Source organism: Paenibacillus marchantiophytorum (assembly GCF_014640555.1).
Lineage (GTDB): Bacteria > Bacillota > Bacilli > Paenibacillales > NBRC-103111 > Paenibacillus_E > Paenibacillus_E marchantiophytorum.
Genome location: NZ_BMHE01000050.1, coordinates 1 through 52,823 on the forward strand (window position 1 = coordinate 1; position 52,823 = coordinate 52,823).

Consider the following 52,823-nt stretch of genomic DNA (forward strand, 5'->3'; position numbering starts at 1 on the left):
TCGTCACAATCACTATACCAAACCGAAGCGGTGTTTTTCTATTTTAGCAAGAGGTCAATCATTATCCTGGTTCTGCTATATGTATCAAGGATTTAAGACTAATTTCGCTCTGCGAAGTTTGAGTTCTTAAGAACTATCTATAAATGAAAATAAATCAGGGCAATCAGCTTTTCCCGGCAAACGCCCATGTCTTGTTCAATTCAATCCTTTCCCTCCGACCGACCGGTGCAGCGACCCGACCAGGTCTACAAAGTGACGCCCGCGCTCTTCAAAGTTACGATATTGGTCAAACGCAGTACATGCAGGACTCAGCAGCACAGTGTCGCCCGGTACGGCCAGCTTGTGCGCCTGCGCCACTGCTTCGGCCAGGCCTTCGCAGCGGACAATAGGCGGGCAACTCGGCACTCTGCGCACAGCTGCCTCGATTTGACTGGCCGCTTCTCCGATCAACAGCAGCACCTTGACATGATCAGGCAGCAGCCTAGCCATCTCGTCAAACGATACTTTCTTATCTCGCCCGCCGGCGATCAGCAGCACTCGGCCCACATGCGCATGCAGCGTGGCGACGGTACGGGCGGGGCTGGAGCCGATTGAATTGTTGTAATAATGCACGCCACCCACAGTTGCTACCCACTGGTTTCGGTGCTCCACGCCGACGAAGTTGCGCACCGTCTCCAGAATTGCCTCGTCAGATACGATCCCCCGCACGGCGGTCATGGCAGCCATAACGTTCTCCACGTTATACCAACCCGGCAAACGAATATCACTGATGGGTATCAGACCGTCGATTATGCCATCGTGGACAGTGTGCACGCCGAAATACTTGGTCCGTCCCCGCCCGCGCAGTTCGGCGGTCGCCGGATTGTCGCCGTTTAGGACGGCAAAGTCGTTAGCACTCTGAAAATCCAACAGGTGGCGCTTGGCGGCGGTATATTCATCCATGTCGCGGTGCCAGTCGAGGTGATTGGGCGAGAGGTTGGTAATCACCGCCACATGGGGAGAGCGCGTCATGTCCATCAGCTGGAAGCTGGACAGCTCGACCGCGCACGCATCCAGCGGCGACATCTCGCCCGCGCGCGTCAGAAGTGGCGTGCCAATGTTGCCGCCCAGATGAACCGTACGCCCCCCGTCAGCCAGCATGTCTGCAATCAACGACGTGGTGGTTGTCTTACCGTCCGAACCGGTCACGCCGAAAATAGGACAAGGACACAGCGTAAAGAACTCCTCCATCTCACTGGTCACACGGCTGCCGCCAGCGCGGGCCGAGTCCAACGCCGGATGGTCTGGGCGCATGCCCGGAGTGCGGAACACTACGTCGCCCCCAATGCGATCCAGATAATTCTCCCCCAGACGCAACCCGGCGCCTAGATTGTCCCACTCCTCCCGGGGCAAGGCCGGGTTGCGGTCGCGCACGGTGACGTGCGCCCCGGCCGAGCACAGCATGCGGATCAATGGTGAATTGCTGACGCCGGCGCCGATGACGGTCACGTCCCGACCGGCCAGCGATTGGATATAGGTGTCAAAATCAGGATTCATAAGCACCTCCGCTTAGAAAATGTCATTTAATCAAATATACCACATATTGGAACTATCCTACCCGTTAGTGAAATGGACCCACCGTATATGTCTCGTTGTCGGCAATCGGACTATTTTCTTGTCACCCGACAGGCTCCTAGAAGCTCCCGTGGGCAACCAAAAAAGCACCATCCTGTGATGATGCTGCTAATCAAACTTCTCTTTTATTTAGATAATGCTGTAACCTCAACATCATTCTAAAGACTGTTCAGTTCGGATAGTATCTCATTTGTTTCACTTAGAAAGGAAGGGATATTCCAGATTTATCTAGAATAAATATTACTTCAACAAAATGAATCTTCTATGTGAGGAGAATGGTGAATTGATTTATTTATACATATTGATTCTAATACTCTTGTTGTATATATGTTTTATCTTACCTACACAATGGTTGAAAATTGAGCGGATTAAATATCCTCTAGATTTAAATTTGAAAATCCTTCAGATTAGTGATTTGCATGTAGAAAGATTAAGAATAAGTCCAACAAAAATTGCGACCATTATCAATGGTGAAAAGCCAAACCTTATATTTGTTACAGGTGATTTTACCAAATATCGTAAAAGCCTCTCCAAGCTAGAAAAGTATCTAAGAGCAATGACTATATGTAATGTACCGATTTATTGTGTCCTTGGAAACCATGATTACCAGCAAAAGAATGTAATGGATTTAATCAATCTATTAAGGAAGTATGGATTACATCTATTAAGAAATGAATCGGTACAGATTGATCAATTTGATTTAATTGGAATTGATGACTTTGATTCAGGCAAAAGCAACATAGAAACATCTTTTCAAAATGTTGATCATACTAAAACGAAAATCGTTATTACTCACGATCCTAACATTGTTCTACATTTGAACAAACACTTTGATTATTTAATGGCTGGACATCTACATGGTAAACAATTTAATATTCCATTTTTGTTTAGAGTTAAAGACGCGGGAAAATTGCCTAGAATGGGGATATATAAGGGTCTACATAAAAATCAATATGGGGCATACTACATATCTAAGGGAATTGGGCAGACGGGTATTAATGCAAGATTTTTAGTCAGAAGTGAGATAACGATGCACTATTTATAACTTGAAACACTGATGAAATTGGGTAAGCCTGTTCGAATAATCGCAAGAGAAAAGGCTGTCGGTTTGCCCGGCAGCCCTTGACTTGAAGGTAATTGAGCTATCGTTCCTCGTTAGCGTAACAAACTACCTAAGTCATGTTTATCAAATGATATAAAGTAACTAAAAACTAATAATTATTCAAAAGATTTCCTACCTTATAGAAAGGATAATCTACTTTTTCTTGTACAAGTTTAACAAAACTTTCATCGGTGACTGATTCAACGAAAAAGAGACCCATATCCATTGAAGCCCCAGCACCTCCACCCATAAAAATGTTACCTTCCCTTACAATACGCTTTTTTATTACTTCTGAACAATACGGACTTAAAAGTTCATATGCGGATGGATTCGTCGTAGCCCTTTTTCCAGTCAAAAAACCTGCCGCACCCATCAACAGAGAACCTGTACAAATAGAAACCTTATATTCTACGTCTATTGATGTTTGAATCCATGAAATAAACTCAGAATCGTTTCTCAGTTTTCTTGTTGACATACCTCCCGGAATAAATACTAAGTCATATTTAGATAAATTTGGATAGACATTTGGTATCTTAATTTTCATACCACGATCGTCAGTGATTTCCTCCTTGTTTGAACAAAAGTCCCAAGACATATTCTCCTTTTTCCCTAACACGGCCATCCAAGCAACTACTTCGTAAAAGCCTGCAAAATCCATAGTAGTCATCTGGTCAAACATAATATAAGCAATTTTCATACTCCGCACCCCGCCTCGCTTAAAATTGAAAACAAAAAAAGCATCTGATCTAAGATCAAATACTTTGCCCAGGCGAACGGCGTATGAGATATGTGCTTCCTCGTGGTAATCCACGCTTTCGCCAGTCACACATACCAAAAAATACCTAATTTGTTTATACCAGAATATTACAAAAATCTCAACTATTTATTTTCTGAACCAAATTAGAGTTTTCGTTGCATCATTTAACTGCCCTTTAGCTTAATGAGGCTGCCCGATGAATTTCGCGGCAGCCTCACTTTTTAATTCCTGAACTAACGTCTCCCGATACTTAATACCTCAATTGAATTTCAAGCTAAAACTTCATATTTAGTCCAGCTATTGTTAGTTTGGACTGTTCTCTGCAATTGACGCAATCCCTTATTATTCGAACGATGTGCGAGTATCATTTCTTTCGTTAAATCGATTACCAATGGATCTCGTAATGCTTATTCTACCGGTATGAATCTAGCTTCATCAACCTCATAACCATCGATACAAATAATACCTGAAGTTATTTCCATTTCAAGCTTTCCACTTGCTACTCCCATCTCCCGGTTAGCTTCGTTCTTTAATTCAAGATCAATTGTAAACGCTTCGTCTACCTTAGCTTGCTCTGGGACGGAAATACGAACGGAGAACAGTTCGTTTTTGCGGTTTCTGTGACTGATGAAGTAGTTTGTGTATTAGCAGTCATTGGTTCGCCTGTTTCCACAGACTGACAGGCATTCAAAAAAGCCATCAAAAGTACAATGACCAACTTGTTTAAATATACACCTCCCTTTCCTCATTGACGTAGTGAATCATGGTTTTGTTTAGTGAAGCTTGAAATTCATCTCAAAAACACCTTCAGATTTCGTCATAAACTTTAATTATATTAAGTAGGGGCACCCATTTGAAAAGGGATGGGCAACTTGGTCTTTTCATCGACTACAGCCCGGCGAGAGGGCTTCGAATATAGAAAGGAAAGGAGTTGCAGCGATTTAGCCTCCGCTTTTCTCTCCCACACATTTTATCAATGTCCTCATTTCAATTTTGACGAAGGGATGGTGAAAGAATGATAGTGGCCGATGCAAACCTCGGCCTAAAATCGATAATAGAAGCTAACATAGTAATAAAACCATTTTTGTTATTAACCTCATCCCTAGAGGCAGGTCTCTCTTAACAGAAAGGCCACTTTCGTTTTGCTCTGAAAGTGGCCTTTCGTAACGATTTATTGCTGATCCACACTTTAAGTTTATCGCGTAAAAATGAATATCATATTGTATTATAATCTCATACTAAATATTAATTATCATCTTATTCACAAGATCAGTCATAGCTTTACCGATCTCCTCTGCGATAATATCTGCAAAATCCTGAGTTGCAAATATATTCTTATAAGTTTCCTGCATCTCACGCATTGTCTGGTCGTAGCTAATAGGCTTTTGATATATCTTATCAATTTCTTTCCTTATTCGTTCATTACCATAGGACAAATTAAAAGCAACTTTGTCCATAACCATATTATACTTCTCGATGGAACTGAAATAATCTCTCAGTGCCCGATGTAAAATCTGCGTATTTCTTTGCTTATCTGACCATCCGCTTACTAACTCAGGATTAATATTATTAAATGCAAGCTCCTGATATTGTTGATTCTTATTGAATGTCTCAACCAAATGCTCAACTTCTGTAGCTTCAAGATTATCAAGAACTGTGCTAACAGCCTGCACTTCAAATAATGTATGAAAGTCACGAATTTCTTTTGAAAGGATATTATTTAACATTCTTTTCATGTTGATGCTGAAATTTCCGTAAACGTTAGCTCTAGTCGTATGACCTTGCCCTCGTTGCAGTTTGTTATAATATGCAACGACGCTTCTTCCGCTCAGAGCATATTTCGTTGTAATCGTGTATCCATTGACTGTCGCCTTATCTTCAGTTAGATTAAATTTTATTAAATTAAAAATATTTGAAATAAGTTGTCCTGCAAGCTTCATCTCAATAACCGGAGCATCCGCATTAATAGCTGTAACAAAGAGCGGCGTTGTGATACCAACAGGAAGAATGCGCCGTTGTGTTTCGCGGATCATTTCGTCAATATTTTGATATAATCCGTCTGGAGTAAAACGCACAAGTCTATCGCTACCATGGTGCTTTAGTGCAAGTTGAATCGGATCTATGCTCTCTTCCAAATACCTTAATGATAACCATGTCAAATTGTCCTGAGAAAACCTTGTTAAATATTGCTTGATAGAATTTTCCATCATATTTATTGCATCAAGAATATTTGCATCATAATTGTTCTGCCTAATCACAACCGTATCTTTGTCAGCTTTATTAATAAGGTTTCCAATAATCCGATCAGCTTTTGTGAATATAACGTTTACAGGGACATTCAGCCTAGAAGCCTTAGAAAGCTTCTCTTCAATGGCACTACAGCTTTCTGCAATTACATCATCACGTTCTTCGAGATTTAAGAGAAGTAAGATACTATCAGGACTACAATTCAAAGCAATATCCAATGCATCCTTAATCGAGTTACTGTCCATCCCAATTTGAGTAAGCCCCATTGTATCACGCAAACAAAATCTTAACGGAATGCGCTCCTCTGATCGATCGATAATCTCCCTTCGGGGCCTACAAGCCAAGGTGATATCCTCAATAATCAAGCTGAATGGCTGAAAGGGATCAAACAGCTTTTCTAAAATCGTTCCTCCATACAAAAAGGCTTCATTTTCATTCACGCTATACTCGCAAATATCCCCAATTGCTCTATCTGAATTCAGCAAATTATTAAGATCATTTGTAATCTGCACTCCAATAGTATTAAGCCAATTAAAATATCTACCCAGCAGATCAGTCTCCATGGTTTCCCATATATCCTCAAAGACCATTTTTCTTATATCAGAAATTTTTACTTTCTGCTGAGTTAGTTCCTTCTTCTTAATTTTCACACGTTCAGAAAACGATGGCTCGATGTTTTCGATTTTATCTAAGGCATCCGCAATTGATTCCTTGAATTCATCGACTGATATCTTATCCTTGATATTTCCCAAATGGTATGAAGCATCTTCCGGCTCCAAAATACTCTTGAACCAATTCTCATCAATGGACTCCAAGGTATCCTCCGCACACATTTCGTTACTCGTGAACAGTCTTGCCAGTTGTTCAAGTATTTCAATGTGTACATCCTTTACCGAAAAATCTTTGATTCGCACATGCATCGCAAAATGCTCATCTTTTTCAATACGCTCATCGAATACAAAGTTGCATGGAATGATAGTGGTTTGGCTCTTGTTTCCAATTCCTACTTTGATGAATCCGATTATTCTGTGATTTACCAAAGCGTAAATTAGAGTACTTTTGCCGGATGTGGATGGACCAATAACAACGATTGTCGGAGCTGACTTACTACGCTTCAACGCTTCAAGAGCCGACAGCCTAGCAAATTCTTTTCTTTTCAAACCAAAAAACCTCCTTGTTGGAATTTGAGAAATGACTTCCAACAAGGAGGTTTCGATAATCAAAAAGCTGTGCCAATGTGCACAACATTAATTCGAACCTCTTGAATGCCGCATACAGGGATCCTCGGTAAGTTAAGGAGAATGTATGGGTGATGACCTCACTCAGCGTTTTCGTGGATACGCATCTTGTGAAAGTCACATCTCATAAATTTTATTTTATCAAGAAGGATATGATTTGTCACGCCATTTTACCAAAGAATCAAACAACTAAACCTCTACTTACAGTTTATTTTGATGCCATTATCAATTTCGCAAATACCGTAACATTTGACTCCGCACGACCTTACTACGCATAAGCCACACACGTCTGATTCGTATATCTAAGCTACAGAATCAATGTTATTGTTATGCAAAAGCACTGAAACTTTAGTCGTATCTCGCAGCGCCTTATTCTTATAGTCGCTCTCATCCTGAGCAAAGGAGAAATACTTCACCAAACACTGTTAACTATAAACTTCTACGCGATATATCTCAACCACACACCCTACACGAGTTGGAGAAAGTGACATAAAAGCATCACTCGTAAGAAACTGCATATTTCCACCTGGGCGTAGCTTGACTAAATCAATATTCATACATACTTTCTCATCCACTTTGATGAAATTATTCTTTTCTTAACAACTTATAGCTACCTTCCGCTATCTCCTTATTATATCACCAATTTACAAATTCAGGATATTAGCCTTGTCCCCATCCCCCTAAAAGTGATTACCTCATTTTATCTTCTCAAATATCGAAGAAGTAAACAGCCCATAAGCAAAGGAAAAAGGCAGCCGATTTATGTCCGCTGCCTTGTAGTCTGTATTATGCTATATTGTTCTTTACTTCAATGAAGACAGGGAGCAACTACCGCGGCAATGCTCCCTGTTTATTTTCGTGTGGTCATCTCGAATTTTACAATAATAATCAGACTTGCTCATTACTGTGGTTGTACCTGAAAATAAAGTATTTAACTGAAGGTGTTGAATTGGTGCGGTTATTGTTGCTTATATTTGTCATGTTTATGTAGTGTAACCAGCTCTTAAACTGCTTTGTATATTTCAAATAAAAAAAGAGTAACTGGTTTCCAGTTACTCTTTTTAAAGTTTTATTCCGTTGTATAAGGAAGCAACGCGATTGTACGGGAACGCTTGATAGCGATCGTCAACGCACGTTGGTACTTAGCGGAAGTACCAGTTACACGTCTAGGAAGGATCTTCCCTCGCTCGCTGATAAACTTCTTAAGCGTTTCGATATCTTTATAATCAATGTGTTTGATTTTGTTTACTGTGAAGTAACATACCTTACGACGTTTACCTTTACCGCCTTTGCCACGAGGAGCAAACTTGCGATCGCCGCGATCTTCACTATTGTTATCTCTTTTTTGGAAAGCCATTGTGTCTTCTCAGTCCTTTCTACTTTAGAATTGTAGTCCATCTTCCCATATTGCACAGATTGCACACTAAATTTCTCGCCGTTGATAATCAAGTATAATTCTCAGTATATCTTATCTCAGATTACACACTACTTATCATATAAAACCTCATATATAATACGGGTTTTACGGTTTTTTTCAGATTGCACACCTGTACGCCGGTCAGAATGGCAAGTCATCATCGGAAATATCGATCGGTTTTCCGTCATCAATGAAAGGATCCTGCTGCTCGCGCGATCCACCGCCACGATTGCCACTACCGCTTCCGCCGCCGTAGCTAGCGTTAGAGTTAGATGATCCGCTTTCTTCACGACTTCCGGCACTGTTACTCGATTCAAGGAAGCGTACATTATCGGCAATAACTTCGGTCACGTATACACGTTTGCCCTCATTATTATCGTAATTCCGTACCTGAATGCGGCCTTCCACTGCTGTCAAACGACCTTTACGCAAATAGTTCGCGCATGTTTCGGCAAGCTGCCTCCACGTGACGATATTGATAAAGTCCGCTTCTCGTTCTTTCGAACCTCCACTTGTGAAAGGACGGTCTACTGCAAGAGTAAACTGCGTAACGGCTACACCAGCTGGCGTATAGCGAAGCTCTGGATCTTTGGTCAATCTACCGATAAGAATAACACGGTTCAACATCGGACATTCCCCCTGACGAAAATACTGGCATGCATTTAAGCTACGTCGTTTGTGATTAAGTGACGGATAACTTCATCCGAAATCTTAAGTACGCGATCAAGTTCAGTTACAACAGCAGGTTCTGCGTTGAAGTGTACCAGCACATAGTGCCCGTCACGGAACTTATTGATCTCATACGCAAGACGGCGTTTGCCCATCAGGTCATGTTTGGAGACTTCTCCTCCACCGTTCGTGATGATGCCTTGGAACTTTTCTACTGTAGATTGAACAACTTCTTGCTCAATGTCAGTACGAATGATGTACATCATTTCATATTTGCGCATGTATTTCACCTCCTTTTGGACTAAGCGGCTCCTATTCTAACTTGTTAGACAAGCGAAGGAGCAAGGAGCGAGGATTCTTATTCAAAACTCGCACCTGAATACTATAGCAAATCGAGCGACAGATTACAAGTTTTTCTCTCATAAAGTGCAAAGGATGAACATGGTAACGGTCTACATACATGCTTCCCTCTTCTAGGGGTAATCTAACTACGATTATAATTCTCATGAAGAGGTGATTATTGTGGGTGAATGGACACATTTTAACGAAGGCGATCATGTTCCTAATGATGGTGAGTATATGGAAATTGGCGAGAATGCCTTTCATATGGGCATTAATAACCCCAAAACCGTAAGCTTGAAAAAAGGCGACACTTTTCCGGCAACTAGCAACCATAATCGCAAATGGCACCGCAAGGGGTTAAGGCAGTAGTTCGACCATGACAAGGAGAATGACTCCATGAAAACAACAACATTTACGTGGCTGTTCACTTTTATTGGCGCAGCCCTATGCTTGATGCATTATTTATTTCATGATCACGATGCCTTCTATATGATCTTCTATGCCCTTAGTGTGCCAGCGTGGTTCGCGTCCACATTTACTGATATTTATGAAATCTCCATGTTTAGGATGCTTATCATCTACGCATTGACTATTGCTTCCTGGTCACTAGTCGGCTATGTCATTGACCGCTACTCTGTCAGCTACAGGAATAAACGAGCCGACTAGTTGTCTCTGAAGAGGGATTGTCTCCAAAATCAATGAACCTTGAGCCAAGCCCCCTCTTACGAATTCAGCAACTTTTATTTGATCAAAAAGGCCGTTTTAGAAAGTCCAACGAATTTCCAGAGCGTTATCCCAACAAAAAGATCACCAATTCGCCTAAAAGCGACTCTATAGCGCCAATTCAGTTCCTTGGATCGCCAAACAAGCCAATTTCCCGTCTATAAGCATCATACAGTTCATTAGAATGACTGATGGATTGTATGGGGATTGGGAACAGGGATTGGGGACAGGCATTCGGAACAAGGCTCGGTGGCCAGAGGTTTATCGACTCCGAGGCTCAGTTTGACCTGTTAACGCTGCTTTCCAACTGTACCGCTACCCTCTTATTCCTCAAAACGCCGAGGCTGTCCTCAAAGTCATACAAATTGACTTTGGGACAGCCTCTTTTTCGCGTTCACTCTTCCCGTACAGACAACTATGCCTTATAATTTACTATATCTACCAATCTATCAATGAGGTGACCTTTTGGACACGAATAATCATAAACATCCGACGGATCCATCCCTGCAACCCGCCCCTTCTAGCTCGATTAGCCGTAGGAAGCTCTTGTCTACCTTGGGTGCTGCAGGACTAGCTTTGGCCACGGGAGACGTTTTTCTTAACGCTGCAACCGCACAAGCTGCATCCCCTTCCTCTGTGATCTACAACATCAAGGACTACGGAGCTCGCGGTAATTTCCGCTTTGATGAGGATGACGCTCCTTATATTCAAAGTGCACTGGATGCCGCGGCAATCACTGGGGGGATCGTTTTCGTTCCAGCAGGCGTCTATTTTGTCAAAATGCCTTTGCGGCTCAGCTCCAATGTTACTTTGATGGGAACTGGCAATAACAGCATTCTTCGCTCTTCCATGAATAAGTTCGGAATCCTGAATATATCAGCCGCTCATCACATACATATTCACCGCTTGGCCTTCCAAGGTGTCGGCACCTTTGGCATGACGTCCGTTCCGCTGCTAGAAAGCGGAGTTTCACTCAATCTAGCGAGCGATATCCGCATCACCGATTGCTTATTTTCCTCCATTGATAATGGTGTGAAATCCGTCGATTCCTCGCGTGTCGTTGTTGAAGGCTGCACCTTCGATACAATCATAGGGACCTTAGATTACGATTCGCAAGGCTTCGGCATCTGGTGCAGTAATGCAGCCGATCATTACCTGGCCCAAAATTATTTCAACATGCTGTTCCAAACCTGCATCTACATGAGCAATGGCAGCCGTAATTCCGAGATCACTCGCAATCACATGCAAAAATGCTATACATCCGCCATCGATCTCGTATCCGCCCCCAAAGAGGAACCGTGCAAGTTCAATACGATCTCCAGCAACATAATTGAGAACTTCACCAACTCTAGCGGCAAAACCGGCTATACTGCCGGCATCCGCCTCAAGGGCAATTGTATATCCAACATCATATCTTCCAATGTGTTAAGTGACATAGATGATAGCGGCATTCAACTGTTAGGATCGGCCGATCGCCAGAAGGAACGGCCTCATTATAATCAAATCTCGGATAACCAATTGCAAACCATCGGCGTAGCAGCTCTTCATCTCATCAATGCCTATGACAATCAAATTTGGCATAATACGGTTCAGGGCTGTAAGGGTGATGCGATTCTCCTCGCCTCGGAAGGCAAAGGCGCCGGTTCTTTCTGCGATAGAAACCAAGTCACCAGCAACAGTCTAAACCGCTGCACCAAAGCACCGATTCGCATTACAGATGCGAACTGCCAGGAAACAGTGCTATTCGGGAACCTTGGCACAGGTAATGGCGAGAAGATCATCGATAAGGGCAAGGACACTGTAACTTCAGCCCTGTAAGCAAGATAACTGATCTATTCCGTCCTACTTCATAGCTTTGCCCAATGTGCATTTCCAAACTCGTCAGATGACACAAAAAAAGGCCGCGCAACGGATTCCAGTTGCGCGGCCTTCTGCTTATTTTTGGAATACCCTTTTCTCCGAAATCTTGCCGTCATCGAAAAACACAACTTCCAAATAATAACCCGGTTGATTGGATATTTCGAAATCATAGGTCTTCTTGCCATTCTCATCTTTAACTAACTTGCCTTTAGCGCCTGTTTGTTTAACCAGATCATCATAAGTACCCGTCATGTTTATCTTATCGGCTTGTTCCTTCGTAATTTTCGGAAGTGGCTCATCCTTCACTGCGTCCTTGCTGCCTGCTTGTGGAGTAGCTGTTGCTGTTGTACCACCGCTTGTCCCACTAGGCGTCGCAGAAGCCCCTGCTGAGGGCTGTACGGTTGCCCCTGTTGTTGGACTAGGACTTGTTGTATTTGTCCCTGTATCCTTCTTAGAACACCCTGTAACGACTACCACTAGCACCACCATAATCATCAACCAATTTTTCATACCAATTACCTCCTTCTCAGCGCCTAAATCCAGACAGGACTTATTCTGCTAACTTTACTTTCCTTTTATCCTCGCATAGAGCAAATAAGCTCTATTCATCATTCTAGACGTAATAACCATAGGAATGGTTTCACAAAGAGAAAAAGCCCCCCACGTTGGTATCAACGCAGAAGGCTTTAGCATGTTTGTTATCGAAACGGAAAGAGTGGGAGTCGAACCCACGCACGCCTCGCGACGCCTAACTGATTTCGAGTCACATTTTTCCGTATGTTTCACGTGGAACCCATTATATTCAACGTATTGCTTACGATCACATGTCGGACTGATTACGTTACTTCTACGCTTATCGAATATGTTTCTACTATTATAATAGCATTCGCGCGCATTAATTACAAACAGCTACTTTATTTCCCAACTTTAATCGCGCATAATGTTCTAGAGGTGATTTTATGGGAAAAGTAGTAACTACTGTAGCTAATATTAAAAAGTTAAATAAGGATGAACGCGTCGTACTAGACATTATCACAAATCTAGAAAAAGCAAACTTCGGCTTGAATTTATTTACCAAAAGACCAAAAAGTAGAATCGATCCACTACTTGAGCATGAGAAACCAATTAGTATTATGATTACTGCGGCAGCATTATATGAGTCTGTACTTCAATTTAATTCAATAAAAGGAAAAGCAAGGATTGAAATCAAGAATTATGACAACGCGGAAGTAAATACCGCACTAGACTTTCTATGTGGGAAAAAAGTCGAAGAATTTAAAAGTAATATTTTAAATGCGATTCGAAACAAAAGTACTTTCCACACAGACGCGGAAATAATTGACTACTATCTTAACAATGCTGGGCTAAGTGATGATGAAGAAATTGTCATTTGGCAGGAGAATAAAGATGGGTCAAATAACTACCCTATTGCTAACGATGTGTTGAGTTTCTGGTTCCTCAACTCATTAAACGAACGCGATTTTCTTGCTAATGTAATTTTTATGGGGCAATTATTTAATGATCTACGGACTGTTGTGCATTTTCTATTAATGAAATGGTATGGGGCTTCGGTTATTAAATCGTAATATCACTCTAGTCCCCCAAGATAAAAATGAAACGCGGATTTTCTTCGCACCTGACGCGCGTATATGAGGTCCCCGGCTTGGGGGGTCACCGTAAAATAAACGCTTGACAAAACGGGCGCCATCCGATCGGTTTCCGCCGCCCATCGCGATACAATCCGTATACATAAACGCTGCATAAAACTAACGCTTGACACCGCCTACCTACTATGCATATGCGCCTTAACGTATCAAAAACGGGTATTATACGCTTATGCATACGAAACGCATAAATAAAGGTCGCAAAAATACGCCGAAAAGGCGTATCATTACGCTATTTCTTAGATATGACGCGGTCTCAGACATATGTACAAAATATTTGATTTTATACACAAGTCTACTGATTAAAATGTATAAAAGTTGCATAGGAAATACCGCTTGACACACGCGCATCAATACGAATTGTATCGTAAACACCCGCCAATCGCGTATCTCTGCCGCTATCCTACTTGACCCCCCCTGAGTTACAATCGCACGCCCATCCGGAGCTCCTCGCCCGTGAAATAGCGTAAATACAACGGTATTTACAACAGTATGAAGTCGCGTTTCTGTGCAATTCTGCGCATACCTCCGTAAACAAAAAAATAGCGCCAGCACAACGTTTTTAGGCGTTATACTGGCGCTTAGTTTATTGCACGCTTACCCGTTCATCATCGCGTCTAAATCAGCGATATCTTGGCGGATCTCGTCTTCGGTCTTACGTTTCGGTCCGTCAGATTCGCGTAAATCCTTAATTTCGGTAACATTCGTAAGGAGCGCATGTCTTTGATAGTACAACGCGAGCGCCTTTACGCTGCCTGCTTTTATTAGGCGCATGACAGCCGCATTCGCTTCCATCCTCATCGCGCTAAGTTGCGTATCGGATACGTAGTTTAGGTACTCGCCGAACTCCTCTTTCTCTTTCCATTCGTAAAGCGTCCGCCTACTTACGCCTACTTCCTCCGCGATCTGTTGCATTGTCTTCTTTTCTACGCCTTCAACGATGCCGTGCCAGGCATTCTCCGCCATTAAATCGGCCGCTTTCCGTTGTTGAGCGGTGATTTGTGCTTCTAAAACGCTCCTTCGCTTACTCATACGCTATCCCCTCCGTCTAAATTTCGTGTTTTATCGTCTCATAATGCGCCCAGGCTGCGGATAGCTCCGTTTCTAACACTTCGGCATCCTCTTTAAGTCGCTTGGATTCCGCATCGGCAACCGAACTATGTCCGCGCATCATCTCTATCGCGAAATGTAGAAAACGCAATACTTCCCCAGCGTGAGTATCATCGGTATTACCGCTTTCTAAAGCGCTATTAACTCGATCCATTTCACGGAGTATCATATCTACCATGCTCGCGTACATTCCCGTTTCGAAGCCGACTGACATATAGAGAAGCGCCGCTGTCTTGCGATACTCTACAAGCTTTGACATGTCAATTGAGATCAGATGACCCTCCGCAATGATGCCGGCATACTTAATCGCGATTTGCTCAAACGGTTTCAATCGCTCAGTTAGTACGATTGATAACGGTACCGATACGAAATCGTCAGGCGGTTCCGGTAACTGGCCTCGTTCTGTCCGTATCTGCCTCACTCGCTCTCCTAATTCAGCGGTTATAAAGCGTATTTCCTCAATTGTCTCCATCATCGTACTACCGCCCCTCTCGCTTCCCACGCTTGAGTCGCGAGTGCTTTCGCAATAGCGTCGATGTCCGACTCAGCGCGTACATTGAATGTGTTGCCGGTGACTGTGATGTTACCTCCACCGCCTCCTCCATTTCGGTACGAATCTGCTTCAGATTTGCGCAAGACCGTTTCTCCTTCATGAAGACGAGCCGGATAATTATCGTAAGGTACCCGCGAAAGGCCAGCAGAGTGACCGTTAGGCTCAGCAGATCTCGAATTAAACCGATCCATAACAGAGTTCGGCAACGTAATCGTACCGTCACTAGGATCGGTTATCAGCGGGCTTACCGGCGAAGTAGTTACCTGATCGGTAACGCCTCTACTACGGTCAATCCAGCCGTTAACTCCTCCGTTCTGGAAGAATTTATCGCGGTTGAGTCGATCAACATACGAATCGGCGATTTGCGAACCAATAACCCCCGCACCGGCTCCGATCGCTGCACCATAAACACCGCCAAATCTTCCTCCGGCGATCGCGCCAAGTACTGCACTACCGAGTGGGTGGGCCGCCAGTGCTTGAGCGAGGCCTTTCGTAATCCCCTCGGCAATCTTAGCGCCTAAGGACAGGCTTGGCTCTATTAGCTTCGGAGCGTTGTCCATAATCGAACGCGAAAGAGCATTAGTTAGCTTTTCAGTCATACTCTCAACCTTTGCGTATCCGGTATTCTCCATATACGTATTAAAAATTTGGAGCAAGTCGTCTACCACGAAGGTTACTTTTCCCGGGATATCGCGGATTTTTAAAAACTCCGGATTGTTCAGGTATCGCGTCTGTACATACGACCAACCTCGCTGAGCCGCGGTAATGATTCCGTCGAACATGCGCGCCATTAACCGCGAGCCCGCATCGAATAACTTATCCGCACCACCATTTGATAGGAATCGTGCGATCTTTTCGAGCTGCGGTTTGATCGTTTCAAGCGATTTGACGCCCATTTGTGATATTCCGCTCTGCACGGTCCCTGTTATCGTTGACCACGAGCCAAGCGCCGTTTTTGATAGCTTGTCCGAGCCGCCTTCGAACGTTTTCGCGACGTCTGTCATCATGAGTTTCATCGCGCCTTTAGTGCCTCCGCCGGCCTTTTCGAGATCCTTCGCGGAGATCTTGAACCCGAACTCTTTCATACGCTCAAATTCGCCCGTTTTCATGTCGGCCAAAGCTTCAACCGCGTCCATCAGCGACTTTCCGGGATTCAAGGCAGCCATATTTTCGGAAATTGTCAGTAGCTTCTTAGCGCCGTCCATATCGCCGCTCGTAACGTTAATCAAACGGCGTCCGGCGTTCATGACGTCACCGGTTTCAAATGGCGTCAGATTGGCGTTTTGGTTCAGGTAATCAATGTAACCTTTCGTTGCTTCTTTCGCCTTCTCTGCACCTAGCGTCAGACCCGCGAAGTGCTCAATTGCTACAGTATTCTGCTCAATCTGTGACGCGCCTTTAAGACTCTCAGTAACGAGTTTAATCGCGCCCGCAGTGCCGGCTATTGCCGCAGTTCCCGCAGTTAATGCCGCGGTCGCGGTCGCTACTTTAGTTAGACTAGTTGCCATAGAGTTCATTTTGCTCATCATCCGCGTTGCTGGACCGGTAAATCCGTCGTGTAGTACTAGACGTGCAATTAAATCGAAAGCCATACGTTTATCTCTCCTTTCCTACCGGTAATGCGTCGCACGCTTCTGCCAAGTTTTGAAATGCGCGCGTCATGAGATCGATTTGCTTTCGTCCTTGGCGCGGTACTGGCTTGCCTGGCACGTGTTTAGCGAATGTCTTGTCCGTCTCGTTGAGTTCCAAGAGAACACGTTCCATACGGAAGCCAAGACGTGATACCTGCGGCACATCAGACGCTAGAAACTCGCCAGAAATGCGCCGGTAGTGAGCGTGCTCCTCCGGATATCGCGTTTCAAAACGATAGTCTCCGAGCTCGTGGTGTTCCACCATCTGCGCGATAATTTCGTTGATATCGCCGGCTTTTTCTACGCCTTCCCAGTGGGCGTCCGTTAACTCTGCGTTATTGTGATCCATCTTAATCGTTCCTCTCCGTTTAAATTAAAAAGCCAGCGCGATTAAGCGCTAGCCTCCTCACGTTCTCCTATTCGTGTCGACTCCTAGTCTCCTATTTCATTTCGCTGAATCCTCTTTCTGCGCATATAACTGTTTTAGACGGGAGTAAATCACTATGTCTTCGATTCGACCGCTCTTTTTTGCGGCTAAACGCGCAATTTCGACGTCCGCAACAGTAACGACCTCTATAGCGGGCTGCTTCGGTGCGGCGCGCACAATACCTTCCGCCTGCTCGCGGAGACGCGTTTTAATCTCCGAGTACATCACACGGTGCTCCGTTCGTCCAGTAGCTTCCGCGACTGTTCCGGCGCTTCGTAGATCGACTTCGGTAACTTCCTCATTCTCCGTAAGTTTGCGAGTTAGTCCGGAGATTAACGCCACTTCTTCGGCTCTACTTAGCATTATTTCTCACCGCCGATCACGGTACGTTCAATGTCCGCGGGTAACCTACCATAGTCCATCGCGTCAATGATCTCAGCGTTAGTAATACTTGGTAGATCAACGTAATTAGCGATTTCATGTAGTGACACATTATCGCCAGGGCGGTGATCTCTGTAGTTGAGACTGTGTAACTTAGAGTAATCGTCAGCATATGTCTGACGGAGCTCTCGCATGTCGATAATCGCGTTTAGGTAAGCACTGCGAGCGGCGGCCATTTGTTTCTGGATTGGGAGGAGTTGCACATCTCTTACCATCGTTCTATGCGAACCATTCCAATTTACGACCATATCACGAACGCTGACGTGATTGGTTGCAGACAGCTCGCTCGCGTGCTCGTATGCAGCGGTCCGTTCTGCTTCAGCTTCTTCAAGATCACGGATCGCATCGTTTAGTTTAGCATCGATCGCGGCTTTTTCCTTAGACATATCAGCACCTTCAAATTCCCGTTTAAGAAGTGTTGACTTCTGAGACTTCAAGTCCTGCAATAACGTCATAGCAAGAGTCATCTTAGTGTCAAACTTCTCACGCAATTCGTTCGCTTTTACACCTTGTGTTGCCCATTTATCCCGTAAGTCAAAGTTAATCTTTTTCATAGTCATTTGTTAATCCCCCCTGATTTTTTATTAACGGCTAATTAAACCCTTTTCCTGCGCGTGCTTCCAGATCGCGTGTCCCTCTTCATCCGCCCCATACAGCCCACGTGATGCATCTTCAATACGTTTTTTAATGGCGGCTTCTTCCTTTTGCAAGTCACCTAGCATCCTCGTGAATGCACCCACTTTCTCCATGCGTCGATCCTTTAATACTTTCGCGATTGTATCCTGAGTGCTCCGTTGGTCCTCCATGTGTTTAATCCCCTTTAGCCATAGATTTTGTTCGCTAACGCGCAAGCAATCCGTTTCCACCACAGGACTCCGAGCTTCTCTTCTGATACGATCGATTCCACTGGCGGCGGTAGGTATAGCTCCTGGATTATCGGAAACTCCGGTGACTCAGGATGAAATATCCGGTACAGCGTCTCATACGCGCCAAATACCCGCTCGATGAACACCCCGTCCGCTGTAGTAATCCGGACTCGTTTATTCTTATCTCCAACGTAGTTTGGCCCTCCACTGCATATCATCAATCGCACACATCACCGTTAACCTCATTGTCGAACGCCTGGAGCGCATCCTCATCCGTAGAATATACGAAGACGGCATTTGCATCGAATCTAGGCGCCCATTTCCACGCGTCCCAATAGCCTGCGAGCAGTGCGTCGAGTGATGTCGTATCGGCATCATCCGGCCAACTAGCTGACCTGAACTCGTCCGACCTGCCGGGCGTATAAATGGCGACGCAATGCCTGCCGTTCTCGATTCGATGGCGGACGATCATTGCGCGTGTTTCTTCTGGTTTCATAAGCGGTGCCTCCCCGTTGATTACGTCGCTTTCAAATGCCAAATAGCGGTAGGACGTGTATTTCATCCTCCGCGCTTCAATGACGCCTGATTTCCCGACTAGAATCGCTCAAACTACGTTGATTATCTTGCTAAACCGTCGTTTCCTGCTTCGATAGCGCGCGTCTCGCTTACGTCTCGCTTACGTCTCGCTTACGTCTCGCCAACGTTGCAACGCGATCACGACAGCCGGTACAATAACGTTGCCTGTTCGAAGCCTTCGTAGCGATTATTTACGTAGCGATTCCTTTAACTTCGTGATTCGCGCGTATTCTTCGTCTAACCATGCCAGCTTATCAGACGTTAATCCCAGGTTATGTACCATTAACGCTTGCATGCGGTGGGTGACCGGACGGCGTCCTGTCTCGATTGAAACGATGAGCTGAAAGGATACTCCGACTAGCTGCGCGAGCTCCGTCTGATTTAAGTTGTAAACCGCTCGAAATTTTCTAAGTGTATCAGAATTCATAGTGATCATAGTCGATTCATCTCCCCATAGTTTGAAACGTCAAATAAACCCCCAACGCGCAAAGTGCCGCGCGGGGGTTCGGTACTACAGACGTACTTTAAACCTCGTCGTCAAGCAGCGCCACTACCCCGTTTTTGGGGCTTCATATTGCGCGCGATCTTGAATAAATCCTCTGCCAGTCTTAGCGTTTTCGCATTGCCCGCGTATATGGTGTACGGATTGACGATCAGGCCTTGTGTTTTACTGGAGCTTCCGAAGTAACAAAACAGATTATCTCCGTTTCGCGTCTTCATTAGATCGATCGTATTGGTTAGCTCCTGTTTTTTGCTGTAACCGAGCATTTCCGCCAATGCCTCAACTGTAATCGCACTCAACTTATCCACCGATTCCGTCTCCCTCGGATTCCAGCAGATAACGTTGAACGCGAAATTCACGTAGGGAAGTATGCGGTATAGTACTCCGAGTCGCGATGCCGTTCGAGCCTTACCGTAGTCCTCATACAGGAACCGGACTGTCGCCTTGAATATGCGCGTGTATCTAATGTCTTCTTCATCGGAGGCTAACAAGCCCTCAACGTTGTCTCCCCGATAGAAGTACGCCGTGTTGATATAGAGAGCGCCGTCGTCATCCGTATGTAAAGTGTCGGATTCGGTCAACTTTTCGTATAAAGCGTGAGCCTTATTACGGGAGATCCCTAGTAACTTCGGAAGGTCTCGCTTCGTATAGACGTCTTTTCCGTTGTCCGACCGTAGTTTACCGTTCTCCCATCCCACAAACGTTCCGAGGTACAAGAGGCGCGCCATATCCGCATTATTGAGCGAACCTAACTCCGTCAATGCCTCCGACTTGAACAGCGCGAACACGAAGCCGCCGTTATCTACGATTAGCTGCGAGAGAATGTTGGCACTACGGGCACTCACCTTCTGCGTGTCGGTAAGACGACGACGGCGCGCGACGCTGAATTGATCCGTGACAACCTCACCAGTTTCCGTATTGATAACCTCATAATTGCTCATACGCTCACTCCTTATGGTTTTTGTGAGATCTGCTTAGCTTATTTAAGCAAGCCGTCTCCGTTTTCTTCCCTCGACTATATGGTCGTGAAACGTAGAAAAATATATCTATATACGTACGATTTATCATAAAAAGAGTAGGAATTCGATCAGCATCGAGCGCGTCACAAACTTACTTTTTGTTAGTGAATATTAAAATTTACGTTTAACGGTGCAAAAATTCTGTAAATTTACGTTTAACGGTGCAACGATAAAGTGCCTTGAGTCCATACGTGGCGCGGAGTTTCAGCGTTTTCGGGTCATTTTGTTTATCTTCGTCTTATCATTACAACCTCTTTCTTCGCGAAGAAATATTATGTGAATGCCATACTGATAGACTTTATAACGTTTGTTCCCGAATGGCTGTGACAGCCGACCGCGAACCTAAAAAGTCGACCGCGTTCCACTATTTTACGCGTAGAAGTATAACGGTTAACTAACATTGGCACGGTCGAGGCGAAGCCTTGGCCGTATGAATTGAACGAGTGTCTTTCTCGTTCAAGAAGCGCTCCTATTGTAACGGATTGCTCAGCGTTCAGTTTTGAAACTGTTCGGGAGCATAAGAGCCTGCCGCGTCACTATCGTTCCTTGCCCCTTCCGCAAAAAACACGCGTCAGGAATATTAATACATAAGAGTATAATTTCATCGCGTAGAGTTGAGGACGCGTAGCGGACACAAGCAAGTGCCGCTTTTAGCCCGCGCTTGGCCCCTAATGTTCATGCAGGTTCATATGAACCAACGGGAACAAACGTATAGAAACGCAGGTCTATCCTATGTTGCATTCATTTGTTTCTTTTAAGAGTTGCATAATAAGTCTGAACCGCTAAGTCATGCGATTAGTACGTTACGAAAAACGAGAGTCCCGCCTTCCTACATGTTTTCATAGCGGTGTCTAAATCGCGTTCCACATCGCCGGTATTTATCGTCAGAAATGTAACCTCCGTATTCTTTGTTGCTGTAACGGTACCGTTCTCACTATCAATAGTAATGTCAGCGTGCATTTCCTCTATGCTCATATCCTCTTCCGTAATTACCGCTGCTGTAGTCATAATAAAATCGCTCCCTTTTATTGTTTTAGTACGCGGAGTCCAATACTTCCCCACATGGGGAAGTTAGCGAATCAACATCGCTAAGCCTAGATATTAAATACACGCTCGGCGTCAGTTTATGCGGGACAAATCTCCTTTCCCCACCCCCCCCTCAAAATCCCCTTTTTTGGACATCCGGAAGAAAATAATTAATATAAAGTTCTAATATTCTGAAACCAAACAAACACACGTTCGTATAAATAGGTATAAGAAACGCGCAGACGATGCCTAACACGGGGCTTATCCCGCTCGTCTGCGCAAAGCAAAATCCGGTCGCAACCGGAATTATATGTGAACTCAACGCGTGCCTAATGAGTTAGCGATGAAAATCGTGGTACGTGTCACGATTTAAGTTAGCGCGCTCCACGTCGAAGGAAATAGTGTGAAGACGCCGGCCCTGTTGGCGCAAGACCGGTCAGATTCGTTCGACGTCGAACAATTTGAAATTACGCGACATCGCGTAATTCATGCCATGTGGCATAATTTGGAAAGCATACGACGTCGTACGGTATTAATTGGGTTTTGACGTCGGAACCGTCCGCAGTTGGCGCTACGGAATAGTGCGACGTCGCACTATTTGAAATACGACGATGTCGTCGCCTTTGATAAAACTTTAGCGTATCCACCGTCCGTGCAGATTCCGCCAGTTAGCGCTCACAATACGTTGCCACGTGGCAACATTACGGAATTGTGCGACGTCGCACTATTTGGAGCAGAAGAAGCGTCCACGTGGTCGCATATGGCCGGCGTAGCGATTCTCGATCCGTGTTACAGCACGCATCAAGACACCAGAATTAAAGCAACGAAGGTTGGCGTAGTCGTTGGCGCGACCCCTACTTATTAAAAGATAAAGGAACGTATGTTTGGTATGCGGGCATAGTACGGCCACAAACACGTTCAAATAGCTAGAGCAGCGATTAGTGCATGTAGTTCCGTTGGCGCGGACTGAATGCGTATAAACGTTTTAAGATCAATCGGAATTTCAAATCCGCGAGAAAACGTTCTTGCATAAGTACCATCATCACGTAGCTTAACGCGTGAGATCGTTGCAGTTTCGTCTTCTGGCTCAAGAATTAACGCGACATTATCCGTTAATAGGTAAGCGTTCCAATCGAATATTAGCATTTCATCTGCAACATTATCGCGATGCTTCATTCGTACCGTTATTGTTCGCATAGGCTTCACCTCCTTTCATAATCAGCGGATGAAAAAAGCGCCCTCAACGAGCGCTAGCCTATCGGTACCCTCTGTACTCGTGAAACGGTGGTTCTGGCGGCTCTTCATCGTCCTTCTCGTTGATGATTAGGTAGCCGGCATCATCTTCCGCCACCTCAACCGTTGTTAGTAAATCGAACGCGGACAAGCTCCGCAGCCTTTCATAGATTCCGCGCAAAGTTGCTTCATCACAATCTTGTCCTACGTAACCGACGAGGATAATCTCACCGTCCTGCGCGTAATTACCTTCAAACGGAATGACCGGAAGCATGTGAGCCATGCCGCCTCCCGCGTAAATAAGATGACGCCCGTCCTCGAGAAGATAGCCGGAATAAGACGGTTCTTGCGAGCGCATAAAATTAATTCTGAACACAACGGGTTTCATAGAGCGCGGCCCCTTTCAGATTTTATATGTATATTTAACGCGGCTTTGTATGTCAGCAGACGTCCATAACGCGACGTACTGCGGCGTAGAGCGCTATATTGCGCAGCTTTACGTGTGTAGTATTGAATGCGGTGTGGGATCGATTTCATTGCGTATCCTCCCGTAAGTATTGACTAGCGGTTTCTTCCGCCTCACTCTCCGATTTCATATCGAATAGATGATACATCTTGCTGCGTACTTTAATGATTGTCTCGCGATCGAATCCGAGATCCCGTAGCGCGAGAGTTGCATAGGCCTGCGCCTGCGCGTTGTCCACAGTGGCAGCCCTCCCTTACGTTAACGCGTGCAGCATCTCGGCAAGGATTACGCCGATTAACTTGAGAATTAGGCGCGTCCTACGGCGGCTGCGACGGGATGGTTGGCGATCAGTGACTCCGGAAGAGAAATAGCTAAACGTTGTCATGCGGATACAGCCTCCTTCGTAACGGGAATAATGAATCCGAGTTTAGCGGCCTGAAGCGCGTTAATTTCCGTATAGCCTAGAGATACGTTAAGGCTAACGCCTGTGATTCGGGAGAAAAAATGAGGTAAAAGTACGATCGTATGTAAATGAAGTGGACTATCGATGATGTTTACGTGGATATTACCGTCGTTTGCGCGTATGTAGCGGATTGGCATAGTTGAAACCTCCTAAATTAATTTGATAGAATTGGAACTTTTTGATAATATGAACGTAATAATGTATAGCTAGTCAACATATCAGTATGTCAACATGTTGTGCTTACCTTGTGACTTTATATTAATCTAACCACGTCAATATGTCAACATGTTGTGCAAGAAATTTGGAGGTTTTTTATGTCTGTTCGTTGTAGACTTGGAGATATTATGAAACAACGCGGTCTTTCCAATAAAGAAGTTGTAGAATTAACGCAAATAAGCCGCAATACAATCACGTCCCTTGCTGCGAATGCAACAAAACGTATCGACTACGATACAATGAATGGTTTGTGTAACGGGCTTAAAATAACACCTAGTGATCTGTTTGAATACACACCAGATTCTGAAAAGTAAAAAAGGGGGACAACAATTTGTTGGAAAATGAATCATTAAAACTACTTTTAGATAAAGCGCCCGATTTAAATGAGATTTATAAAGACCTAGCACAACCCGCTATTAGAAAACTCTCAATAGCTTTAGAAACAACCATTGAGTTATGTAATACAACACTTCTGCCAATCAGGTTATTGAACGCTAAAGCAAACACTATTTATCAAAAAAATATTAAAAAGTTATCGAATGAATTAGAAAAAATTCAACTGGAAGACGTTACAACCATCCCCCCCGAACTTGGTGTACCTATCCTCGAAAAACTATCTTACACAACCAATGAAGAGATCAGTAACTTATTCATTCAACTTTTAACAAAATCATCATCTACTAAGACTATACATATGGCGCATCCAAGTTATATTAAAATTATTGAAAGTATTTCTTCCGATGAAGCAATATTACTTTCCTTTTTGTCCAGAAGGAAGACAGCTATTCCCGTCCTTCGCCACAAGTTGTTTAGTAAAGAAATAATCAATGGCTATGAGACGTTTAGCTATATTTCAATTCATACAAGCATGTTAGAGTTCACAAATGAAATAAACCTTTTATTTATTAATAACTTTGCGGTTTATATTGATAATCTCATTGGACTCGGGCTTTTAGAAGTGAATTATACTAACTTCTTACCTCCTGAAAGTCAATATGATGAAATTGATCAAAAATATCGAGATTCTCGCTCCACTGATGTCACTAAGATATTTAATAATGATATACATAGTAGAATCGAGTTTGATAGAGGATATGTGTCACTAACTCAATTCGGAATAGCATTTATTAAGGCTTGTATTAATTCAAATCAATCCGATTTAGTAATAAACGTATGATGTGAACCAATTATTCCGAATGAAGGTAATAATTTCTATAAAAACGTCAAAAAACGTCAAGTACAGCGGAATCTTTTCCGTATGCTTGACGTTTTTTGTACGTATTTTAATACGTATTTTTATGTTTACACGTACATTAATACGTGTTATAATTAGAATATAGAAAAGGAGTTGACGCGATGGCGAGTAGCAGAGAATTAATCGCAGTGATCGAACGCGATGGATGGATCGAAGTAAATCAAGTCGGAAGTCATAAGCAATATAAGCATCCGACAAAAAAGGGACGTGTCACAATCCCCCATCCGAACAAAGACTTACCGATCAAAACTGTACATAGTATCCTAAAGCAGGCGGGGCTTCGATAGCCCCCAATGCTTGGAATTACATAAATAGTGAATTCATGTATTCTGTTTTGGAATTCAAAACACAAAGGAGAACAATCGTATGAAAAAAGACCGTTACGTATACCCCGCGGTATTCGATTACGCAGAAGATGGGATTAGCGTTGAATTTCCGGACTTACCGGGCGCTATAACATGCGGCGACACGGATGAAGAAGCGCTACGTATGGCTCGTGAATGTATGGCGCTGCATATCTACGGCATGGAACGCGATGGAGACGATATTCCTGAACCTACACCGGCTAAAACGCTAAGTAAAGAACCGCAGCAGGTAGTCGTGCTCGTTGACGTATGGATGCCGCCATTCCGCGATGAGATGGCGAATAAAGCCGTCAAGAAAACGCTGACCATACCGAAATGGCTCGATGATATCGCTGCCGAAAATAACGTTAACTATTCGCATATTCTACAGGACGCGCTTAAAACGTATCTAGGCGTAAATAAACGACCATAAACGCAATAAAAAAACGGTAGCTGATCGCCAGCCGCCGTTTTTTTTTATTTACCGCTGAAACTCCGCTTGATCTCCGCTAGGTCCTCTCGCTGCTTATCCGTTCTTCTAAGGCTGTTCCCGCGACAGATCGGACATTCCTTCCGCTGCAAAAATATGAAATAAATTAAATACACACCGGAAAGAATCGCTCCAATCACCGTCATAAAAATTAGTAATACGATAAGTACCGCTATGATGATTAAAGACGGTATCTTAACGGGCTTAACCGGTCGATCGCAATGAATACAGTGACGCATATTACCATCAGTCCATAGACCGGGTATGCGCGCTGGCTTCTCATTAAAGCGGTCCTCAAACTTTTTATCCGTCATGAAATAGCGTCGCCCTTTCTCGTTCCCGTAATTATCCATTCAATACGCAATATATTCGCGGTCGTTTCTACGTAATCCTGCCGCCAAATTATCGCGATTAGGCATAAGATGAATGCAACTAAAGGATGCGAGACTTAGCGCCTTATCTCACGCGTAAATGTGCTGAAATCACATTAATAATCCTCACTGCATGCCAAGTATTAATGCTCGTTTGAGTAACTTTTAAAATATTAATAATCTAAGTTGATGATTGCGTATGCTTGAAATATAATTACATTAGCAAAGTGGTAAAAGGTAGAAATAACATGACCATACTACCCCGTCCTCACTTACAGGAATTTTATGCTATAATATGTCTAGCAAAGTGATAGGGTATGAGAGGAGGTCCAACTCGACTCTTGACTACGTTCCAGTTGCTAACAATCATGATATCATTTGGTGCACTTATTGTAACTTCTTTTGGCGTAATTATTGCTTTATTTAACGTTGTACAAAACAAAAAATAGCCCAAACCTCTGGCCGAGATAAGAAGCTACTTTTTAACAACCGAAATCACTTTGCTGCAACGAACCGAGGTCTGCGAAACCTCGGTTTTGTTGTGTATAGTTTTATTTTACTTTTATAACACACAAAAGTAAATATTATTATTGACTTTAATGTGTCACACATGCATTCCTGTCGAACTTTGTCGATTTGCTATCCGCGTTTTAACACCTTCGCTAGAGGACTGAACCGCTTATGTTGTTCCGCTAGGTCCTCTCCGCTAACCTGTACATATTTACGCGTTGTTGCAATATCTGCATGGCCCATCATCTTCATTAAGCTAAAAACATCCATCCCATTGATAGCCGCCATCGTTGCAAAATTGTGACGCAGCACATGCGGTGATACCCTCTTCCCTATTTTTGCTTTCTCCGCGTAGTTTACAAACGACTTCTGCAACGTCTTCTCACTCAACTGCTCTCCATAATTCGTGTTAAATACGTATCGACTCTCGAAATGTTCCTCAGACTCCGCAATCAGTTGTCGTAACAAACGTATCGTCTCGATTGATAGAGGCAAAACGCGGGATTTGCGGTTCTTATTTTTTACGGCTGGTAAAATAATCTGCTTTTTAACGAAGTCGATCTCCGTCTTCTCTAACGAGCATATCTCATTCAATCTCATGCCAGAATCTAATATTAAAATAAGCGCGCAATAATCTCTCCACTGAGCGTACGATTTCTGATCAGGGGCTCGTAATAACCGTTTTAGCTCATCCTCTGTCAGTGGTTCAACCGTATCGACGTCCTGACGCATCAGAGACAGGTTTAAAGCCGGATTTCGGTCGATTACCTCCTCTGAATAGAGAACGTTAAAGAACGTCCTTAGAACGCGAATACGGACGTTTACGGAAGACGCAGCTAATCCGAGCCTATCCTTACTGAACTCCGATTTAAACGGATGCCCCTCGTAATAACCTTTTTCGTTCGCGCACCAAAGAACGTAATCACGCATCATCGTAGCGCTAACGTCTTGAATCGATATTTCTCCGTATTTGGCGTTAACCCATTCGATAAAATAATCCATATTCTCAATATAGCCGCGAAGAGTACGTTCCTTTAAATTATTCGCGCGTTTAATCTTCATTACGTAATCCACCGCTTCTTGCAACGTATAACTCGGCAGATTAACGTCGGGCAGCGGCTGGCGATCGAACACCTGCCTACGCCCCTCACGTTTGTCATTACGATTACCAATTCGCATAAATGAAAAAACCTCCTACGCATAATTTACGTAGAAGGTTAACGAGTCAGTTAGGTGTAAACGGATCAGCTAGCGACTAAAACGACTTTATCGAGCTGCTTACGTTACACATATCGTACTGAATACGTTGATACAGCGGGTTTTACTGCTAGTACGGAAAGAGTGGGAGTCGAACCCACGCACGCCTCGCGACGCCTAACTGATTTCGAGTCAGCCCCCTTGGACCACTTGGGTACCTTTCCAAGAAAACGAGAACAGGACTTATTGTATCAAAAAAGTCTGTCTCTCGCAAGTGTTTTTCCTCAATCATTCAGGAAGACTCTTCTTCCGCCTGCGCATTCGATCTGAGCACCTTTTTCAGCTTGCTTTCGAACTTCGTTCTAGGCACGAGAACACTATGTTTGCAGCCTACACATTTGATTCGAATATCCATGCCCATGCGAATGATTTCCATTTCATTAGTGCCACACGGATGGGGCTTTTTCATCTGCACAATATCGCCTAGCTGATACTGCTTCTTCTCCATTCGCCTGTCACCCCTTTTCCAATTCGTTAGGAGCCTCCTAGATTTATCACTTCGATTTGGCTCATATCTAGTTGTTTTTTGATTTCAACATTCAGAAGTCTAGTCACATTGAACTGTGTTGTTGGCTTGCACTCTGCGATAACCCGAATTTTCAAATCCGCCGATCCGACCACCTGCACACCCAGCACTTCAGGTTCCTTAACAATATTGTCTGTAAGCGTCTGCACATGTTTGGCCGTATCTTTGAGAATTTGTGTTGCTTGATCAATATCAAGATGATTCGGCACCGTCACATCAACAACAGCCAAAGAATTGTAGGTAGAGAAGTTGGTGACTTGCTTGATGTTCCCATTCGGAATGATATGGACTTCACCGGTCCAACTTTTGATTCTCGTTACACGAATTCCGATTTCTTCAACCGTTCCTTTGAATTGATCAATCTGAATAACGTCTCCAACACCGAATTGGTCTTCGAAAATAATAAAGAATCCCGTTATTACATCTTTGACCAAACTTTGCGCCCCAAAACCAATGGCCAAACCAAGAACACCAGCACCCGCAAGCAGCGGTCCTAGATTAAGGCCAACTTGACTAAGAATGAGCATAATACAAATGAAATTAATCGTATACGTAATTAAATTATGTAACAGACTTCCGATCGTATTCGATCTTCTTCTATCAAACTTCAACGGCGATTTATCTCTCGCTATCATCATATGAGAAATCGTTTTGTTCGCAATTTGAATGCAAAATTTACCGGCTACAAAGATTACTATAATTTTTACAATAATCCAAAATATCGAAGCTAGCATTTCCGGTTTGGTCACATGTTCCGATATCCACTGCGTTAAGCTTGTAAAATAATTCGTGATAAAGGCCATAGCTAGACCTCCTTATCTTCATTCCATGGTAACATATTTATCTTCTTTTTTGAAATAAATGCCTCTAATTTCGACATGCTCAGAAGCAATAATCTCTTTTACTTGTGATAGATTCTCTCCTGGAAATTCAATAGAAAGCGCACATCCAGCCGTGACTTCCTTGGGCGTAGGTCTGATGTCAATTTCAATATCTGCGTACTCTAGCAGCATCTCTGCTCTCAGTGCCTGCTGCGTCGAATCGAATGCTAATAACATCTCTGAATGTTTCAGGGAAAATCCTCCTCACCCTACGTATAAATGTCCCTATCTATCCATATACTAGTAAAAACATGAAATAGCATTTGGAGGGATAATATGAAATTTCAATTTGGTTTGGACGGCGTTACGAACACGGATTTAGCCCCACTGAAAATCCAGCACACCGATGCCGATACCCCTTTTCTTCTCTCTAAACATTTACAAACGATCTTCAGTAAACTTCCAATCTATCAACCTATCGTTGTTATTTGTGTAGGAACAGATCGCTCAACCGGCGATTCCCTTGGACCACTGGTTGGCACTCATTTGAACCGAATTCCTTCGCTCCGTAATCTCCATCTTTTTGGCACTTTGGATGAGCCTGTCCATGCTATGAATTTATCCGAGACCGTGGCAAAAATTCAACAACAATTTCAAAATCCTTTTATTGTTGCCGTTGATGCCTGTTTGGGGCAAGTGTCCAGTGTCGGATGCATTCAAGTCGCGGATGGACCTCTGAAACCCGGTGCTGGCGTGAATAAGGACTTACCTCCGGTCGGCAACATCCATGTAACCGGAATTGTTAACGTTGGCGGCTTCATGGAATATTTCGTCCTTCAAAATACTCGCCTTAGCTTAGTTATGAACATGGCACATATCATTGGTGATGCCCTGCACGCCGCTTTGCGTCGTACCCAAGCCTACACACCGAATGCTACGGCTGCTTTAAAGTTTGATTAATAGCCTCTTTTTCTTCAGGGCTAAGCGTGTATGTGGATTGTGCTTTTTGAATCGGCTTCGCATACAAATACATTTGTTCTCGACTATGTATTCCCGTTAGAATGACACCATCTTGATACTCATCCAGGATCGCAATTGTGAAGCTAAGATCACTCCCGCCTTCATTAAAGGCATTGTAGCGATGAATAGCTACCTTAGATTTCATTTTCAACATAGCATTCTGAATCGTTTCAACCTTGGCTGCAGTCGCTTGCGATTCGGCCTTTTGCTCGTTTAAGCCATGCTGCATATCAATAAGGAGCTGCTCCATATTTTCGGCTTTGGACCCATTCATCATCTGCGTGTATTGTTTGCGCAAGGACGATAGTTTGACAAAAAGTACAATAATGAAAATAAACAAAACAAGAATGAGCGCAAAGCAACCTAGTACAATGAACCCGCCATCTATGCCAAACAGTTCCCCCATGGTTTATCCCTCTTTCTATTTAGCGTATTGCGAATGGATCTCCTTTACCGCCTGTATCAAAGCATCAACTTCCCCATCCGTTGTAAAATAGCCGATACTCGCTCGAACCGCTCCTTTGGCTAAAGTACCTGCTGCCTCATGCGCAAGCGGTGTGCAATGGTAACCTGAACGAACGGCAATTTGAAACGATTGATCTAATATAAAAGCAACCTCTGAAGAATCAGCATCTTGGATATTAAATGAAACAATACCTGTTTTATTTTGCCCAAGTGACGGTCCAAGAATCGTGACTCCTTCAATTCCCAGTAAGCCCTCCATGAGCATCTGAGTTTGACGCCATTCCTTCTCATGGATCTTCTCAACTGTTTCTGCAAGAACGAATTTCACGCCCTCATTCAAACCAGCAATGCCAACTGTGTTTTGTGTGCCAGCTTCATAACGATCAGGTCTTACCGTGGGCTGCTGAATAGCTTCAGATTGACTACCTGTTCCCCCATGCAGGAGAGGATCCAAATCCAAGTTTGGATTTATGTACAAACCACCCGTTCCCTGAGGCCCTAGAAGCCCCTTGTGGCCCGGAAAAGCCAGCATATCAATATTCATACCCTGAACATCAATAGGCAGTATACCGGCGCTCTGAGCAGCGTCTATAAGCAGCCTAGCTCCATGTGATCGGCATAGTTCTCCAATTTCACCTACAGGCATAATTGTTCCTAATAAATTAGAACTATGGCTGACTACAACTAAAGAAGTATTCGGTTTAAATGCCTTCCTTAACTCTTCCAAATGAATATATCCTTGTTGATCGTTCTGAATATAAGTTAGCTCCACGTCCGCTGTTGCTTTCAAGTATTCAAGCGGCCTTCTGACCGAATTATGTTCAATATTCGTACAGATGACATGATCCCCAGGTTTAACAAAGCCTTTGATTGCTTGGTTAAGCGCATGCGTTGTATTCAAAGCAAATGAAATGTCATTAGGATTCTTCACACCGAATAGTTTAGCTGTATGTTTCCGCGTTTCAAATAACACCCGGCTAGCCTTTACAGCCATTTGGTGACTTCCCCTGCCTGGGTTGGCAGCAAACTCCTCCATACAATTCATCATCGCCGTCATGACAGCAGGTGGCTTAGGCCACGAAGATGCAGCCTGATCAAAATACATTACACCTTTCATCTTTTCACCCTCTCCTACACACGATGGATTGCTTTTCTTGGTGTCTACTCATAAATATAGCATACCTTAGTTTGATCTTTCATTCCGAAAGAAAACCATAGGTATGCTATCTAATTTTAAGAGATTTTGCCTTGAAGGAGTTCAAGCAACCGATTCAAATCATCCTTCGAATAGTAAAGAAGTTCAATCCTACCTTTGTCTTGCTGCGCTTTGATTTTCACCGTTGTGCGATAAATATCTCTTAGTTGGTCCTCAGCTTGATTTATGTAAGGATCTCTATTCTTTTCTTTTTGAACCTTCTTTTCCTTTTCTTGACCTGGTGCCTCTTCCAACATCTTCACAGCTTCTTCAAGTTCGCGGACACTCCATTGTTTACTAATGGTCGTTTCAGCGAGCTCTTTCTTCACTTTATCATCCTTCACACCGACAATAGCTCTTGCATGACCCATCGATAATGTTCCACGTGAAACATATTGCTTAATGGATTCCGGCAATTGGAGCAGTCTAAGGAAGTTGGCTATGTGTGAGCGGCTCTTCCCTACTTTAGCGGAAAGCTCTTCTTGGGTTAAAGAGAACTGATCAATAATTCCTTGATAGGCGAAAGCAATCTCCATCGCATTCAGATCTTCCCGTTGGACATTCTCAATCAATGCAATTTCCATCACCTGTTGATCTGAGAAACTTCTTTCAACAGCTGGGATCGTCGCTGCCCCCGCAACCTGCGAAGCACGGAACCTACGTTCACCTGCAATGATTTCGAATCCTTTAAGAACTTTACGAACGATAATAGGCTGGATAACACCATGCTCTTTAATCGAATCAGCAAGTTCTTTAATGCTATCCTCGTTAAAATGCTTTCTCGGTTGATACGGATTAGCTCTCAGCTGGGATAAAGGAATTTGAATAACTTTATCACTCTCATCGATATGCAACGAAGTGATTAAAGCATCCAACCCCTTACCTAAACCTTTGGATAAACCTTTGGTCATACAGAGATCACTTCCTTCGCAAGCTCTAAATACACTTCCGCGCCTTTTGATCTAGGATCATATGTAACGATGGATTGACCATGGCTGGGCGCTTCACTCAAGCGAACGTTTCTTGGAATAATCGTTTGATATACTTTTGTTTGGAAATATTTCTTCACTTCTTCGATGACCTGAATACCTAAGTTCGTTCTTGCATCAAACATCGTTAATAAAACACCTTCAATTTGAAGCCCTGTATTAAGATGCTTTTGGACCAGTCGAACTGTATTAAGCAGTTGGCTTAATCCTTCAAGCGCATAATATTCACATTGAATTGGGATAATGACAGAGTCAGCAGCAGTCAATGAGTTAATCGTAAGAAGACCAAGAGACGGGGGGCAATCTATAAGGATATAGTCGAATAAATGTTTAACTAACTGAAGCGATTTCTTCAATCGAACTTCTCTTGAAATCGTCGGTACTAATTCAATCTCGGCTCCAGCAAGCTGAATCGTCGCTGGCAAGATTTTAAGATTTGGAACATTTGTATCAACAATTGCATCTTTGGGATGAACGTCATTAATCAGAACGTCATAAATACAATTTACTACGTCTGCTTTATTAACGCCAATACCGCTTGTCGTATTCCCTTGCGGATCTATATCAACAAGAAGGACTCTCTTCCCAAGTGAAGCTAAGGAAGCTCCCAAATTAACAGAAGTTGTCGTCTTGCCGACGCCACCCTTCTGATTCGTTATTGCTATTATTTTAGACAAAACCATTTCACCTCAATCACTTATGTTCCAAATGCCAATCAAAGAGCAGTATTACTATCTTAACACATCTATCAACTAGTTACCTCACTATTTGATAGTTATAACTCCTAAGATGCAAAAAAACGGCTTGCGCCGTTTAAGGTAGCAATAAATGCCCGTTATTAACGTTTAGGAATCTTAATAATAATTTCGTAATGATCCTCGTGATCCTTCTCAGAAGTGTTAATGTTTAGCCCGGAACTCGTCACCATCTCAACAGATTGACGAATTGTATTTAAAGCTAGTCTTACATCCTTCGTAAAAGAGACACGCTTAGACTTTTTAATCTTCGCCGCTTCTTTTAAGAAATTAATCTTAATTTCAGTTTGCTTCACATTCAACTCTTTAACAATAATTTCTTCAAGTACTTTTACTTGAAGCTCCTCTTGATCCAGTGACAGCAATGCTCTAGCATGACGTTCTGTAATCTTCCGCTCCATTAAAGCCATCTTCACAGGCTCGCTTAGATGCAACAGCCTAATTTTATTGGCAATCGTAGATTGGCTCTTTCCTAAACGCTGAGCTAAGCTTTCCTGCGTCAGATCATGCATTTCAATAAGTTGCTGATAAGCAGCAGCCTCTTCTATCGCCGTAAGACCCTCTCGTTGAAGATTTTCAATAAGAGCAATGGATGCAGCTTGTGAATCGTTGAAATCTCGTACAATTGCCGGAATCGTATCCAGTCCTAGCTTCTTAACAGCTCTAAGACGTCTTTCACCAGCAATCAGTTCAAACGTATTATTTTTAACTCTGACAACAATCGGCTGAATAATGCCATGAGTACGGATCGTTTGACATAGCTCTTCAAGTCGATCATCGTCAAACAAAGTCCTAGGCTGATAGGGACTTGGAATAATGTTATTAACGGGTATGTTTTTGACCTCATCCGTGTTTGAACGATCTGTAAGCCCAAATAACTTTGATATTTGTTCTTTCATAGGAAAACCAACCACCAACTCTTCCCGTAGTTTAAGCGACCAATACGATCCAAAGATAGACGCCCTCTTCGTCCTACAGAACGAAAACGCTTGTCAAGATTACGGCGAAGTATGACAAGTGCTCACATAAACATACTAACTTTACTAATTACATTCTACTTAGATATAATTCTCCATGAAAAGCCAAAATCCTGCTTGAACTACACGATCTACATAATGTTTAAATGTTTCACGTGGAACAATTTCACATTTTGGACAATGGTTCTTTCAATGGAATGCCTGCTTTTCTAGGATACTTGCTTGGCGTTGCAGACAGCTTTTGAATTTCAACAAAGTGTCGAACGGATTCCTCAATCGGCAGTACCATTCGGTTTACCTTTATAACTTTGCCTTTTAACTCAGACAAGCTATAATTGGCACTCACAAGTTCCTCTTCAATTTCTGAACCTTTCATCGCGATGAAAGTCCCGTCCTTTTTTACAAACGGAAGACAGAACTCATTCAAAACTTGAAGTCTCGCTACTGCTCTAGCCGTTACTAGATCGAAGTGATCTCGATACTTAGGAAGTCTAGCTACATCCTCCGCCCTGCCATGCACACAATCCATATCAGTCAATCCAAGTATATTAACGATTTCTTTCAAAAAGAGAATTCTCTTATTCAAAGAATCGACGATTGTTACTTTGAGATACGGAAATGCAATTTTCAAAGGAATACTCGGGAAACCTGCTCCTGAGCCTATATCCGCTAGCGTCATAACAGAATCCATAGAAAAGTTAAAAGAAATAGAGAGAGAATCGTAGAAATGCTTTAAATACACTTGATCCCTCTCTGTAATGCCTGTCAAATTCATTTTTTCATTCCACGCAACCAACGTCTTATAATACAGCTCAAACTGATCTAACTGGTGCGCTGAAAGAAAAATATGTTCTTTTTCTAATAACTGAGTAAACTGTTGCTGAATTACGTCCATTAGTTACCTCTTGCCGCGGTGACGCGATTATAATGTTCCAAATAAACAAGTAAGATGGAAATATCCGAAGGTGTAACGCCGCCAATACGTGATGCTTGCCCAATCGAGATTGGACGAATCTTAGCAAGCTTTTGCTTAGCTTCCGTTGCAATTCCATGAATTTCACTATACTCAATGTCGTCCGGGATTTTCTTTTTCTCCATTTTGCGTAAACGTTCAACTTGATTGCTTTGTTTTTCGATATACCCTGCATATTTCACTTGAATCTCCACTTGTTCTTTCATCACATCATCAAGTGGAAGCGGAGATGGGCACATTTGCTCAATAGCGCTGTAACCAATCTCAGGACGACGAAGTAAAGATATAGCCGGGACAGAGTTATTAAGTTGAACGCTCTCTAAGCTTTCCAACAATTGTTGAACATGTGGTTCGGGTTTAATTTTATCGATAGCAAGACGTTCTATTTCTTGATCAACCAATGATCTCTTGTTAAGAAACGCTGCATAGCGCTCTTCAGAAATTAAACCAATTTCGTGGCCAATCGGCGTCAAGCGAAGATCTGCATTATCATGACGAAGCAGCAGACGATATTCGGCGCGTGATGTTAAAAGACGATATGGTTCATTAGTACCTTTCGTAACAAGGTCATCAATAAGAACACCGATATAACCTTCTGAACGATCCAGAACAACAGCTTCTTTACCCAAAGCTTTGCGAGCTGCATTAATACCCGCCATAACACCTTGACCGGCTGCTTCTTCATATCCGGAAGTTCCATTAATTTGTCCAGCTGTAAACAGTCCACTCACCAATTTAGTTTCAAGCGAAGGCTTCAACTGTGTAGGGACAACTGCGTCGTATTCAATGGCATATCCGGTACGCATCATTTCTACTTTCTCTAAACCAGGAATAGACCGTAAAATACCTAACTGTACGTCCTCAGGCATGCTCGTGGATAATCCTTGAACATAATATTCGGATGTATTGCGGCCTTCAGGCTCCAAGAAGATCTGATGCTTAGGTTTATCAGCGAAACGAACGATTTTATCTTCAATAGATGGACAATATCTTGGACCCGTTCCTTCAATAGCCCCCGAAAACATAGGAGCACGATGCAAGTTAGAATTAATGATGTCGTGCGTCTGTTCAGACGTATAAGTCAACCAGCATGGAAGCTGCTCGTTATTGGTCGGTTCACCCTTAGTTTCGAAAGAAAAGAACTTAGGAACATCATCCCCTGGTTGAATTTCCGTCTTGCTGAAATCAATTGTATCTTTATGAACACGCGGTGGTGTGCCCGTTTTGAAGCGAACAAGATCAAAACCAAGTTTACGCAATGATTCGGACAACTTAACCGAAGGTTGTTGATTGTTAGGGCCGCTCTCGTACATAAGCTCACCCATAATGACTTTCCCTCTTAAATATGTGCCTGTTGTGAGAACAATAGATTTGGCATAGTATTCAGCGCCAGTTTTCGTAATAACACCTTTACAAATACCATCTTCAACAATAAGTTCTTCCGCCATGCCTTGACGTAATGTCAGGTTCTGCGTAGCTTCAATTGTTTCTTTCATTTTGTGCTGATAAGAGTACTTATCCGCTTGAGCGCGAAGAGCGTGAACAGCAGGACCTTTGCCCGTATTCAACATCCGCAATTGAATATATGTTTTATCAATGTTGCGGCCCATTTCACCGCCAAGCGCGTCAATCTCTCTAACAACGTGGCCCTTCGCAGGACCACCAATTGACGGATTGCAAGGCATGAAAGCAACCATGTCTAGATTTATCGTCAATAGCAGTGTATTGCATCCCATCCGTGCAGATGCCAGTGCAGATTCACATCCTGCATGACCAGCCCCGATTACAATTACATCATAATCACCAGCATGATATCCCATTATAAACGTCCCTCCCTCTTTTATGAAAACGCAAATGCTGTCGTTTTCATTTCCCTAAACAAAATTGTGTAAAGATCTGATCAATCAAAGACTCACCAACGGAATCACCAATAATCTCACCGAGCTGCTCCCAGGCTGCTCTTATATCAATCTGAATCATATCAATAGGTACATATTGTTCATTGGCTTCCAAAGCGTCGTGCAAGGATCGTTTGGCTTGTTTCAATAGAGAAATATGTCGAACATTGCTCACGTAGGTTAAATCGCTAGATTCTAGCTTACCTTCGAAGAATATAGCCGCAATCGCCTTCTCAAGATCTTCAATACCTTTATTCTCGATCAGAGACAACTCAACAATACGTTCCTGTGGAAAATAACTCAGCACTTGTTCAACATTCAGTTTTCTAGTCAAATCGATTTTATTTAAAATAACAATCGTTTGTTTATCCGCGAGCTGTTTCATCAAAGCAATCTCATCAAATTGGAGCTCTTCATTGCTGTTTAAAACTAATAAGATTAAATCGGCTTCAGCTAGCGCAGTCCTCGAGCGTTCAACACCTATTTGTTCAACTAGATCAGTCGTCTCGCGAATCCCCGCCGTATCCAACAGTTTCAAGGGAATGCCGCCAATATTAACGAACTCTTCAATAACATCCCTGGTAGTCCCCGGTATATCCGTTACAATAGCCCTATTCTCCTGAGCCAACTCGTTCAATAGGGATGACTTACCCACATTCGGTTTGCCTACAATGGCCGTCTCGATACCCTCGCGAAGAATCTTGCCTTGCTCAGCGGTCACCAAAAGACGGTCTATTTCAATCATAACCGTATCACATTTGTTCTTTATAAAAGAATTGGTCATCTCTTCAACATCATGCTCAGGATAATCAATATTCACTTCCACATGAGCCATTAACTCCACCAAAACATGACGTAAATGCTTAATTTGCTTCGATAAGTTTCCTTCAACTTGCTTCAAAGCCACCTTGAATGCACGATCTGACTTGGCTCTAATCAAATCGATAACGGCCTCGGCTTGCGTCAAATCAATCCTTCCATTCAAGAAGGCACGCTTCGTGAACTCACCTGGTTCAGCCAACCTAACTCCTTGCTGCAATAGCAAATCCAGCACCTTTTTGACAGAGACAATGCCCCCGTGGCAGCTGACTTCGACCACATCTTCCATCGTGAACGAACGCGGAGCTTTCATTAACGTAACGAGAACCTCCTCTACCTTTTCGGCAGAAACAGGTTCTACAATGAATCCATAATGTACCGTATGCGTCTGCGCAACAGATAATTTCGTTTTTGAGCGGAAAATCCCTTCCACGAATGGGACGGCTTCCTCTCCGCTCACACGAATAACCGCTATCCCACCCTCTCCAAGCGGCGTAGAAATAGCAGCAATCGTATCATTTAACATAGTATTTGCACCTCGAATTTACCTCATCTTAAAGAAAAAGCAATGACATGATCAAAGTCATTGCGGCAGATTTATTTGACAGCGATAACCACCCGACGGTTCGGTTCCTCGCCTTTACTGTAAGTTTTTACGACGGCATGTCCCTGTAATTCAGCATGAATAATCTTGCGTTCCTGCGAATTCATGGGTTCAAGAATGACTTCTTTTTTGGACTTAATCACACGATTGGCAAGCCTAACTGCGAGCTCTTCCAACGTCTTCTTCCGTCTGTCCCTGAAATTCTCAGCATCTAAGATAATACGAAAGTGAGAATTCGCATACCGGTTTGCAACGATATTCACCAGATACTGCAAAGCATCCAGTGTTTGTCCTCTTTTACCGATCAGGATACCTAACTCAGAGCCACTCATATTCAAGACGAAGCCTTCGCGATCTTTGCGTGTATCTATGGTGATGGAAATTTGCATCGCTTCGAACATATCTTGTAAGAAAGCAATTGCTTCCTCAAGTGGATCCGGTATCAATTCAAGCTCGACTTTAGCTTCTTTGGAACCAATAAATCCGAACAACCCTCGAGAGGGCTGCTCCAAAATATGAATGTTAACACGATCCTCGGAAACTTGCCATTGAGATAAACCGGATTTAACCGCTAGCTCAATAGTCTTTCCAGTCACCACAATTTTTTTCATTTGGACAGGCCACCCTTATTTTTTTGCGATCCGGACTTTTGTGATCCAGGAGAACCATAAATAAAGTAAGACTGAACGATCGTAAAGATATTACCGTAGATCCAGTAAAGCGGAAGTGCCGCTGCGAAATTCATGGACATCACGAAAATCATAACTGGGAAAATATATAGCAAGCTTTTCATTTGTTGATTCATTTGGGAAGACATAAACATTTGTTGAACGAACGTTGTTGCCGCGGCAATAATCGGAAGAATATAGTAATGATCCGGTTGACCAAGATTCATCCATAAGAATGTATGCTCACGAATGTGATCGTTCCGCATAATCGCTTGATAGAGCGCGATCAGAATTGGCATTTGAACAATGATTGGAAAACATCCAGCTAAAGGGTTCACACCATTTTGCTGAAAAAGCTTCATCGTTTCTTCCTGCTGTTTCTTTGCATCATCTTTATACTTTTCTTTGAGCTTCTTCATCTCAGGCTGCAAGTCTTGCATCCGTTTGGAGCTTTTGTACTGCTTTAAAGTAAGCGGCAAAATAATCAAACGAATAATCAAGGTAACAACTAAGATAGATAGCCCGTATTGACCCCATAAATGATCAGCGAACCAGTCAAGCGTTTGAGAAAGCGGGTACACGAAATATTTGACGAAAAAACCTGCGGTATTAGGATCGATTGGAGCCATTGCTGCGCTTGATGGACTACATCCTGACAGCAATAAGATCAACGCAGAAAGCGATGCAAGCAAATAGATTCGACGAGTCAAAATGAGATCCTCCTAAATATCTTTTCCATCATAAACTATAACACATCTTCAGCCCGCAAGGAAATATTGCGTCACTTTTTTATTGTGTCATTTCTTTTTAATAAAGAAGCTTTGCGGATGACATGCCAAATGCTTTTTTCCATCTCCGCATATTCCATTTCAACCACTGGTTTTCGCGCTAATAAGATGTAGTCATGATGAGGTGTCATCTGATCCTTTTTCAAGCGAATAATTTCCTTCATCATTCGTCGAAGCCGATTGCGCACAACCGCATTGCCTACTTTTTTGCTTACAGAAACACCCAATCGGAATTGGTCTAACTTAGGCTGCGGCAAATAATACAGAACAAATTGATGATTGGCCATCGATTTGCCGTACCGATAAATTTTATTGAAATCTTCTCTTTTAGCTAATCTATATTCTTTTTCCACGTGTTTGTACGCTCCAGACAGATAGCATCTATATAGGTAATGAACATGACAGACCTTATCTAGTTTTAACCAAATTCCCCTTCAGTAAACTGATTCAACAAAAAGCAAAAAAAAAAGCCCCTTCCGGAGCCTCTTTTTACGCGCTAAGAATTTTTCTTCCTTTAAGACGACGAGCTTGCAGAACTTTACGTCCATTCTTCGTGCTCATTCTTTTACGGAAACCATGATTCTTCTTACGCTTTCTCGTATTAGGGTTAAACGTCGGACCCATCTATAGCACCTCCCTACCTGAGGATATCCATCCTACAAAATTTCTACTACTCATTAAATCATATTTCCCTTAGTAAAGTCAACCTACCCGAGTGTACAGAGAGTTATGACATTTTGTTCACCAGATTTTCAAAAGAATAACCTGTGCATAGAATTTTCTCCGCTAAAAGAGAACCTTGTCGAAAATTAACAGAATATCAACAATATCTTGTGTTGTGAACAAAATCTATGCACAAGTTGTTGAGATTGTGGATAAAATGAAACAATCCGTTGATTAACGGGCCGTCTTTTGTTAAGATGATAATGTTTCTGTTGTGGATATACACCACAAACTCTCCGACTTATCAACAACCTGTGGACAACATTGTGAACAATTTTCCCTCTACAAGAATAAGTCATTTCGACCGATCCTTAATAATGTGGATAAAACGACAAAGTCCGTTCTTTTCTGACCTTAGCAGACAGCAAGGTTCATTTCGCCATGAAACGAGCAAACTATATAAACGTGCTGATTAATTCTCAGATCATGACGATCACATAGATGTTGAGTTGCTTTCATAACCTATTTTTAATGTTTAACTACTTACTGGCCTTATGCCACATGTTTAATTTCAAAGGAGTGAATACTGTGGAAGGCCATTCTACCGACTTATGGCAACAGATTTTGACGATCATTCAGACCAAACTCAGTAAACCAAGCTTTGATACCTGGCTCAAATCAACGAAAGCGACAGTTTTTAATGACTCTACTGTCGTTATTTGTGCGCCCAACAATTTTGCGCAGGAATGGCTCGAAAGCCGCTATACCAAGCTAATTGAGGGAACCATTTATGATTTCACAGGCAAGCATGTATCCGTGAAGTTCATTATTGAAACCGAGGAGCAGAAATCCCAGGCTTCCGCGACATTACCAACCGTTATCCCCCCCAAGGGACCAGCCATTGTTGCAGGCGAAGAGAATTTCACCAATATGATGAATGCCAGGTATACATTCGACACCTTCGTTATCGGATCCGGCAATCGATTTGCACATGCAGCATCCCTAGCTGTAGCCGAAGCACCAGCCAAAGCCTATAATCCGCTTTTTCTATATGGTGGGGTTGGGTTAGGCAAGACCCACTTGATGCATGCCATCGGCCATTATGTCCTTGAGCATAATCCAGGCTCGCGTGTGTTATATATTTCATCCGAGAAATTCACGAATGAGTTTATTAATGCGGTTCGTGATAACCGCGGTGAAGGATTTCGTAATAAATACAGGACAATCGACGTTCTACTGATTGATGATATTCAATTCCTCGCCGGTAAAGAAGGTACACAGGAGGAGTTTTTCCATACATTCAACGCTCTGCATGAGGAAGGAAAGCAAATTATTATATCCAGTGACCGCCCACCCAAAGAAATCCCAACGTTAGAAGATCGTTTGCGCTCAAGGTTTGAATGGGGCTTGATTACGGACATTCAGCCGCCCGATTTGGAGACACGTATTGCCATTTTACGCAAGAAAGCCAAGGCAGAGAATCTAGAAATCCCGAATGAAGCGATGATCTATATCGCGAATCAGATCGATACGAATATTCGAGAGCTTGAGGGCGCGCTTATCCGTGTCGTAGCCTACTCATCCCTAATCAATCAAGATATTAGCGTTCATTTAACGGCCGAGGCATTGAAAGATATTATCCCGTCCAATCGCCCAAGAGTGATCACAATACAGGATATTCAGCAGCGAGTTGGAGAATTCTATGGACTGAAGCTTGAGGATTTCAAAGCGCGCAAGCGAACAAAAGCCGTAGCCTTCCCAAGGCAGGTCGCGATGTACCTGGCGAGGGAGCTGACAGACTTCTCTTTACCGAAAATCGGCGATAATTTTGGTGGCCGTGACCATACGACCGTCATTCATGCCCATGATAAAATAACGCAGCAGCTGAAAGTAGATCAAGATTTATATAAGATTGTTCACAACCTAACAGAACGGATCAAAAACCCCTCTTAATAACTTCTAAATTCAGCTAAGCCTATGCACAATCTATTCACATGTGGATAGGCTTGATTTATATAAGGTTCATCCACATATCCACATATCCAGAGCCCCTACTGCTATTACTAATAAAGAATGTTATTATATAAAGAATATGCTGACGCAAATTAAAAAAGAACCACAGGAGTGAAATCATGAAATTAACGATCCTAAAAGACCATTTAATCGAATCCATTGGTCACGTTTCCAAAGCAATATCATCTCGTACAACCATCCCTATCCTTACAGGGATCAAAATAGATGCAACCTTAAGCGGTGTAACCCTTACAGCGAGTGATACCGATATCTCTATTCAAAGCTTTACCCCAAGCGAAAATGAAACCATTAAAATAATTCAATTATTTCAAGCCGGGAGTGTTGTTCTTCCTGCTAAATTTTTCATTGAGATCATTCGAAAGCTCCCAGCTCAACTCATTGAAATTGAAGTAAAAGCCAACTTCCAAACGATTATTCGTTCAGGTTCTTCGGAAATTCAAATTATGGGACTTGATCCAGACGAATATCCGCTGCTGCCGGAAATCGAAGAAAGCAAGATGCTGCGTCTTCCTAGTGATTTGCTTAAAACGATGATCAAACAAACGTCTTATGCTGTATCCACCAATGAATCTACGCCGATACTTACAGGTGTTCTCTGGAATATAACCGGAGATAAATTGAAATTCATTGCTTGTGACCGGCACCGTCTGGCTAGTCGAGAAGTAACTGTGGATAACGATAATGCGCAGAATCTGCCTAACATTGTCATCTCAGGTCGAACATTGAACGAATTAAGCAAAATTTTGCCAGATCAAAATTCCCTTATAGATATCGTTATTGCAGACAATCAAGTTTTATTCAAAATTCATTCGATTTTATTTTATTCCCGTATTTTGGATGGCACATACCCGGATACATCTAAGCTGATTCCGCAATCTTTTCAAACCGAAATGGTCGTACCGACCAAAGAATTGGCTGAAGCAATCGACCGGGCCTACTTATTGTCCAGAGAAGATAAAACCAATATCGTTAAAATGATGATGCTGGAAGATCAAACGATCGAGATCTCCTCTACCTCATCCGAGCTTGGAAAAGTAACCGAGCAAATTAACCTGCAGCATATCGTCGGGGAGCTGCTCAAAATTTCGTTTAACTCCAAATATATGCTTGATGCGCTAAAAGTACTTGATTCTGAGTTCATTCATATCGGATTTACCGGGGCTATGCAGCCAATTATCATGAAACCACAAGATTCTACAAACATTCTACAGCTCATCTTGCCATACCGGACGACGAATTAAGGAGAATTCATATGAAACAGATCGGAATTAAGACAGATTACATTACGCTAGGACAGTTTCTAAAATTATCGGACTGTATATCCACAGGTGGACAAGCTAAATTTTTCGTTGTGGATACCAAAATTGAAGTAAACGGGCAGGCAGAAAATCGCAGAGGACGGAAACTCGTTCCGCAAGATGTGGTGACCGTGGAGGGTTTCGGACAATTCGAAGTCGTTAGCTCCTGATCGGATTAACCCAGGAGGATGACCACTCATGTTCTTAAATAGACTTGCACTCCGTCATTATCGCAATTATGACGAAATTGAAATAACAACTGAAAACAACGTGAATATTTTCGTTGGACCCAATGCGCAAGGGAAGACGAATCTGTTGGAATCCATCTATGTCCTAGCGATGACGAAATCACACCGAACCCACCAGGATAAAGAATTAATTGGGTGGAACGGAGAACAGACGCAGCTGCATGCAGAAATTCAGAAGCGATACGGCAGCTGCAAGTTGGATCTAGCGATTTCGAACAAGGGCAAGAAAGCCAAGATCAATGGACTCGAGCAAAAGAAATTAAGCAATTTCATCGGAGCTCTGAACGTGGTGATGTTTGCTCCGGAAGATTTGGAAATTGTCAAAGGAACGCCAGGTGTAAGGCGGCGCTTTCTAGATATGGAGATCGGCCAGGTACAGCCCTCCTATCTGTATGATTTGTCGCAATATCAGAAAATTCTGCTGCAGCGGAACAATTATTTAAAACAATCTTATCCCGGAAAAAGCACGCCGGACGCCATGTTGGACATCTGGAACGAACAATTAGCACAGTATGGTGTTAAAATCATGAAAAAGCGTCAAAGCTTTATTAAGAAGCTGCAACAATGGGCAGAGACCATCCATCGAGGGATTACAAATGACAGCGAGGACCTTCTTATTCGCTATGCTCCTTCTTTTGACATTGAGCCGTTTGAAGATGAATCTGTTTTATTAAACCAATTTATGATAAAGTTATCATTGGTCAGAGATCAGGAATTTCGAAGAGGCGTTACGTTAGTGGGCCCTCATCGCGATGATCTTCTTTTTTACATCAACGATAAAGAAGTCCAAACGTATGGTTCTCAAGGACAGCAGCGAACAACCGCATTATCCCTTAAACTTGCGGAAATTGAGCTCATTCATGAGGAAGTCGGCGAATATCCCCTTTTATTACTTGATGATGTGCTTTCAGAGCTTGACGAATATAGACAAACACAATTGATTCGTACGTTTCAGCAGAAAGTCCAAACGTTTATTACCACAACAGGTCTGGAAAGCGTTCATTTGGACCAACTGGATCATGCTTCTGTGTTTCATGTGTTGAAAGGAAATGTAAGTGGCAGGAGCTGAGAAGCATGTTTATTCATTTGGGTGGCGAGAAAATTATTAGAGCTTCCGAACTGATTGCTATTTTCGATATCTCGATCGAGAAGTCGTCCAAAATATCGAAACAATTCATTCAGCAAGCTGTAAAGGATAAAAAAACCGAGAAAATCGGGGAAGAGGAATGCAAATCCCTCGTTGTTACCAAAGGGAAAGTGTACTATTCCCCCATTTCCTCAACTACGCTCAAGAAACGAGCACACCAGTTATTAACGAACTAAGGTTGGAGCCAACGAAGGTGGAATTGCGTTTAATGGCGAAACAAAACTTCCTCTACGCGCAGTGGTAAGCATCATTTGCATCGCTAGAGGGTTATCTCACTATAAAAAAGCAGGTGGAGATTAACATGTCTGTGAATCAAAATGCATACGATGACAGTCAGATTCAGGTACTGGAAGGTTTAGAGGCGGTTCGTAAACGGCCGGGGATGTACATAGGTTCGACCAGTGCGCGTGGACTTCATCATCTCGTCTGGGAAGCCGTCGATAATAGTATCGATGAGGCATTAGCTGGCTTCTGTACGAAGATTGATGTCATAGTACACAAGAATAATAGTGTCACCGTTATTGATAATGGTCGTGGTATTCCGGTTGGTGAGAATGCGAAGTTGAAGCGTCCGACTTTGGAAGTTGTTCTAACGGTTCTTCATGCAGGCGGTAAATTTGGTGGGGATGATTCCGGTTATAAAGTATCCGGAGGTCTTCATGGTGTAGGTATCTCTGTTGTTAATGCCTTGTCTGAGCTGCTGACGGTTCAAGTTAAGCGTGATGGCAAAATTCATGAACAAGAGTATCGCCGCGGCGCGCCGCAATATGACGTGAAAGTCATTGGTGACACCGAGGAAACCGGTACAAAAGTGACGTTCCAGCCGGATCCGGAGATTTTCAAAGAAACCGTTGAGTACGATTACGATATTCTGCAATCCAGGATTCGCGAGCTGGCCTTCTTGAACAAAGGCATTGAAATTAATCTAATTGATGAACGTACAGATACTTCAAATACACACATGTATGAGGGCGGAATTGTTTCCTTCGTTCAGCATTTAAACCGTAACCGGGAAGTCGTTAATGAAACGCCGATCTACGTGGAGGGTTCCAAGGATAATATCTCCATTGAGATCGCACTTCAGTACAACGATAGCTATACGGAGAATATTTACTCTTTCGCCAATAATATCAATACCCATGAGGGCGGTACGCACGAATCCGGTTTCAAAAGCGCTTTAACGCGGATTTTGAACGATTATGCCCGCAAGAGCAATTCCTTGAAAGAAAGTGATTCGAACCTTTCCGGAGATGATGTGCGTGAAGGCCTTGCCGCTATTATTTCTGTGAAAATTCCGGAGCCGCAGTTCGAGGGTCAAACGAAGACCAAACTAGGAAATAGTGAAGTCCGTGGTATCGTAGAGTCTCTATTTGCAGAGAAATTGCAAGAATTCATGGAAGAAAACCCGGCAACAGCGAAGAAGATCCTTGAAAAAGGTATTCAGGCAGCAAGAGCCAGAGAAGCAGCTCGCAAAGCGAGGGAGCTTACACGTCGCAAAAGTGCATTAGAAGTTAGCGCCCTGCCAGGTAAATTGGCAGATTGCTCCTCCAAAGATGCTTCGATAAGTGAAATTTATATCGTAGAAGGTGACTCTGCGGGTGGTTCAGCTAAGCAAGGACGTGATCGTCACTTCCAAGCGATTCTGCCGCTTCGCGGAAAAATCTTGAACGTGGAGAAAGCGCGATTGGATCGTATTCTGTCCAATACCGAAATTCGCGCAATGATTACTGCTTTCGGTACAGGGATCAGTGATGATTTCGATATTGCCAAAGCTCGTTATCACAAAATTATTATTATGACCGATGCCGACGTCGATGGAGCGCATATTCGTACGCTGCTGCTCACTTTCTTCTACCGGTACATGAAAAAGTTAATTGAAACCGGTTATGTGTATATTGCGCAGCCCCCTCTTTTCAAATTGGAGCGCAACAAAACCATTCGTTATGCCTATAACGAAAAACAAAGAGAAGCAATCATGCAGGAGTTCGGTGAAGGCGCTAAAGTCAACGTTCAACGTTACAAAGGACTAGGTGAGATGAATCCGGGGCAGCTATGGGAAACGACGATGGATCCGGAAAGTCGTACATTCTTACAGGTAACGATTGAAGACGCGATTGAAGCAGATACACTTTTTGATTCTTTGATGGGCGACAATGTAGAGCCACGAAGGGATTTCATTGAGGAACACGCCAAGTACGTGAAAAATCTAGATATCTAAACGTCTCAGACGTTGCTAACGATGTAAGCTTTCAGGAGGAACATTCATGAGCGAAGAATTACATTCGCAAGTCAAAGAAATTGACATTTCGACCGAAATGCGTACATCCTTCTTAGACTATGCGATGAGTATCATTGTCAGTCGTGCACTGCCAGATGTAAGAGACGGCCTGAAGCCGGTTCATCGTCGTATCTTGTTTGCGATGTCTGAGCTAGGTATGTCTCCAGATAAACCACATAAGAAATCAGCGAGAATCGTTGGCGAAGTTATCGGTAAGTACCATCCGCATGGCGATACGGCTGTGTATGAAACGATGGTTCGGATGGCACAAGACTTCTCACTTCGTTATATGCTTGTTGATGGTCACGGTAACTTTGGATCGATCGATGGGGATATGGCAGCAGCAATGCGTTATACCGAGGCTCGTCTGTCGAAGATTGCTATGGAGCTCCTTCGCGATATTAACAGAGAGACTATCGACTATAAGCCTAACTATGACGGCGAAGAGAATGAGCCGGTCGTTCTTCCTTCCCGTTTTCCAAACTTATTGGTGAACGGGAGTTCAGGGATTGCGGTTGGGATGGCAACGAACATTCCGCCGCATAACCTGCGTGAAGTCATCGAAGGCATCCAGTTGATGATTCAGAATCCAGAGATTACGCCACTTGAACTGATGCAAGTTATTAAAGGACCCGATTTCCCGACGGCCGGCTTTATTTTGGGCCGTGAAGGAATCAGACAAGCCTATCAAACAGGCAGAGGCTCCGTTACGATGCGCGCTAGAACTGTTATCGAGGAAAACAATAACAAAGCTAGAATCATCGTGAATGAGCTGCCATATCAAGTAAATAAAGCTAGACTCGTTGAGAAAATTGCGGAACTTGTTCGTGAGAAGAAAATTGACGGTATCACGGATCTTAGGGATGAGTCCGATCGCAATGGGATGCGGGTTGTCATTGAGCTTCGTCGCGACGTCAATCCGAATGTTGTTCTGAACAACTTGTTCAAACAAACAGCGATGCAGTCGAACTTCGGTATTATTATGCTAGCGCTAGTTAATGGCGAGCCAAGAGTACTGAATCTTCGTGAGATGCTGCACTACTATCTCAAGCATCAACAAGAAGTTATCCGCCGCAGAACGGAATATGATTTGCGCAAAGCGGAAGCGCGCGCGCATATCTTAGAAGGTCTGCGCATTGCTCTTGACCACTTGGATCAAGTTATCGCTTTGATTCGTGCTTCCAGAACAACGGATGAAGCTAGAGAAGGACTCATGTCTACGTTCCATCTGAGCCTAGATCAAGCTCAAGCTATTCTGGATATGCGCCTACAGCGCTTAACTGGTTTAGAGCGTGAGAAGATCGAAGCTGAATACGCGGAACTTATGAAGAAAATCTCTGAGCTCAAAGCAATTCTTGCTGATGAGCATCTGATCTTGGCCATCATTAGCGAAGAATTAAATGAAATCAAAGAGAAATTCGGTGACGAGCGACGTTCCGAAATTACGGTTGGCGAGGAAAGCATCGAAGATGAAGACCTCATTCCGCGTGAAGATGTCGTTATCACGATTACACATACGGGCTATATCAAGCGTCTACCGGTTACGACGTATCGGAATCAGAAGCGTGGCGGACGAGGCATTGTTGGTATGGATACCAAAGACAACGACTTCGTGGAACATTTGTTCGTAACCAATACGCATCACTACCTGCTGTTCTTTACGAACAAAGGGAAAGTGTACCGTCTGAAAGCTTACGAGATTCCGGATTTGAGTCGAACAGCTAGGGGAACACCGATTATTAACTTAATCCAGATTGAGCAAGGCGAGACGGTGAATGCAGTAATTCCGGTCGAAAGCTTCGAAACGGAGCAGTTCCTATTCTTTGCAACGAAGCAAGGTGTTGTGAAGAAAACGCCGATCGACGATTATTCCAATATTCGTAAGGGTGGCTTAATTGCTATCAACTTGCGTGAAGATGATGATCTCATTGGAGTTAAGCTAACCGACGGCAACCAGGGGATTATCATGGGGACCAAGCTCGGTATGTCCATCCACTTCCCAGAGCAAGACGTGCGTTCCATGGGTAGATCTGCTACAGGGGTCAAAGGGATACAACTGGATGATGAGGATGCCGTAATTGATATGGATGTTGTCCATGAAGATAACAGTGTACTCATTGTTACAGCAAAAGGTTTCGGTAAACGAACGCCTGTTTCTGAATATCGCATCCAGTCCCGTGGCGGTAAAGGGATCAAAACGCTGAACGTTACAGATAAAAACGGTGATGTTGTAGGACTTAAAGTCGTACAAGAAGATGAGGATCTAATGATTATCACGGCATTAGGTACTGTCATTCGAACAAGTATGGACGGTATTTCGGTCATGGGTCGTAATACACAAGGTGTGCGCCTAATCAACATTCGTGAAGACGATGAAGTTGGAACTTTGGCTCGTGTGCAGAAGAATGAAGAGCAGAACGAGAACGAAGAAGACGGCGATTGGGAAGAATCAGAAGCAGCGGATACAGAAGAATAAATGTGGGGATGGGGCTTACAAACCCATCCCTTTTACTTTACAATGAGTAGTAATACGACAAGTTAAGGTGAGTGAGTGATCGTGCCGATGGTAGCCGTTTCGCAATTAAAATATGGTGAAAAATTAGGCGATAACGTAATAACGAAACTAGGGAATATCCTTTTTAATAAAGGGAAAATAATAAACGATCGAGATATTGAAATTCTCAAAGCATTTCTGATTTCGTCTGTCTTTATTGAATCCAAGAATGGCGATGAGACCGAGGATACGGTAGAAGAAACGAAATTGAAGGAAACCACGACGACCTCTCCCTTTCAAGTTGAATATCAGAATATGTTAAAGTTACTTAGGAGCGTTTTCCTTCTTGCCAATGGGGGACAACCCATCCCTATTCTAGATATTCGCAATGGACTTGAAGCACTCATCCAGCACATTGATGCCTATAAGGTACTTACGTTTGCGCCGAAGAATCGTAATCTGCAGGACTATATTTTTCATAAAAGCATTATGGTCAGCTTAACGTCCTACTCCCTAGCAAGATGGCATGGGCTCCCACAGAAGGATTTGGTGCAAATTGGGATAGCCGGTCTGCTGCATGACATAGGAACGTCCAGAGTTGATCCCGCTATACTGGAGAAGAAGGGCCGTCTAACAGATGTTGAGATGGATGAAATTAAGCAGCACACACTTATTGGCTATCAGATTCTTAAAAACATCTCCGGCATCAATGAAGGTGTGAAACTAACTGCCGTACAGCATCACGAGCGTGAGGATGGCTCCGGTTATCCTTTAGGAATTAAAGGCGATAAGATTCATATGTACGCCAAAATTGTTGCTATTGCTGACATCTATAACGCGATGACGAATGAACGTTACCATAAGACGGCCTTGTCGCCCTATATTGTCCTTGAGCAGCTCTTCACAGATTCATTCGGCAAAGTGGATCCAACACTAGTCCAAGTATTTATAAACAAATCTACTCAGATCAGTAATGGCACTTTGGTTAAGTTGAGTGATAATCGTGTAGGAGAGATTATTTTCTCGGATCGAGCTTATCCGACGCGGCCTTGGGTTAATGTGAACGGAACGATAGTCAACTTGACGCTAGAAAGAAACTTGTTCATCCAAGATGTCATCGGACATATCTAATAGATAAATGCTTGAGCTCGTCCCCCTTTCTGTAGGGGGATTTTGTATATATAAGGAGTTAATGTTGGAGTCGCTCGAAAGCGTTGTAGAACCTATTGCAGGCTAGGTTATTCCTATTATTAAAAAATAATAAAGAAAAGCTTGCATTCCTTAGTAGGATTTGTTATATTACTCCTTGTCGCTTCGGCGGTCGAACGAAAGAACGAAAGAAATTGAAAAAAAAGTTCTTGCAATCGAATAGGCCGATGTGGTATATTGATCAGGTCGCCTTTGAGGGGCGAAGGATGAATAAGGAAGAAATTGATCTTTGAAAACTGAACAACGAGTGAGTAAGCACGAACGAGCAATCGTTCAAAAAGAGATTGCAAAATCTCGCTAGCAAGTCAATGAGCATTTCAGCTTTCAGATATATGGGTGAGTAATCATCCACTACTATGGAGAGTTTGATCCTGGCTCAGGACGAACGCTGGCGGCGTGCCTAATACATGCAAGTCGAGCGGATTTGTTCCTTCGGGGGCAAGTTAGCGGCGGACGGGTGAGTAACACGTAGGTAACCTGCCTAACAGATCGGGATAACTATCGGAAACGATAGCTAAGACCGGATAATTGGTTTTCTCGCATGAGAGAATTATGAAACACGGAG

The 52,823-nt window shown here is 43.2% G+C and carries 61 protein-coding genes, 1 tRNA gene, 1 rRNA gene and 1 riboswitch; of the genes, 21 read left to right on the forward strand and 42 right to left on the reverse strand.

The annotated features are described in order from the left end of the window. Positions 1-195: 195 nt before the first annotated feature. Complete coding sequence (gene murD, locus IEY34_RS29655; protein WP_189018910.1) at positions 196-1,536, reverse strand: UDP-N-acetylmuramoyl-L-alanine--D-glutamate ligase; 1,341 nt, start codon at positions 1,534-1,536, stop codon at positions 196-198. Positions 1,537-1,897: 361 nt separating this feature from the next. Here murD and IEY34_RS29660 point away from each other — a divergent pair, with 361 nt between their 5' ends. After that, positions 1,898-2,659, forward strand: a complete 762-nt coding sequence (locus IEY34_RS29660; protein ID WP_229757908.1) for a metallophosphoesterase — start codon at positions 1,898-1,900, stop codon at positions 2,657-2,659. A 166-nt stretch (positions 2,660-2,825) separates the two neighbouring features. On the opposite strand, the gene IEY34_RS29665 is transcribed toward IEY34_RS29660, so the two are convergent. From IEY34_RS29665 to rpsF, 5 genes are all read right to left on the reverse strand, one after another. After that, positions 2,826-3,413: a DJ-1/PfpI family protein gene (locus IEY34_RS29665; RefSeq protein WP_189018914.1), complete on the reverse strand. Its 588-nt coding sequence runs from the start codon at positions 3,411-3,413 to the stop codon at positions 2,826-2,828. 59 nt (positions 3,414-3,472) lie between these two features. Then, positions 3,473-3,552: riboswitch (ZMP/ZTP riboswitch) on the reverse strand. Between the two features lie 1,159 nt (positions 3,553-4,711). After that, positions 4,712-6,880 (reverse strand): hypothetical protein, encoded by a 2,169-nt coding sequence (locus tag IEY34_RS29670; protein ID WP_189018917.1) that lies wholly within the window; start codon positions 6,878-6,880, stop codon positions 4,712-4,714. 1,147 nt (positions 6,881-8,027) lie between these two features. After that, entirely contained in the window at positions 8,028-8,315 is a 288-nt protein-coding gene (rpsR, locus tag IEY34_RS29675) for a 30S ribosomal protein S18 (protein ID WP_029196139.1), read from the reverse strand. A 201-nt stretch (positions 8,316-8,516) separates the two neighbouring features. Next, positions 8,517-9,002, reverse strand: coding sequence for a single-stranded DNA-binding protein (gene ssb / locus IEY34_RS29680; protein ID WP_173221843.1), 486 nt, complete (start codon positions 9,000-9,002; stop codon positions 8,517-8,519). Between the two features lie 35 nt (positions 9,003-9,037). Beyond that, complete coding sequence (rpsF, locus tag IEY34_RS29685) at positions 9,038-9,325, reverse strand: 30S ribosomal protein S6 (RefSeq protein WP_173221841.1); 288 nt, start codon at positions 9,323-9,325, stop codon at positions 9,038-9,040. Positions 9,326-9,566: 241 nt separating this feature from the next. Between rpsF and IEY34_RS29690 the strand changes: the two genes are divergently transcribed. From IEY34_RS29690 to IEY34_RS29700, 3 genes are all read left to right on the forward strand, one after another. Beyond that, on the forward strand, positions 9,567-9,755 hold the full coding sequence (locus tag IEY34_RS29690) for a YjzC family protein (protein WP_189018919.1): 189 nt from the start codon (positions 9,567-9,569) through the stop codon (positions 9,753-9,755). A gap of 27 nt (positions 9,756-9,782) precedes the next feature. After that, positions 9,783-10,052, forward strand: coding sequence for a hypothetical protein (locus IEY34_RS29695; protein ID WP_189018921.1), 270 nt, complete (start codon positions 9,783-9,785; stop codon positions 10,050-10,052). A 522-nt stretch (positions 10,053-10,574) separates the two neighbouring features. After that, positions 10,575-11,927, forward strand: coding sequence for a right-handed parallel beta-helix repeat-containing protein (locus IEY34_RS29700; RefSeq protein ID WP_189018922.1), 1,353 nt, complete (start codon positions 10,575-10,577; stop codon positions 11,925-11,927). 117 nt (positions 11,928-12,044) lie between these two features. Here the strand turns inward: IEY34_RS29700 and IEY34_RS29705 are convergent, their stop codons facing one another. Further along, the gene (locus IEY34_RS29705; protein ID WP_189018924.1) at positions 12,045-12,479 is read right to left on the reverse strand and encodes a hypothetical protein; all 435 of its coding nucleotides are present in this window, start codon (positions 12,477-12,479) and stop codon (positions 12,045-12,047) included. Between the two features lie 449 nt (positions 12,480-12,928). Here IEY34_RS29705 and IEY34_RS29710 point away from each other — a divergent pair, with 449 nt between their 5' ends. Further along, a complete protein-coding gene (locus IEY34_RS29710) occupies positions 12,929-13,555 on the forward strand; it encodes a hypothetical protein (RefSeq protein WP_189018926.1) in 627 nt (208 codons plus the stop codon). 675 nt (positions 13,556-14,230) lie between these two features. Here IEY34_RS29710 and IEY34_RS29715 read toward each other — a convergent pair. From IEY34_RS29715 to IEY34_RS29770, 12 genes are all read right to left on the reverse strand, one after another. Next, positions 14,231-14,665: a phBC6A51 family helix-turn-helix protein gene (locus IEY34_RS29715; RefSeq protein WP_189018928.1), complete on the reverse strand. Its 435-nt coding sequence runs from the start codon at positions 14,663-14,665 to the stop codon at positions 14,231-14,233. A gap of 16 nt (positions 14,666-14,681) precedes the next feature. After that, entirely contained in the window at positions 14,682-15,218 is a 537-nt protein-coding gene (locus IEY34_RS29720; protein ID WP_189018930.1) for a hypothetical protein, read from the reverse strand. Then, complete coding sequence (locus IEY34_RS29725; RefSeq protein ID WP_189018932.1) at positions 15,215-16,804, reverse strand: tape measure protein; 1,590 nt, start codon at positions 16,802-16,804, stop codon at positions 15,215-15,217. Before IEY34_RS29725 ends, IEY34_RS29720 begins: the two co-directional genes overlap by 4 nt. A gap of 88 nt (positions 16,805-16,892) precedes the next feature. After that, the gene (locus tag IEY34_RS29730) at positions 16,893-17,276 is read right to left on the reverse strand and encodes a hypothetical protein (RefSeq protein ID WP_189018934.1); all 384 of its coding nucleotides are present in this window, start codon (positions 17,274-17,276) and stop codon (positions 16,893-16,895) included. A gap of 96 nt (positions 17,277-17,372) precedes the next feature. Next, a complete protein-coding gene (locus IEY34_RS29735; RefSeq protein WP_189018936.1) occupies positions 17,373-17,717 on the reverse strand; it encodes a hypothetical protein in 345 nt (114 codons plus the stop codon). Beyond that, a complete protein-coding gene (locus IEY34_RS29740) occupies positions 17,717-18,355 on the reverse strand; it encodes a hypothetical protein (RefSeq protein ID WP_189018938.1) in 639 nt (212 codons plus the stop codon). The genes IEY34_RS29735 and IEY34_RS29740 overlap by 1 nt, the downstream gene beginning before the upstream one ends. A 24-nt stretch (positions 18,356-18,379) precedes the next feature. Continuing rightward, positions 18,380-18,601 carry a hypothetical protein gene (locus tag IEY34_RS29745; protein ID WP_189018939.1) on the reverse strand — a complete coding sequence of 74 codons (222 nt, stop codon included), beginning with the start codon at positions 18,599-18,601 and terminating at the stop codon, positions 18,380-18,382. Positions 18,602-18,615: 14 nt separating this feature from the next. Next, complete coding sequence (locus tag IEY34_RS29750; RefSeq protein ID WP_189018941.1) at positions 18,616-18,882, reverse strand: hypothetical protein; 267 nt, start codon at positions 18,880-18,882, stop codon at positions 18,616-18,618. Continuing rightward, on the reverse strand, positions 18,879-19,157 hold the full coding sequence (locus IEY34_RS29755) for a hypothetical protein (protein ID WP_189018943.1): 279 nt from the start codon (positions 19,155-19,157) through the stop codon (positions 18,879-18,881). The genes IEY34_RS29750 and IEY34_RS29755 overlap by 4 nt, the downstream gene beginning before the upstream one ends. A gap of 267 nt (positions 19,158-19,424) precedes the next feature. Next, the gene (locus tag IEY34_RS29760; RefSeq protein ID WP_189018945.1) at positions 19,425-19,673 is read right to left on the reverse strand and encodes a helix-turn-helix transcriptional regulator; all 249 of its coding nucleotides are present in this window, start codon (positions 19,671-19,673) and stop codon (positions 19,425-19,427) included. Positions 19,674-19,774: 101 nt separating this feature from the next. Continuing rightward, the gene (locus IEY34_RS29765; protein WP_189018947.1) at positions 19,775-20,680 is read right to left on the reverse strand and encodes a hypothetical protein; all 906 of its coding nucleotides are present in this window, start codon (positions 20,678-20,680) and stop codon (positions 19,775-19,777) included. Positions 20,681-21,553: 873 nt separating this feature from the next. Next, a complete protein-coding gene (locus IEY34_RS29770; protein ID WP_189018949.1) occupies positions 21,554-21,766 on the reverse strand; it encodes a hypothetical protein in 213 nt (70 codons plus the stop codon). A gap of 583 nt (positions 21,767-22,349) precedes the next feature. On the opposite strand from IEY34_RS29770, the gene IEY34_RS29775 reads away from it, so the two are divergent. Continuing rightward, positions 22,350-22,649 (forward strand): hypothetical protein, encoded by a 300-nt coding sequence (locus IEY34_RS29775; RefSeq protein ID WP_189018951.1) that lies wholly within the window; start codon positions 22,350-22,352, stop codon positions 22,647-22,649. Positions 22,650-22,702: 53 nt separating this feature from the next. On the opposite strand, the gene IEY34_RS29780 is transcribed toward IEY34_RS29775, so the two are convergent. The 5 genes from IEY34_RS29780 to IEY34_RS29795 form a co-directional block, all read right to left on the reverse strand. After that, positions 22,703-22,981, reverse strand: a complete 279-nt coding sequence (locus tag IEY34_RS29780) for a hypothetical protein (protein WP_189018953.1) — start codon at positions 22,979-22,981, stop codon at positions 22,703-22,705. Positions 22,982-23,039: 58 nt separating this feature from the next. Next, on the reverse strand, positions 23,040-23,405 hold the full coding sequence (locus tag IEY34_RS29785; RefSeq protein ID WP_189018954.1) for a hypothetical protein: 366 nt from the start codon (positions 23,403-23,405) through the stop codon (positions 23,040-23,042). 145 nt (positions 23,406-23,550) lie between these two features. Next, the gene (locus IEY34_RS29790) at positions 23,551-23,721 is read right to left on the reverse strand and encodes a hypothetical protein (RefSeq protein WP_189018956.1); all 171 of its coding nucleotides are present in this window, start codon (positions 23,719-23,721) and stop codon (positions 23,551-23,553) included. Between the two features lie 15 nt (positions 23,722-23,736). Further along, positions 23,737-23,868 carry a hypothetical protein gene (locus IEY34_RS37405; RefSeq protein WP_268240199.1) on the reverse strand — a complete coding sequence of 44 codons (132 nt, stop codon included), beginning with the start codon at positions 23,866-23,868 and terminating at the stop codon, positions 23,737-23,739. Beyond that, positions 23,865-24,083, reverse strand: coding sequence for a hypothetical protein (locus tag IEY34_RS29795; protein WP_189018958.1), 219 nt, complete (start codon positions 24,081-24,083; stop codon positions 23,865-23,867). The genes IEY34_RS37405 and IEY34_RS29795 overlap by 4 nt, the downstream gene beginning before the upstream one ends. 177 nt (positions 24,084-24,260) lie before the next feature. Here IEY34_RS29795 and IEY34_RS29800 point away from each other — a divergent pair, with 177 nt between their 5' ends. The 4 genes from IEY34_RS29800 to IEY34_RS29815 all read left to right on the forward strand — a co-directional run bounded on the left by IEY34_RS29800 (position 24,261) and on the right by IEY34_RS29815 (position 26,194). Further along, the gene (locus IEY34_RS29800) at positions 24,261-24,476 is read left to right on the forward strand and encodes a helix-turn-helix domain-containing protein (protein ID WP_189018959.1); all 216 of its coding nucleotides are present in this window, start codon (positions 24,261-24,263) and stop codon (positions 24,474-24,476) included. A gap of 17 nt (positions 24,477-24,493) precedes the next feature. Beyond that, positions 24,494-25,339: a DUF4393 domain-containing protein gene (locus tag IEY34_RS29805; protein ID WP_189018961.1), complete on the forward strand. Its 846-nt coding sequence runs from the start codon at positions 24,494-24,496 to the stop codon at positions 25,337-25,339. Between the two features lie 179 nt (positions 25,340-25,518). After that, entirely contained in the window at positions 25,519-25,704 is a 186-nt protein-coding gene (locus tag IEY34_RS29810; protein WP_189018963.1) for a type II toxin-antitoxin system HicA family toxin, read from the forward strand. 79 nt (positions 25,705-25,783) lie between these two features. Continuing rightward, positions 25,784-26,194, forward strand: coding sequence for a type II toxin-antitoxin system HicB family antitoxin (locus tag IEY34_RS29815; protein WP_189018965.1), 411 nt, complete (start codon positions 25,784-25,786; stop codon positions 26,192-26,194). Positions 26,195-26,238: 44 nt separating this feature from the next. Here IEY34_RS29815 and IEY34_RS29820 read toward each other — a convergent pair whose 3' ends face one another. Beyond that, positions 26,239-26,565 (reverse strand): hypothetical protein, encoded by a 327-nt coding sequence (locus IEY34_RS29820; protein WP_189018966.1) that lies wholly within the window; start codon positions 26,563-26,565, stop codon positions 26,239-26,241. 374 nt (positions 26,566-26,939) lie between these two features. On the opposite strand from IEY34_RS29820, the gene IEY34_RS37960 reads away from it, so the two are divergent. Further along, positions 26,940-27,071, forward strand: coding sequence for a putative holin-like toxin (locus tag IEY34_RS37960; protein ID WP_373291371.1), 132 nt, complete (start codon positions 26,940-26,942; stop codon positions 27,069-27,071). A 190-nt stretch (positions 27,072-27,261) separates the two neighbouring features. On the opposite strand, the gene IEY34_RS29825 is transcribed toward IEY34_RS37960, so the two are convergent. The 5 genes from IEY34_RS29825 to IEY34_RS29845 all read right to left on the reverse strand — a co-directional run bounded on the left by IEY34_RS29825 (position 27,262) and on the right by IEY34_RS29845 (position 29,973). After that, a complete protein-coding gene (locus IEY34_RS29825; protein WP_189018968.1) occupies positions 27,262-28,311 on the reverse strand; it encodes a tyrosine-type recombinase/integrase in 1,050 nt (349 codons plus the stop codon). A gap of 154 nt (positions 28,312-28,465) precedes the next feature. Then, positions 28,466-28,553, reverse strand: a tRNA-Ser gene (locus IEY34_RS29830). A gap of 68 nt (positions 28,554-28,621) precedes the next feature. Continuing rightward, complete coding sequence (locus IEY34_RS29835) at positions 28,622-28,837, reverse strand: DUF951 domain-containing protein (RefSeq protein WP_189018970.1); 216 nt, start codon at positions 28,835-28,837, stop codon at positions 28,622-28,624. A gap of 26 nt (positions 28,838-28,863) precedes the next feature. Then, the gene (locus IEY34_RS29840) at positions 28,864-29,718 is read right to left on the reverse strand and encodes a mechanosensitive ion channel family protein (protein WP_189018972.1); all 855 of its coding nucleotides are present in this window, start codon (positions 29,716-29,718) and stop codon (positions 28,864-28,866) included. 18 nt (positions 29,719-29,736) lie between these two features. Then, positions 29,737-29,973, reverse strand: coding sequence for a putative Se/S carrier protein (locus IEY34_RS29845; protein WP_189018974.1), 237 nt, complete (start codon positions 29,971-29,973; stop codon positions 29,737-29,739). A 99-nt stretch (positions 29,974-30,072) separates the two neighbouring features. On the opposite strand from IEY34_RS29845, the gene yyaC reads away from it, so the two are divergent. Then, complete coding sequence (yyaC, locus tag IEY34_RS29850) at positions 30,073-30,696, forward strand: spore protease YyaC (RefSeq protein WP_189018976.1); 624 nt, start codon at positions 30,073-30,075, stop codon at positions 30,694-30,696. Here yyaC and IEY34_RS29855 read toward each other — a convergent pair. From IEY34_RS29855 to rpmH, 12 genes are all read right to left on the reverse strand, one after another. Continuing rightward, complete coding sequence (locus IEY34_RS29855) at positions 30,671-31,162, reverse strand: DUF4446 family protein (protein ID WP_189018978.1); 492 nt, start codon at positions 31,160-31,162, stop codon at positions 30,671-30,673. The two genes, yyaC and IEY34_RS29855, sit on opposite strands and share 26 nt — an antisense overlap. Before the next feature lie 15 nt (positions 31,163-31,177). Further along, complete coding sequence (locus IEY34_RS29860; protein WP_189018980.1) at positions 31,178-32,338, reverse strand: aminotransferase class V-fold PLP-dependent enzyme; 1,161 nt, start codon at positions 32,336-32,338, stop codon at positions 31,178-31,180. A 116-nt stretch (positions 32,339-32,454) separates the two neighbouring features. Then, entirely contained in the window at positions 32,455-33,327 is an 873-nt protein-coding gene (locus IEY34_RS29865; RefSeq protein ID WP_189018982.1) for a ParB/RepB/Spo0J family partition protein, read from the reverse strand. Continuing rightward, on the reverse strand, positions 33,324-34,082 hold the full coding sequence (locus IEY34_RS29870; protein ID WP_079415849.1) for a ParA family protein: 759 nt from the start codon (positions 34,080-34,082) through the stop codon (positions 33,324-33,326). Before IEY34_RS29870 ends, IEY34_RS29865 begins: the two co-directional genes overlap by 4 nt. A gap of 161 nt (positions 34,083-34,243) precedes the next feature. Beyond that, complete coding sequence (gene noc, locus IEY34_RS29875; RefSeq protein ID WP_189018984.1) at positions 34,244-35,059, reverse strand: nucleoid occlusion protein; 816 nt, start codon at positions 35,057-35,059, stop codon at positions 34,244-34,246. 244 nt (positions 35,060-35,303) lie between these two features. After that, positions 35,304-36,032 (reverse strand): 16S rRNA (guanine(527)-N(7))-methyltransferase RsmG, encoded by a 729-nt coding sequence (gene rsmG, locus IEY34_RS29880; RefSeq protein WP_189018986.1) that lies wholly within the window; start codon positions 36,030-36,032, stop codon positions 35,304-35,306. Then, positions 36,032-37,930 carry a tRNA uridine-5-carboxymethylaminomethyl(34) synthesis enzyme MnmG gene (gene mnmG / locus IEY34_RS29885; protein ID WP_189018988.1) on the reverse strand — a complete coding sequence of 633 codons (1,899 nt, stop codon included), beginning with the start codon at positions 37,928-37,930 and terminating at the stop codon, positions 36,032-36,034. Before mnmG ends, rsmG begins: the two co-directional genes overlap by 1 nt. Positions 37,931-37,976: 46 nt before the next feature. Next, a complete protein-coding gene (mnmE, locus tag IEY34_RS29890) occupies positions 37,977-39,353 on the reverse strand; it encodes a tRNA uridine-5-carboxymethylaminomethyl(34) synthesis GTPase MnmE (protein WP_189018990.1) in 1,377 nt (458 codons plus the stop codon). A gap of 71 nt (positions 39,354-39,424) precedes the next feature. Continuing rightward, positions 39,425-40,042, reverse strand: a complete 618-nt coding sequence (jag, locus tag IEY34_RS29895) for an RNA-binding cell elongation regulator Jag/EloR (protein ID WP_189018991.1) — start codon at positions 40,040-40,042, stop codon at positions 39,425-39,427. After that, the gene (gene yidC, locus IEY34_RS29900) at positions 40,039-40,809 is read right to left on the reverse strand and encodes a membrane protein insertase YidC (protein WP_229757909.1); all 771 of its coding nucleotides are present in this window, start codon (positions 40,807-40,809) and stop codon (positions 40,039-40,041) included. The genes jag and yidC overlap by 4 nt, the downstream gene beginning before the upstream one ends. Positions 40,810-40,880: 71 nt before the next feature. Next, positions 40,881-41,240 carry a ribonuclease P protein component gene (gene rnpA / locus IEY34_RS29905; protein ID WP_189018993.1) on the reverse strand — a complete coding sequence of 120 codons (360 nt, stop codon included), beginning with the start codon at positions 41,238-41,240 and terminating at the stop codon, positions 40,881-40,883. 136 nt (positions 41,241-41,376) lie between these two features. Beyond that, positions 41,377-41,511 carry a 50S ribosomal protein L34 gene (gene rpmH, locus IEY34_RS29910; RefSeq protein WP_029196162.1) on the reverse strand — a complete coding sequence of 45 codons (135 nt, stop codon included), beginning with the start codon at positions 41,509-41,511 and terminating at the stop codon, positions 41,377-41,379. 627 nt (positions 41,512-42,138) lie between these two features. Here rpmH and dnaA point away from each other — a divergent pair. The 9 genes from dnaA to IEY34_RS29955 form a co-directional block, all read left to right on the forward strand. Next, entirely contained in the window at positions 42,139-43,503 is a 1,365-nt protein-coding gene (gene dnaA, locus IEY34_RS29915) for a chromosomal replication initiator protein DnaA (protein ID WP_308423066.1), read from the forward strand. Between the two features lie 179 nt (positions 43,504-43,682). Next, the gene (gene dnaN / locus IEY34_RS29920; RefSeq protein ID WP_189018997.1) at positions 43,683-44,825 is read left to right on the forward strand and encodes a DNA polymerase III subunit beta; all 1,143 of its coding nucleotides are present in this window, start codon (positions 43,683-43,685) and stop codon (positions 44,823-44,825) included. An 11-nt stretch (positions 44,826-44,836) separates the two neighbouring features. Continuing rightward, positions 44,837-45,052: a S4 domain-containing protein YaaA gene (gene yaaA, locus IEY34_RS29925; protein ID WP_189018999.1), complete on the forward strand. Its 216-nt coding sequence runs from the start codon at positions 44,837-44,839 to the stop codon at positions 45,050-45,052. A gap of 28 nt (positions 45,053-45,080) precedes the next feature. After that, complete coding sequence (gene recF, locus IEY34_RS29930; RefSeq protein ID WP_189019001.1) at positions 45,081-46,199, forward strand: DNA replication/repair protein RecF; 1,119 nt, start codon at positions 45,081-45,083, stop codon at positions 46,197-46,199. Positions 46,200-46,204: 5 nt separating this feature from the next. Next, entirely contained in the window at positions 46,205-46,453 is a 249-nt protein-coding gene (gene remB / locus IEY34_RS29935) for an extracellular matrix regulator RemB (RefSeq protein ID WP_189019002.1), read from the forward strand. A 125-nt stretch (positions 46,454-46,578) separates the two neighbouring features. Then, the gene (gene gyrB, locus IEY34_RS29940; protein WP_189019004.1) at positions 46,579-48,495 is read left to right on the forward strand and encodes a DNA topoisomerase (ATP-hydrolyzing) subunit B; all 1,917 of its coding nucleotides are present in this window, start codon (positions 46,579-46,581) and stop codon (positions 48,493-48,495) included. Positions 48,496-48,541: 46 nt separating this feature from the next. Further along, positions 48,542-51,031, forward strand: a complete 2,490-nt coding sequence (gene gyrA / locus IEY34_RS29945) for a DNA gyrase subunit A (protein WP_189019006.1) — start codon at positions 48,542-48,544, stop codon at positions 51,029-51,031. Positions 51,032-51,118: 87 nt separating this feature from the next. Continuing rightward, a complete protein-coding gene (locus IEY34_RS29950; RefSeq protein WP_373291372.1) occupies positions 51,119-52,180 on the forward strand; it encodes an HD-GYP domain-containing protein in 1,062 nt (353 codons plus the stop codon). A gap of 431 nt (positions 52,181-52,611) precedes the next feature. Then, positions 52,612-52,823: ribosomal RNA gene (locus IEY34_RS29955) — 16S ribosomal RNA — on the forward strand; the annotation flags it as partial.

Coding starts and splice junctions, on each gene's coding strand:
- IEY34_RS29720 (WP_189018930.1), bottom strand. CDS start 15,218: ATGATGGAGACAATTGAGGAAATACGCTTTATAACCGCTGAATTAGGA.
- IEY34_RS37960 (WP_373291371.1), top strand. CDS start 26,940: ATGAGAGGAGGTCCAACTCGACTCTTGACTACGTTCCAGTTGCTAACA.
- IEY34_RS29740 (WP_189018938.1), bottom strand. CDS start 18,355: ATGACTATGAAAAAGATTAACTTTGACTTACGGGATAAATGGGCAACA.
- IEY34_RS29825 (WP_189018968.1), bottom strand. CDS start 28,311: ATGCGAATTGGTAATCGTAATGACAAACGTGAGGGGCGTAGGCAGGTG.
- yaaA (WP_189018999.1), top strand. CDS start 44,837: ATGAAACAGATCGGAATTAAGACAGATTACATTACGCTAGGACAGTTT.
- rpsF (WP_173221841.1), bottom strand. CDS start 9,325: ATGCGCAAATATGAAATGATGTACATCATTCGTACTGACATTGAGCAA.
- murD (WP_189018910.1), bottom strand. CDS start 1,536: ATGAATCCTGATTTTGACACCTATATCCAATCGCTGGCCGGTCGGGAC.
- rsmG (WP_189018986.1), bottom strand. CDS start 36,032: ATGGACGTAATTCAGCAACAGTTTACTCAGTTATTAGAAAAAGAACAT.
- IEY34_RS29810 (WP_189018963.1), top strand. CDS start 25,519: ATGGCGAGTAGCAGAGAATTAATCGCAGTGATCGAACGCGATGGATGG.
- IEY34_RS29860 (WP_189018980.1), bottom strand. CDS start 32,338: ATGAAAGGTGTAATGTATTTTGATCAGGCTGCATCTTCGTGGCCTAAG.
- yyaC (WP_189018976.1), top strand. CDS start 30,073: ATGAAATTTCAATTTGGTTTGGACGGCGTTACGAACACGGATTTAGCC.
- IEY34_RS29735 (WP_189018936.1), bottom strand. CDS start 17,717: ATGCTAAGTAGAGCCGAAGAAGTGGCGTTAATCTCCGGACTAACTCGC.
- IEY34_RS29785 (WP_189018954.1), bottom strand. CDS start 23,405: ATGAAACCCGTTGTGTTCAGAATTAATTTTATGCGCTCGCAAGAACCG.
- IEY34_RS29745 (WP_189018939.1), bottom strand. CDS start 18,601: ATGGAGGACCAACGGAGCACTCAGGATACAATCGCGAAAGTATTAAAG.
- IEY34_RS29840 (WP_189018972.1), bottom strand. CDS start 29,718: ATGGCCTTTATCACGAATTATTTTACAAGCTTAACGCAGTGGATATCG.
- IEY34_RS29770 (WP_189018949.1), bottom strand. CDS start 21,766: ATGACTACAGCAGCGGTAATTACGGAAGAGGATATGAGCATAGAGGAA.
- IEY34_RS29760 (WP_189018945.1), bottom strand. CDS start 19,673: ATGATCACTATGAATTCTGATACACTTAGAAAATTTCGAGCGGTTTAC.
- mnmE (WP_189018990.1), bottom strand. CDS start 39,353: ATGTTAAATGATACGATTGCTGCTATTTCTACGCCGCTTGGAGAGGGT.
- gyrB (WP_189019004.1), top strand. CDS start 46,579: ATGTCTGTGAATCAAAATGCATACGATGACAGTCAGATTCAGGTACTG.
- IEY34_RS29835 (WP_189018970.1), bottom strand. CDS start 28,837: ATGGAGAAGAAGCAGTATCAGCTAGGCGATATTGTGCAGATGAAAAAG.
- IEY34_RS29705 (WP_189018924.1), bottom strand. CDS start 12,479: ATGAAAAATTGGTTGATGATTATGGTGGTGCTAGTGGTAGTCGTTACA.
- dnaN (WP_189018997.1), top strand. CDS start 43,683: ATGAAATTAACGATCCTAAAAGACCATTTAATCGAATCCATTGGTCAC.
- IEY34_RS29950 (WP_373291372.1), top strand. CDS start 51,119: ATGGTAGCCGTTTCGCAATTAAAATATGGTGAAAAATTAGGCGATAAC.
- IEY34_RS29665 (WP_189018914.1), bottom strand. CDS start 3,413: ATGAAAATTGCTTATATTATGTTTGACCAGATGACTACTATGGATTTT.
- jag (WP_189018991.1), bottom strand. CDS start 40,042: ATGAAAAAAATTGTGGTGACTGGAAAGACTATTGAGCTAGCGGTTAAA.
- IEY34_RS29845 (WP_189018974.1), bottom strand. CDS start 29,973: ATGTTATTAGCATTCGATTCGACGCAGCAGGCACTGAGAGCAGAGATG.
- IEY34_RS29780 (WP_189018953.1), bottom strand. CDS start 22,981: ATGCGAACAATAACGGTACGAATGAAGCATCGCGATAATGTTGCAGAT.
- IEY34_RS29730 (WP_189018934.1), bottom strand. CDS start 17,276: ATGGATCACAATAACGCAGAGTTAACGGACGCCCACTGGGAAGGCGTA.
- IEY34_RS29795 (WP_189018958.1), bottom strand. CDS start 24,083: ATGCCAATCCGCTACATACGCGCAAACGACGGTAATATCCACGTAAAC.
- mnmG (WP_189018988.1), bottom strand. CDS start 37,930: ATGGGATATCATGCTGGTGATTATGATGTAATTGTAATCGGGGCTGGT.
- IEY34_RS29765 (WP_189018947.1), bottom strand. CDS start 20,680: ATGAGCAATTATGAGGTTATCAATACGGAAACTGGTGAGGTTGTCACG.
- ssb (WP_173221843.1), bottom strand. CDS start 9,002: ATGTTGAACCGTGTTATTCTTATCGGTAGATTGACCAAAGATCCAGAG.
- IEY34_RS29695 (WP_189018921.1), top strand. CDS start 9,783: ATGAAAACAACAACATTTACGTGGCTGTTCACTTTTATTGGCGCAGCC.
- IEY34_RS29820 (WP_189018966.1), bottom strand. CDS start 26,565: ATGACGGATAAAAAGTTTGAGGACCGCTTTAATGAGAAGCCAGCGCGC.
- IEY34_RS29755 (WP_189018943.1), bottom strand. CDS start 19,157: ATGAAACCAGAAGAAACACGCGCAATGATCGTCCGCCATCGAATCGAG.
- gyrA (WP_189019006.1), top strand. CDS start 48,542: ATGAGCGAAGAATTACATTCGCAAGTCAAAGAAATTGACATTTCGACC.
- IEY34_RS37405 (WP_268240199.1), bottom strand. CDS start 23,868: ATGACAACGTTTAGCTATTTCTCTTCCGGAGTCACTGATCGCCAACCA.
- rpmH (WP_029196162.1), bottom strand. CDS start 41,511: ATGGGTCCGACGTTTAACCCTAATACGAGAAAGCGTAAGAAGAATCAT.
- rpsR (WP_029196139.1), bottom strand. CDS start 8,315: ATGGCTTTCCAAAAAAGAGATAACAATAGTGAAGATCGCGGCGATCGC.
- IEY34_RS29715 (WP_189018928.1), bottom strand. CDS start 14,665: ATGAGTAAGCGAAGGAGCGTTTTAGAAGCACAAATCACCGCTCAACAA.
- recF (WP_189019001.1), top strand. CDS start 45,081: ATGTTCTTAAATAGACTTGCACTCCGTCATTATCGCAATTATGACGAA.
- noc (WP_189018984.1), bottom strand. CDS start 35,059: ATGAAAGAACAAATATCAAAGTTATTTGGGCTTACAGATCGTTCAAAC.
- IEY34_RS29855 (WP_189018978.1), bottom strand. CDS start 31,162: ATGGGGGAACTGTTTGGCATAGATGGCGGGTTCATTGTACTAGGTTGC.
- IEY34_RS29725 (WP_189018932.1), bottom strand. CDS start 16,804: ATGGCAACTAGTCTAACTAAAGTAGCGACCGCGACCGCGGCATTAACT.
- remB (WP_189019002.1), top strand. CDS start 46,205: ATGTTTATTCATTTGGGTGGCGAGAAAATTATTAGAGCTTCCGAACTG.
- IEY34_RS29865 (WP_189018982.1), bottom strand. CDS start 33,327: ATGACCAAAGGTTTATCCAAAGGTTTAGGTAAGGGGTTGGATGCTTTA.
- IEY34_RS29710 (WP_189018926.1), top strand. CDS start 12,929: ATGGGAAAAGTAGTAACTACTGTAGCTAATATTAAAAAGTTAAATAAG.
- IEY34_RS29800 (WP_189018959.1), top strand. CDS start 24,261: ATGTCTGTTCGTTGTAGACTTGGAGATATTATGAAACAACGCGGTCTT.
- IEY34_RS29815 (WP_189018965.1), top strand. CDS start 25,784: ATGAAAAAAGACCGTTACGTATACCCCGCGGTATTCGATTACGCAGAA.